This is a genomic window from Chelativorans intermedius, from assembly GCF_025398255.1.
GTDB classification, from domain to species: domain Bacteria; phylum Pseudomonadota; class Alphaproteobacteria; order Rhizobiales; family Rhizobiaceae; genus Chelativorans; species Chelativorans intermedius.
Window position 1 is genome coordinate 53,205 of the sequence record NZ_JAODNW010000020.1, and the last position, 55,490, is coordinate 108,694.

Below are 55,490 nucleotides of genomic sequence, written 5' to 3' on the forward strand. Positions count from 1 at the left end.
CTGCAACGCGTGGCGCTGCTTCTCGGCTATGGCCACACGGAGACCTTTGCCGCCGCTTTCCGCCAGGCACTGAGAACGGTGGAAAGCCACTATGCCGCCCTGTTCGAGACCGCCCCGCAGCTTTCGCGCGGCGTGGGCAACCTCGTCTTCACCGGCGATGTGGACGATCCCGGCACCTTGCAGACCCTTTCGGAGCTCGGCTTCGAGCGGCCGAGCGACATCTGCCGTGTCATCCGAGGCTGGCACTTCGGCCGCTACCGCGCCACCCAGTCGGCGGAGGCGCGCGAGCGGCTGACGGAGCTCACGCCGGCCCTGCTCGAAGCCTTCGGCGGCACGCGCCGCGCCGACGAGGCGCTCTTGCGCTTCGATCAGTTCCTGTCCGGCCTGCCGGCCGGCATCCAGCTCTTTTCGCTGCTGCAGTCGAACCCGCGCCTTCTCGCTCTGCTTGCCACCATCATGGGTGCGGCGCCGCGCCTGGCCGAGGTCATCACCCGCCGGCCCCACGTCTTCGACGGGCTGCTCGATCCTGCGCTCCTGTCGGAGCTGCCGAGCCGCGCCTATCTCGCCGAAAGGCTGGAGAGCTTTCTGGGCGCCGCGCGCGTCTATGAGGAGGTGCTCGACCGGCTGCGCATCTTCGCCGCCGAGCAGAAATTCCTGATCGGCATGCGGCTGCTCACCGGCTCCATCGACGCCGCGCGTGCCGGCGAGGCGTTTTCCGATCTCGCCGACCTGGCCATCGGTGCCGCCTTCGAGGCGGTGGAGGCGGCCTTCGCCGCCGTGCACGGCCGGGTGGCGGGCGGCCGTGCGGCCATTCTCGGCATGGGCAAGCTGGGCAGCCGGGAGCTTACCGCCGGTTCCGATGTCGATCTGATCCTGCTCTACGATCACGATCCACAGGCCGAGGAGTCCGACGGCGGCAGGCCGCTGGCCGCCTCGCACTACTATGCCCGGCTCACCCAACGGCTGATCGCCGCCGTCTCCGCTCCCACTGCCGAGGGCGTGCTCTACGAGCTTGATCTGCGCTTGCGCCCTTCCGGCAACAAGGGGCCGGTCGCCACCCATATCGACGCCTTCCGCAACTATCAGCGCAAGAACGCCTGGACCTGGGAGCACATGGCGCTGACGCGCGCGCGCCCAGTCGCCGGCGACGCGACGCTCTGCGATGAAGCGCGCGCCGAGGTGGAGGCGGTTGTCGGCCTGCCGCGCGACATGGCGGCGCTGGCAGCCGACGCGGTGAAGATGCGCGACCTCATCGAGAAGGAGAAGCCGGCCTCGGGCCCGTGGGATCTGAAGCTCATCCCCGGCGGCATCATCGACCTGGAGTTCATCGCGCAGGTCGCTTCTCTTTCAGGCCGTTGCACGGCAAGCCCGCGCCCCACCGCCACCGGCGCGGTGCTGGCCTCCCTCTCGCCGGATTTCGCGGATGCGCAAACGCGCGAAGAGCTTGCCAGGGCGCACGGCCTCTACATGACGCTCACCCAGTCGATCCGGCTGTGCCTGACCGGCCCCTTCGATCCGCAGGATGTGCCGCCCGGCCTTGCCGACATCCTTCTGCGCGGTGTCGATCTGCCGGATCTTTCCGTGCTCGAAGCGCACATCGCGGAGACCGCACGGCGGGTGCGCGGCCATTTCGACCGGCTTCTGCGCGACCGCGGCTAGACCGGTTCATCGTTTCAATGAAGCGCTGATCCGGTCCATCTATTTGTTCTTGCCGCATTTGTGCGACGCCAGATGATTCCATCTGGCTGCAAAATGCTGTAGAGCCGCAGGCCCGCCGCCTCACGCCCCGCCGCGCAGCTCCCGCAACATCGCCCGGTAATGCCCGGAAGCCCGCCCCTCGTCCAGCGGCCTCCTCTCAGGCCGCCTTGGCCTCGTTGCGCAGGGGGATGCGTACGCACACGATGGTGCCGACGCCTTCCCTGGAGCGGATTTTCAGCGCCCCGCCATGCAGCTCGGTGAGTGAGCGGGAGATGGCCAGCCCCAGGCCGGAGCCGGTGTGGCTCTTGGAAAACTGGTTTTCCACCTGCTCGAAGGGGCGGCCGAGCTTCTTCAGCGCCTCGCGCGGGATGCCGCAGCCGGTGTCCTCGATGGCGAGCGTGACCGCATTGGCGACCCTGCGGGCGCGCACCGTCACCTTGCCGCCCTGGCCGGTGAACTTCACCGCATTGGACAGCAGGTTGATGACGATCTGCTTGATGGCGCGGCGGTCGGCCACCATGGACAGCGTTTCCGGAATCTCCGTCTCCACCTCGATGTCCTTCTTCGCCGCCTGCAGCGCCACCACCCGCACCGTCTCGCGGATGAGCGGGCCGAGGTCGACGCTCTCGCGGTTGATGGAGAACTGGCCCGCCTCGATCTTCGACATGTCGAGAATGTCGTTGATGACGCCCAGAAGATAGGTGCCGGCAGCATAGATGTCGCCGACATATTCCTCGTAACGGTCCGAGCCCAGCGGTCCGAACAGCCCCTTCTGCATGAGTTCGGAGAAGCCGATGATGGCGTTGAGCGGCGTCCTCAGCTCATGCGACATGTTGGCCAGGAACTCGGACTTGGCCCGGTTTGCCGCCTCGGCGCGCTCGGTCTCGCGCATGTACTTGCGATTGAGCTCGACGAGCTCGCGCGAGCGCTCCTGCTCGGCGCGGCGGGCCAGCGAGAGGTCGTGAATGGTGGCCATCAGCCGGCGCTCGCTTTCCACCAGCTTCTGCTGGTGCTGCTTGAGCTGGGTGATGTCGGTGCCCACCGACACCGTGCCCCCGTCGCGCGTCTTCAGCTCCGTCACCTGCAGCCAGCGCCCGTCGGCGAGCTGGCGCTCGTAGGTCGCGCCCATGCCGGGGTTGGCCTGGCTCATCAGCCGCCGCTCGGAGCGGATGGCGTTCATGCGCGCCTCGATATCGCGGCGGTGGGCACCGGGCACGATCTCGTGCGGCGCCAGGCCCGTATCCTGCTGGTACTTTGTGTTGCACATGACCAGCCGCTCGGAAGAATCCCAAAGCACGAAGGACTCGGTGATGTTCTCGATCGCCGTGCGCAGGCGCTGGTCGGCGACCTCCGTCTGCTGCACCAGCGTGCGCTGTTCGGTGATATCCACGGCAATGCCGATCAGGTGGATGTCGGCGGCCTCCGGGTCCACCACCTGGGCGCGCGCGCGCACCCAGATCCAGCGCCCGTCGGCATGGCGCATGCGGAAGACCTGGTCGATCTGGTCGATCTCGCGCGCCACGATCTGGTTTGCCAGCGCGAAGAGATCGCCATCCTCGGGGTGGATGATGCCGGCCACCTCCCCGAAGGACAGCATCACGTCCTCCCCCTGATAGCCCAGCATCTCGTACATGGAGCGCGACCAGTACATCTTGCCGCGCGAAAGGTCCCAGTCCCACAGGCCGCATTTGCCGCGCACCAGCGCCAGGTCGATGCGCTGATGCGCTTCAAGATAGATGCGGTCGGCCGCCTGGGCCCGCGCGGCCTGGCTGAAATAGGCGTAGAGAATGGCCATCAGCACCCCCGCCGTCAGCGCGAAAAGCGTGACGTTGAGAGAGGCGGAGCGCCGCCACCCGGCGAAGACGGCCTCCCGGTCGGCCAGCACCACCGCCGCCCCGCCGCCATCGGCCAGGAGGTCCACCGCCGCCAGCCAGTCGCGCCCGTCGAGGCGCACCTCGTGCACGCCCGCCCGCTGGCCGAACAGGAACAGCGGCTGCCCGCCGGTCACGAAGGTATCCATCGGCCGCCCAGCCATCCGCTGCCCGCTGGGCGAGACGGCGGTGACAATGAACTGGCTGTCGGTCACCGCCAGGATCCACTCGTGGCCGAGGCCGGCCTGGCGCGCCACCTGCTCGATGAGCAGACCCGCCTCGTGCGGGCGCTGTGCCTCTTCCGCCCCGACAAGCCGCATCGCCTGCGCCAGATTGCCCGCCGCCATGGCAAGCAGGGTCTTCGTGTCGCGCTCGATGTCCTCGCGCCAGGTCATGAGCGAAAGGAAGCGCGCCGAGGCCACCACCAGCAGAAAGACGAGGACGAGCAGCGGGATCGAACGGCGCAGATAGGGCTCGATGGCCAGCAGCCGCTCATAGGCGGGGGCGGCAATGATCTTGGCATTGCCGGCCACGCCCATGCCACCGCCGCTGCCGCGACGCCTGAAAAACCTTAAAAAAAGGCCCCCCGCGGGCATGGCCCACGCGTCCGCCTTCGCCATCCGAAGGGCTCCCTTGCCTGGTTTTGTGCTTGACCGATCCGCCAACCCCTACGCGCGAATCATCCATAAGGAATCAGAGGCGATTCGCCTTGTCCAGAGGGCAGGGAAAGATTTGAAGAAGCGCCCGCCTCTCAGGCCAGCGTGCGCTCCACGATGTCGCGCAGGTCGCGCGAAAGCTGCTTCTGGCCGGCAATGGCGGCCAGCGCCTTGCGCGCCTCCTCCCGCCGGCCGGGTTCCAGGGAGCGCCAGGCGCGGAAGGAGACCGCCAGCCGCGCCGCCACCTGCGGGTTGTGGGCCTCCACCGCCAGCACCGTGTCGGCCACGAAACGGTAGCCCTCGCCGTCGGCGCGGTGAAAGCCGGTCTGATTGAAGGAGGCGAAGGCTCCGATCAGCGCCCGCACCCGGTTGGGATTGGTGAGCGAGAAGGCCGGATGCGCCATCAGCGCCCGCACCCGATCGACCGTCCCCTGGCCGGGCACCGTCGCCTGCACGGTAAACCACTTGTCGAGCACCAGCGGGTTGTCGCGATAGCGCGCCTCGAAGGCGGCAAGGGCGGCCCGCGTCTGCTCGCTTTCGGGGAACTGGTGCGCCAGCACGGCGAGCGCCGCCGCCCGCTCCGTCATGTTGTCCGCCGCCTGGAACTGGCGCGCCGCCAGCTCCGGCCCGCCGGCGGCGGCCAGATAGTCGAGCAGCACGTTGCGCAGCGCCCGCCGCCCGGCGCTTTCCGCGTCGGGGCTGAAGCGGCCGTGCTGCTGAAGCGCCGCATGGATTTCCGCGAACGTCGCCTGCCCCTGCCGCCCGATCGCCGTGCGCAGCGCGTCGCGGGCCGCGGCGATGGCATCCGGGTCGATGTTGGTGCCCATCTCGCGCGCCACGTCGGATTCGCCGGGCAGGGTGAGCGCCAGCGCGCGATAGGCCGCTTCCAGGCTTTCGTCCGCCGCAATCTCGGCGGGCATCGACAGGAGATCGGCCTCGAACTCCGCTGCCTTGCCGCCGCGAATGCGTGCAGCCGCCTCGATCGCCGCTTCGGTGAACAGGGTGTTGAGCGCTTCCCAGCGCGAGAACAGGTCGCTGTCGTGGCGGGCCAGAAACAGCCGGTCGCTGCGCGGCTGCTCCACCGACAGCGTCACCGGCGCCGAGAAGCCCCGGTTGAGAGAGACGACCGGGCGCGCCCGCACGCCGGTGAAACGCACGCTGTGGCGGCGCTTGCGCAGGTGGATGACGCCGTCCTCCACCTCCGCGCCCTCGGCGCTCTGATAGGTCATGTCGCGCCCGTCTGGCCCCACCAGGCCGAAGGCGAGGGGGATGTGCATCAGCCGCTTTCGCGCCTCGGAGGGCGTGGGTGGCACCGATTGCTCGATGTCCATCACGAACTCGCCGCTTTCCGCGTCGTGACGGGTGCTGACGGCCAGGTGCGGCGTGCCCGCCTGATGATACCACAGCGCGAATTGCGCCAGATCCTTGCCGGAGGCTTCCTCGAAACAGGCCAGGAAATCCTCGATGGTGACGGCCTGGCCGTCATGGCGGTCGAAGTAGAGGTCCATGCCGGCGCGGAACGCATCCTCCCCCAGCACGGTGCGGATCATGCGCACCACCTCCGAGCCCTTCTCGTAGACGGTGGCGGTGTAGAAGTTGTTGATCTCGCGATAGCGGCGCGGGCGCACCGGATGCGCCAGCGGTCCCTGGTCCTCGGGAAACTGGTGCGCCCTCAGCGTGCGCACCTCGGCAATGCGCTTCACAGGGCGCGAGCGCTGGTCGGCGGAGAACTCGTGGTCGCGGAAGACCGTCAGCCCTTCCTTCAGGCAAAGCTGGAACCAGTCGCGGCAAGTGATTCTGTTTCCAGTCCAATTGTGGAAGTACTCATGTGCGATGATTGCCTCGATATTGGCGAAGTCCGTATCGGTCGCCGTGTCCGGGTCGGCCAGCACATATTTGTCGTTGAAGATGTTGAGCCCCTTGTTCTCCATCGCCCCCATGTTGAAGTCGGAGACGGCGACGATGTTGAACACGTTGAGGTCGTACTCGCGCCCGAAGCGCTCCTCGTCCCAGCGCATGGCGCGTTTCAGCGCGTCCATGGCATAGGCGGCGCGCTCTTCCTTGCCATGCTCGACATAGATGGCAAGCGCCACCGTGCGGCCGGAGGCCGTCACGAAGCGGTCGCGCACGGCGCTCAGGTCTCCCGCCACCAGCGCGAAGAGGTAGGACGGCTTGGGGAAGGGGTCGTGCCACACGGCATAGTGCCAGCCCTCACCCAGGTCGCCGCTTTCCACCGGGTTTCCGTTGGAAAGCAGAAGCGGTGCCTCCTCCCGCCGCGCCTCGATGCGCACGCGGTAGACGCTGAGGATGTCCGGCCGGTCGAGGAAATAGGTGATGCGGCGGAAGCCTTCCGCCTCGCACTGCGTGCAATAGACGCCGTTCGACAGGTACAGGCCCATCAGCGCCTTGTTGTCGGCCGGCGCCAGGCGCGTGACGATGGTCAGCGTGAAGCGTTCCCGCTGCGGCGGCCTGGTGATCTTCAGGCTGTCGGGCGTCGCTTCGTAGGCGTCGGGGGCGGCGGGCGCGCCATCGATCTCCAGCGCCTCCAGCACCAGCCCGTCGCCATCGAGCAGCAGCGGCGTTTGCGGGGTCGCGTCCGCGCGCCGCTCCACCTGGAGCCTCGCCGTCACGCGCGTCTCCTCCGCGGTGAGCCGGAAGGTCATCTCCAGCTCGGGAATGCGGTAGTCGCTCGCTCGGTAATCCTCAAGGCGGAACACCTGGCCCGTGTCGGTGCGCATGTCTTGCTCCCCTGCCGGCCGTGGCACTGCGCGCCGACTGGCCCAACAAAATCTCCGCTGGCTCTTTACACGATGCCGCCCGTCGACAAAACTGTCTGCCAGCACAATGTCTCCAAAAGTTTCCACCTCACCGCAAGGGATACCGGCATGACGGTTCTCACACCGAAATTCGGCATGGGCGCATCGGTCCTGCGCAAGGAAGACCGAACCTTCATCACCGGCAGGGGCCGCTATACCGATGACATTGCGCCTGAGGGCACGCTGCACGGCTATGTGCTGCGTGCGCCGGTGGCGAATGCGAAGTTCACCATCGCCTCGGTCGAGGAGGCGCGTGCCGCCCCCGGTGTACATCTCGTGCTGACGGGTGCCGATCTCGGTCATCTGGGCGACCTCAGGTCGGGCGCCATGCCGGAGCAGCCGGACGGCACGGTGGCGCCGACGCGCGATATTCCCATCCTGTGCCGCGACCGCGTGCACCATGTTGGCGATGCGGTGGCCTTCGTCGTGGCCGACAGCCGCGCGGCGGCGCAGGATGCCGCCGAGCTGATCGAGGTCGATTACGAGGACGAGCCGGCGGTGGTCAGCACCGCCGAGGCGCTTGCGCAGGATGCGCCCCTGGTCTGGCCCGAGCTCGGCTCCAACCTCGCCTTCCTCTATCATCTGGGCGATGAGGAGAAGACGAAGGTCGCCTTCGAGAAGGCCGACCGTGTGGTGAAGATCGCCTTCGTCAACAACCGCCTGGTCGCCAACTACATGGAGCCGCGCGCAGCAATTGCCGAGTGGCGCGCGGACGAGGACCGCTTCGTCCTCACCACCGGCTCCCAGGGCGTGCACATGATGCAGGCTGTGCTGGCCGATCAGGTCTTCAGGATCGACAGGAAGAAGCTGCGCGTCATCACGCCCGATGTCGGCGGCGGCTTCGGCACCAAGGCTTTCACCTATCGCGAATACGCGCTGGTGATGGAGGCGGCCAGGCGTCTGGGCCGTCCGGTCAAGTGGAACGGCGACCGTGGCGAGCATTTCCTGACCGACAGCCAGGGGCGCGACAATGTGGTGACCGCCGAGATGGCGCTCGACGGGAGCGGCCGCTTCCTTGGCCTGCGCATCGAGCTTCTGGCCAATATGGGCGCCTATATCCACCAGTTCGGCCCCTATATTCCGACCGGCGGCGTGACCATGTCGACGGGCGTCTACGACATTCAGGCGCTCAGCGCCACGGTGAAGGGCGTCTACACCAACACCTGCCCGGTCGATGCCTATCGCGGGGCGGGGCGGCCGGAGGCGGCGCTGCTGATCGAGAAGCTGGTGGATGAATGCGCGCGCCAGATGGGCATGCCGCGCGAGGAGATCCGGCGCCTGAACTTCATCAGGCCGGAGCAGTTTCCCTACCGCACGCCGGGCGGTCGCCTCTACGACCGCTGCGAGCTCGACGGCCACATGACGCTGGCCATGGAGCGCGCAGGCTGGGCGAGCTTCGAGGAGCGACTGGAGGAATCGCGGAAGCGCGGCCTGATCCGCGGCATCGGCATGGCCACCTATATCGAGGCATGCGCCTTTCCCGGTTCCGAGCCTGCGCATCTGACGCTCAATGGCGACGGCACGGTCACCCTCGCCATCGGCACCCAGTCCAATGGCCAGGGCCATGCCACGGCCTATGCCCAGTTCGTCGCCGAGAAGCTGAACATCGACATCGACAGGGTGCACGTTCACCAGGGCGACACGGACGAGTTGGAGTCGGGCGGCGGCACCGGCGGCTCGCGCTCCATTCCCATAGGCGGCGTGTCGGCGGCGCGCGCCGGCGAGAACCTGGCGGAGAAGATCAGGAAGATCGCGGCGGAGGAGCTGGAGGCTGCGCCGGCCGACATCGAACTGGTGGACGGCGTGGCGCGCATCGTCGGCACCGACCGCTCGCTGGACTTTGCGGCCATCGCCAAGGCGGCGAAGAACCCGGACGACCTGAAAGGCATCGGCGATTTCCGTCAGGAGGAGCCCACCTATCCCAACGGCACCCACATCTGCGAGGTGGAGATCGACCCGCAGACCGGCCGCACGGAGATCGTTGCCTATACGGTGGTCGACGATTTCGGCGCCACGGCCAATCCCGTCCTGCTTGCCGGGCAGGTCCATGGCGGCATCGCGCAGGGGGTGGGCCAGGCGCTGACGGAAGAGGCGATCTATTCCGAGGACGGGCAGCTCATCACCGCCAGTTTCATGGACTACGCCATGCCGCGTGCCGATCTGCTTCCCTTCATCCATTTCGAGACGCGCAACGTGCCCTCCACCACCAATGCACTGGGCATGAAGGGGGCGGGCGAGGCCGGCACCGTGGGCGCCACGCCCGCCGTTCTCAACGCCGTCACCGATGCGCTCTATCGCGCCTATGGCATCTCGCACATCGAGATGCCCACCACGCCGTCGCGCGTGTGGCAGGCGATTGCCGAGGCTCAGGGCGACCGGTGAGCAGCCTGGCGAAAGAGGACGAAGAAGGCTCCCGGCCGGTGCCCGCGCGCCGGCCGGAAGGATGACGGGCCATGGCCGTTGCGGCGAGCGATCTTGCCACGCAGGGAAGGCCGCTTTTCGGCATTGCGCTCAAGATCGTCTCGGTGGCTATCTTCGTCGCCATGTCTTCGCTCATCAAGGCGGCCGGCCCCGTGCCCCCGGGGCAGATCGTCTTCTTCCGTTCCTTTTTCGCCATTTTTCCCATCCTTCTGATGCTCGCCTGGCGGCGGGAGCTGGCGTCGGCCTTCCACACCGCGCGCCCCGTCAGCCACGTCATGCGCGGCCTGGTGGGGGTTACGGCCATGGGGCTCACCTTCTTCGGCCTCACGCGCCTGCCCCTGCCCGATGCCATCACGCTCAACTATGCCCAGCCGCTGCTGGTCGTCGTCTTCAGCGCGCTGTTCATGGGCGAGGTGGTGCGCCTCTATCGGTGGAGCGCGGTGTTGGTGGGCTTCGTGGGCGTGGTCATCATCGCCTGGCCCAAGCTTTCCCTGCTCACGGGCGCCGCCGGCCTTGAGGCGGCGCAGGCGGTGGGCGTCATCGCCGTTTTGTGCGGCGCGGCGGCGTCTGCCGTCGCCATGCTTCTGGTGCGCCGCCTGGTGCAGACGGAGAAGACGGCCACCATCGTGCTGTGGTTTTCCGTCACGGCGACGGTCGTCTCCCTGTTCACCATACCCTTCGGCTGGGCCTCGCTCAGCGTCTGGCAGTATGCGGCGCTGGTGGGAGCGGGCATCTGCGGCGGCACGGCGCAGATCCTCATGACCCAGTGCTACCGCTATGCGGAGCTGTCCACCATCGCTCCCTTCGAATACACCTCCATGGTGCTGGCTATCGTCGTGGGCTATTTCGCCTTCGGCGATCTGCCCACTCTCTACACGCTGGTGGGCGGCCTCATCGTCGTCGGCGCCGGCCTCTTCATCATCTGGCGCGAACGCCAGCTCGGCCTCCAACGCTCCGCCGCCCGCCGCTTCGTTCCCCCAGGTGGATGATGCAGAGATGGTGAATGGTGAATGGCAAAATGGTGAATGGCGCTTTCACCATTGACAGAAAATCCATAAAATCCTTCACTATTCACTATTCCTCCAGCTTAATCCTGATCGCGAGAAAGTCCCGCCATGCCAGCTTCTTGTGCGCCGGGTTGCGCAGCAGATAGGCGGGGTGCAGCGTCGGCATGGTCGGAATCTGCTGGCCGCCGGCGGTGGTGTGCACGGCCCAGGTGCCGCGCAGGCGCATGATGCCCTCCCGCGTGTTGAGCAGGAGCTTGGTGGAGGGGTTGCCCAGCGTCACCAGCACCCTGGGGCGCACGAGCTCGATATGCCGCTCGATGAAGGGGCGACAGATTTCCGTCTCCAGGGGCGAGGGGTCGCGGTTGCCGGGCGGGCGCCAGGGAATGACGTTGGAGATGTAGGCCGAGCTGCGGTCCCGGCCGATCGCCGCCAGCATGCGGTCGAGCAGCTTGCCCGAACGGCCCACGAAGGGCAGGCCCTGCAAATCCTCCTCGCGCCCCGGCGCCTCGCCCACCAGCATCAGCTCGGCCTCGGGGTTGCCATCGGCGAACACCAGGTTCTTGGCGGTGTGCTTCAGGTTGCAGCCATCGAAATCGGCCAGGATCGCCTTCAACTCCTCGATGGAGCCCGCCTCGCGCGCCAGCGCCCGTGCGCGCGCCGCCTGCGCCTCGTCGGGCACGGCGGCAGGCGGTGCCGGCCGGGGCGGGGCGGGCTCTGCCGCCCTGCGCGGCGCGGGGGCGGGCGCCGCTCGTTCCAGCGGGTCTTCGCTCTGCGGCCGGGAAAGATGGTCCCGCGCCTCCTCCTCCAGCGCCTCGTCGGCGCCGGCATCGGCATAGAAGGAGAGAATGTCGCGCAGCATTCTGGGGTCGCGGATGGCCGTCATGGCGCCAATGTCGTTCGCCGCGCCGCGCAATGCAAGAGAAGAACACAGCCGGGGACGGACGGAATTTCGTGCTTTGCCGCAGTCCCGCCGGGCGGCTATTCGATGGTGCGGCCCCCGTGCGAGGAAATGAAACGATGAGCGAGGCAGAACCGTCCCTCTCCGTGCCCGACCCGGCGCCCCGACCGCCGGTCTTCGATGCGGCGTTCCGGCAGGCGCTCGAAGCGCTGTTCGTCTGGCGGCGCGACGTGCGCCGTTTCTGCCCGGATCCGTTGCCTCCGGGGCTTCTGGAGCGCCTTCTCGATCTCGCCTGCCTCGCCCCTTCCGTGGGGCTCAGCCAGCCCTGGCGATTTGTGGTCGTGGAAAGCCCCGAGCGCCGCGCCGGCATCCGCGCGAATTTCGAGCGCTGCAACGCCGAGGCGCTGGCCGCCCAGCCCGGCGAGCGCGCCGGCCTCTATGCACGTCTCAAGCTTGCGGGGCTCGATGAAGCGCCTTCGCATCTCGCCGTCTTCGCCGACCGCACCAGCGCCCGGGGCCATGGCCTGGGCCGGCGCACCATGCCTGAGACGAGCGAGTATTCCGCGGTGATGGCCATCCACACGCTGTGGCTTCTGGCGCGCGCCCATGGCGTGGGCCTCGGCTGGGTTTCGATCCTGGAGCCGCAGGCCGTGAAGGCCACGCTCGACGTGCCGCCGGCATGGACCTTCATCGGCTATCTCTGCCTCGGCTATCCCGCCGCGCAGGATAGCGTTCCGGCGCTTGAGCGGGCCGGCTGGGAGCGGCGGACACCTGCCGGTGCCTTCCGCCTGCTGCGCTAGACCGGTTCATTGTTTCAACGAAACGTTGATCCGGTCCATCTATTTGTTTTTGCGGCATTTGTGCGACGCCAGATGATTCCATCTGGCTGCAAAATGCTGTAGAGGCCGGTCGCGCCGCCTGCCCATCCCGATGCCGAAGCGTTACGCGCCGCCCGCCCGATCCCCCCTTCGGCGGGTTGTAGCGGCGCGGTCTCCATGGGCTTGGCGCAGCAGGCGCTTGCTCATGATATAACTTTTACGTAAAGGTAATAAAAACACCTGCGCTGCGCTGCTCCGCCCGCTGCCGATAGCGGTTTCGCCCCCAGGCGTGATGCGCTATAGGCGGGCCGGAAGAAAGGCAGCCGCCGGCCACCCGTGGAGGACATGAATGAGCGAACGAGAGAGCATGGAGTTCGATGTCGTGATCGTCGGCGCAGGGCCGGCGGGGCTTGCGGCGTCGATCAGGCTGAAGCAGCTCAACCCGGAGCTTTCCGTCGTGGTCCTCGAAAAGGGTGGCGAGGTCGGCGCCCACATCCTCTCCGGCGCGGTGGTCGATCCCATCGGCATCGACCGGCTTCTGCCCGGCTGGCGCGAGGAGGAGGGCCATCCCTTCCGCACCGAGGTGAAGGACGACCGTTTCCTGCTGCTCGGGCCGGCCGGCGCCTTCCGCCTGCCCAATTTCCTCATACCGCCGCTTATGAACAACCACGGCAACTACATTGTCTCGCTGGGCAATGTGTGCCGCTGGCTGGCGGAGAAGGCCGAGGCGCTGGGTGTGGAGATCTATCCGGGCTTCGCGGCGGCGGAAGTGCTCTACAACGAGGCCGGTGCGGTGATCGGCGTTGCCACCGGTGACATGGGAGTAGAGCGCGACGGCTCCCGCGGCCCCTCCTATCAGCCGGGCATGGAGCTGATCGGCAAATATGTGATGATCGGCGAGGGCGCGCGCGGTTCCCTCGCCAAGCAGCTCATCGCCCGCTATGGCCTGGACGTGGGCCGCGAGCCGCAGAAATTCGGCATCGGCCTGAAGGAGCTGTGGGAGGTGAAGCCGGAGAAGCACAGGCCCGGCCTCGTGCAGCACAGCTTCGGCTGGCCGCTCGATTCCAGGACCGGCGGCGGCTCCTTCCTGTATCATTTCGACGACAATCTGGTGGCCGTCGGATTCGTTGTCCATCTGAACTACAGGAATCCCTATCTCTCCCCCTTCGAGGAGTTTCAGCGCTTCAAGACGCATCCCGCCATTCGCGAGACCTTCGAGGGCGGCAAGCGCCTGTGCTATGGAGCCCGCGCCATCACCGAGGGCGGCTTCCAGTCGGTGCCGAAGATGGCTTTCCCGGGTGGTGTGCTGATGGGCTGTTCGGCGGGCCTCGTCAACGTGCCGCGCATCAAGGGTTCGCACAATGCGGTGCTCTCGGGCATCCTGGCCGCCGAGCATGTGGCCGAGGCGATCGCCGCCGGCCGTGCCCATGACGAGCTGACCGCCTATGAGGAAGCCTGGCGCACCTCCGAGATCGGCAGGGACCTGAAGAAGGTGCGCAACGTCAAGCCGCTGTGGTCGCGGCTGGGCACGTGGGCCGGCGTGGCCGCGGGCGGCTTCGACATGTGGATGAACACGCTGTTCGGCTTCTCCCCCTTCGGCACGCTGGGCCACGGCAAGCCGGATTCGCAGGCTCTGGAGCCGGCGGACAAGCACAGGCCCATCGACTATCCCAAGCCAGACGGTGTGCTCACCTTCGACCGCCTGTCCTCGGTGTTCCTGTCCAACACCAACCATGAGGAAAACCAGCCGGTTCACCTGCAGGTGAAGGACATGGATCTGCAGAAGCGCTCGGAATTCGCCGTCTTCGCCGGCCCGTCCGCGCGCTACTGCCCCGCCGGCGTCTATGAGTGGGTGGATGCCGATGGCAACGCGCTCGCCGGCCATGCGGTGCGCGACAATCTCGACGCCCGCTTCGTCATCAACGCGCAGAACTGCGTGCACTGCAAGACCTGCGACATCAAGGACCCGAACCAGAACATCAACTGGGTGCCGCCGCAGGGCGGCGAGGGGCCGGTCTATCAGAACATGTGAGCCTGCGGCGCAGGCCCGGCCTGCGCCTGCATCACCATCGGTTCCCCTTCCGCAGGCTCCACGGAAAAATCCAGCAGCACCGGCAGGTGGTCCGAGCCTGCATCCTCCAGCCGCGTGGTGGAAAGCGGCACGATGCGCCCCTTCACCAGCACGTTGTCGATGGGCAGGCCGGCTCGGCGCCTCAGCGCATCGGGCAGCGGCAGGGCGAGCCATGTCGGCCCGATCTGCGTGAGGATGTCGAGCCCGCCGGCCGTTGCCAGGTCGCGCACCGTCCGGCTCCACGGAACGGCGTTCAGATCGCCCGCCAGGATGGCCGTATGGCCCAGCCGCCCGGCCAGCACCCGCATCACCTCCTGCGTCTGCCATGGCTGCGAGAAGGGCCAGGGCCAACCCAGATGCAGCGCCGCCACATCCACCGCCGCCCCGCCGAAATTCACCGTGACGACCGCCAGCGAGCCCCGGTCGAAGCAGCCCGCCGTCGCCGGGTGCAGGAACGGCCTTCGCGACAGGATCGCCACCCCGCCGATGGGCGAAGGCGGCGGGCAGACGATGCGATGCGGGTAGGCATCCGAGATGCTCTCCAGATGCGGCAGCCACGCCTGGGAGACCTCGTTGAGCGTCACCACATCCGGCTGGGCGCGCCCGATCAGGGAAAGCACGTTCTTCGGCGTGGCGTTGTCGTAGCGCAGGTTGAGCTGCATCAGCTTGTAGCGCGCCGCCGCCGGCTCACCCTGGGCCTGCACCGTGCTGTCGGGCAGGCTCGTCACCGAGAGGATGGCAGCGGCGGCCAGAACCATGGCCGAAAGCCCGATCCCTCGCCACCCCCGGCGGAAGAGAAGGGGCAGCGCCAGCACGATCACGAGCCCGGCCAGATGCACGCGGAAATGCGAGAAGGAGTCGAAAGCCGCGTGCACACCGCCCCAGTACCCCGCCACCAGCGGCACGGTCATGAGCGTGGCGGCGAGAGCCAGCAGCGGGGAGGAAAGACGTCGATCCGGCATGTTGCGCTTCTTAACGGTTCAATTGCGGCGGGAACAAGGTTTGCCGCGGCAAAGCCCCGCCAGGGCGGCGTGCAGAACACGTCAAACCGACTTCTGGCACGACCGCGATGACGGGTCGGGACCGGAACCACGGGGACAGAATCCGCACCGCGCAGAATTTTCCTCCCCGCCAACCCGTTGTGTCCATTCCCTATTCGCTATCCGCGCCACGAAAGCCCGGAGCCATAGCGCAGGGCCGTTGAGCGTGCCACACAACGAAGAGAAAGGTGCGATCAACGCGCCCCGTTTCCCAGGTCCCTTACCAAAGGCCGGGCGGCGAAAGCCGGGCGCGGCGCGGATGGCGCGCGGGCGCCGCCCGGGAAAAGGAGGAGTGCCTATTGAAACGCCGTCTCCGAGAAGCTGCGCAGCTTGCGCGAATGCAGCCTCTCCGGCGGCATGGCGGCCAGCTTTTCCACCGCGCGGATGCCGATCTTCAGGTGCTGGGCCACCTGGCGCTTGTAGAAATCGGTCGCCATGCCCGGCAGCTTCAGCTCCCCATGCAGCGGCTTGTCGGACACGCACAGAAGCGTGCCATAGGGCACGCGGAAGCGGAAACCATTGGCGGCGATGGTGGCCGACTCCATGTCGAGCGCGATTGCCCGCGACTGCGAAAGCCGCTGCACGGGCCCGCGCTGGTCGCGCAGCTCCCAGTTGCGGTTGTCGATGGTCGCCACGGTGCCGGTGCGCATGATGCGCTTGAGTTCATAGCCCGAAAGCCCGGTGATCTCCGCCACCGCCTCCTGCAGCGCCACCTGCACCTCGGCAAGAGCGGGCAGCGGCACCCACACCGGCAGGTCGTCGTCCAGCACGTGGTCTTCGCGCACATAGGCATGGGCCAGCACATAGTCGCCCAGCGCCTGGGTGTGGCGCAGCCCGGCGCAGTGGCCGAGCATCAGCCACGCATGGGGGCGCAGCACCGCGATGTGGTCGGTGATCGTCTTGGCGTTGGAGGGGCCGACGCCGATATTGACCATGGTGATGCCGGAATGGTCGCTCTTCTTCAGGTGAAAGGCCGGCATCTGGGGCAGGCGCTGGGGCCCGGCCTGCGGCGTGTCCTCGCCGGGCCGGGTGATCACGTTGCCCGGTTCTACGAACGCCTCGTAACCCCGGCCGCCCTCCGCCATCGCCGCGCGCGCGAAGGCGCAGAACTCGTCGATGTAGAACTGGTAGTTGGTGAACAGCACGAAGTTCTGGAAGTGCTCTGGCGCCGTGGCCGTGTAATGGGACAGCCGGTGCAGCGAATAGTCCATGCGCGGTGCGGTGAAGGGCGCCAGCGGCAGCGGCTCGCCCGGCCCCGTCTCGTAGGTGCCGTTGACGATGTCGTCGTCCATGGTGCTCAGGTCCGGCACGTCGAACAGGTCGCGCAGCGGCCGCTGCAGCCGGTCGGGAAGCGAGGCTTCCACATAGGTGTCTTTCAGGAAGGCGAAGTGCAGCGGGATCGGCGTTTCCGACTCGGCGACCGTTACCTCCACCCCGTGGTTGCGGATGATGAGGCCGAGCTGCTCGCAGAGATAGGTGTCGAAGAGGTCGGGCCGCGTGATGGTGGTGGCGTAGGTTCCCGGCGCCGGCACGTGGCCAAAGGCCAGCCGCGTGTCGATCTGGGCGAAGGAGGAGGTCGAGACGCTCACCTCGGGATAGAAGGCGCGGTAGCGCCGGTCGCTTGCGCCGGTGGCCGTCACATGGGCGAACGCCTCGCGCAGGAAGGCGGTGTTGCGCGCATAGATGGCCTTCAGCGCCTCCACGGCTTCGCGCGCGTCGCTGAAGCGCCACCGTGCCGCGGGCTCCGGGCTCGAAATGGTTTCAATGGGTTGAGGATAGATTCGCTTGTCCATAACCCATTATAGGTGTTTCCCGTGGCAGTTTCGAGACGCCATCGCTTCACCGTGTGTAGCCGGTGGAAATGGTGTTGCCGAAGGCGCCCGCCGGCGGGGTGGAGAGGCTGCGCTGGTCTCTGTCGAGATGCGTCAGCCCCGCCGCCATCAGCGGCAGCGCCATGAGGCCCGCGAGGATGAGGGCGCGCGGCGCGGCGGCCAGAAGGGATGTGGCGAGGGTTCTTGCGGTAAGCATGGCACGACTCCGCTTGCGTTTCTTCCGCGAAGGTGCCTGCCCGGCCCTGAACCGGCGCTGAGAGGGCTGTTCACACAGTGTTCAACATTATTGACGCGTGCTGACGATTGAATGCCGCTTCCCCACAGCCTACCTGCCTTGCGGATTTGCCAACCGTGGAGAAGCCCATGACCGAACAGACCCGCCCCATCGAGCTGCATTACTGGCCCACGCCCAACGGCTGGAAGATCAGCATCATGTTGGAGGAGCTCGGCGTTCCCTACACGGTGCACTATGTCAATATCGGCCGCGGCGAGCAGTTCCGGCCGGAGTTCCTGAAGATCTCTCCCAACAACCGGATGCCGGCCATCGTTGACCCCGAAGGGCCGGGTGGCGGGCCCATTTCCGTGTTCGAGTCGGGTGCCATCCTGCAGTATCTCGGACGCAAGTTCGGCCGCTTCTACCCGGCGGACGAGCGCAGCCGCGTCGAGGTCGATCAATGGCTGTTCTGGCAGGTGGGCGGGCTCGGGCCGATGGCCGGCCAGGCCCATCATTTCCGTCAGTATGCGCAGGAGAAGATACCCTATGCCATAGAGCGTTACACCAACGAGGTGAACCGCCTCTACGGCGTCATGAACAGGCGCCTGGCCGACCGCGACTATCTGGCCGGCGAATACTCCATTGCCGACATCGCCTGCATCGGCTGGGTCAAGCCGCACGAGAACCAGGGGCAGGACCTCAATGACTTCCCCAACCTCAAGCGCTGGTTCGAGACCGTGATGGCGCGGCCCGCCGTCGAGCGGGGCATGGTGCTGGGCCGCGAGCACCGTCGCAACATCGCCGACGACGAGGAAGCCAGGAAGGTGCTGTTCGGCCAGCGCGCGCGCTGAGCACCCTCAGCGCGCAAAGGGGCGGCGGGGCACGGCGATCCCGTCATCGGCCAGCGCGTCGTAGATGGAGCCGCGCGCGGCGGCCGCAAAGACGCTGGCCCCGCCCGTTCGTTCGCGCCGGCCGGCGCCGCGCATCCGCCTGACGATCTGGGCGAGATCCACATCGTCGGCCGATCCGTGCGCCTGGCGCGGCACGGCGCCGCGCTTGTCCTTCACCCCCGGCAGCGCCGACTCCGGCAGTTTCTCGAATTTCATGCGCATGGTCGCCGCCACCCCGTCGCCAAAGGCGATGGCCTCGCGCTGGCCCATGGCCGACAGGAAGGCGAGGGTGGAGGTCGAGGAGTCGGCGATCGCCGAGCGGATGATCGCCTGATCCTGCTCGTTGGCAAGCCGCATGGCAAAGACGGTGGAGCACTGCGAGAGCACGGTCGGGTCGAGATCGCCCGGCCGCTGCGTCACCACGCCCAGATAGCAGCCATATTTGCGCCCTTCCTTGGCGATGCGCGCCAGCGCATGGCGGGTCGGCGCGAAGCCGAGCCGCGGGTCGGAGGGCATGTATCGGTGCGCCTCCTCGCACAGCACCAGAAGCTTCAGCCGTCCCTCGCTCCACAGCGCCAGATCGAAGGCAAGCCGCGCCAGCACCGAGCACACGGAGTTGACCACCTCGGAGGGCAGTCCCGCCATCTCGAAACAGGTCACGGGCCGCCCCTCGCTCGGCACGCGGAAGAGGCGTCCCACGGTCTCGTGGATCGTGTCCTCGATGAGATGCGAGGAGAACATGAAGCGATAGCTCGGATCGGCCTGGGCCGATTCGATGCGTGTACGAAGCTGCCGATAGTGCGGCCGCTCGTTCTTGGCTTCGAGCTGGCCCATGCGCTCGTCGATCATGCGCACCACGTCGGCCATGCGATAGGGCACCGGCGTGTCGGCGGTAATGCCGCTGTCGCCACGCTTGAGCGCGCCCCCCGCGCCCCCGCGATAGGCGTGCTTGGCCTCCGCGATGAGGTCGCGCAGAAGCTCCACTTCCTCCATCACCGGCTCGCGTCCGCGATAGAGCACTTCCACGAACTCCTCCAGCCGGAACAGCCAGAAGGGCAGGTCGAGCGTCGTGGTGTCGATGCGCACGGCATGCTCGGACAGCGCCTCGGCGAACTCGTTGTGCGGGTCGAGGATCAGCACACGCAGGTCCGGCCGTGCGGCAATCGCCTTGCGCAGCAGCAGCGAGACGGCGGTCGACTTGCCCACGCCCGTGGTGCCGACCACCGCGAAGTGGCGGCTCAGCGTCTCGTCGATCGCAAGGCAGGCCTCGACGGTGCTGTCCTGCGACAGCCGGCCGAGGGTCACGGAGCGCCGCCCGCCGAGGTCATAGATGGCGCGCAGGTCGTGCGCGCGGATGCGGTGGGCGGGTGCGCCGATATACGGGTAGTCCGTGATGCCGCGGTCGAAGAAGGGCCTGCCGTCGCGGTCGCTCACTTCGCCGATCAGTTCCACATGCACGAGGATGGGGTTGCTGCCGCCCTCGTCCCAATGGCCGTGCGGCCGCTCGATGCCGTAGATCAGGCCCACCGTGCGCGTTGCGCCCAGGTTGATGGAGATCAGCTTGCCCACCGTCCACGATCCGGCGATGGCAATCTCGTCTCGCCCGATGGTGGCGGCAATGGTGGCGCGTGCCCCGTCGCATTGCACCACATGGCCCAGAACGCGCGCGCGGGGCTGGTCTGCCGCCCGTCGCTCCTGCGGCGTTGCCTCCCCCGGCCGTGTTTCCTTGCCAACAAACATCAGCGCCCCCGATCTGCCCAGAAACGCGGAGAGACTATCGTCGGTGGGTTAAGGGCGGATGAGGGGGCATGGTTGAGGGAAGGTTAGCGAAAAGCGTGAAATGCTATGCGTTCTCGCTCCGGCATTGCTGGTAATGTAGAAATGCATTACATCCTCCGCACTGCTCGAAAGGAGATGGCGCTGGCCACGATGGCCGTTACGGCCAGGGGGCAAGTGACTTTTCGCAAGGGCGTGCTCCGACATCTCGGCGTCAGACCGGGTGAAAGGATCGAATGGAACCCGCTGCCGGGTGGTCGGGCGGAGTTGAAAGCCGCGGAGCCGGCCGGAAGTATAGAGGATTTTATCGGGCTTCTCGCCGGGAAGACCGACAGGCCGCTCTCGATCGAGGAAATGAACGAGATTGCCGCCAAGGGCTGGGCTGGCGAGGAATGAGGATTTCGGTCGATACGAATGTTCTCGCCCGCGCGGCCTGGAATGCGGCTCACGGGCCCGGATTGCGCTTTCGATACACCACGTGCGGGCGCAGGGGGTGACCGTCGGGAACCTTTGGGTGCTCGAAGCTGTCCGAGGGATCGTGGATCATGCCGAGCTTCTGCATCACCCGCTGGCTGGGCAGGTTGATGTGCGCGGTAAAGGCCACCACCTCCGGCAGGCCGATGGCCCAGGCGTAGTCGAGCCAGGCCCGCGCGCCCTCCGGCGCCAGCCCCTGGCCCCAATACTGCTTGCCGATCACCCAGCCGATCTCCACCCTCGGGTGGCTGGGGATGGCGGCACGCGTGGCATCGGGGATGACCCCGAGGCCGACAAGCCCGACAAGGGCGCCGGTTTCCTTCAGCTCCGCCGCCTGGAAGTGAAAGCCGTTGAGGCGCGCTTTCTCCCTCGCGGCGTCGATGTCGGCCTCCACCTCCTCGCGGGTCATGACCCTGGGGAAGAAGCGGCGCACATGCGCATCCCCCTGAATCTCCGCCAATGCCGCGCGGTCGCGGTCCTCCCAGGGGCGCAGGATCAGGCGTTCGGTTTCGAGCTTCATGGTGCGGGCCGGCGGTGCTTCTTGGAGAGTGTGAGCAGGCTTTTAGACCCGTTGCCGACAGAAGGCCAGCGGCGGCGCATTATGCGTTGACACGGCGCGCAATTGCACCTTATTGTCCGCGGCCATGATGAAGACAGGCATTCTCGTAGTAGGAACGCACATGGGCAGGGCGGCGTAGCCGCCGGGCGACAGCCACTCATGTGCGAAATCGGGCTCCTTCAAGGGGCCTTTTTTATTGGCCGAACCGTAGCATGAGCATGGATCGAGAACGGGACTGACACGCGATGAACGCACGAGCGCCGGCGCCCAAGGGGCAGGAAACGAGCACGCAGGAGATGACGGGCGCCGAGATGGTGGTGCAGGCGCTGAAGGACAATGGCGTCAAGCACATCTTCGGCTATCCGGGCGGGGCGGTGCTTCCCATCTACGACGAGCTTTTCCAGCAGGACGAGATCCAGCATATCCTGGTGCGCCATGAGCAGGGAGCGGGCCATGCGGCGGAAGGCTATGCCCGCTCCACCGGCAAGGCGGGAGTGATGCTCGTCACCTCCGGCCCCGGCGCCACCAATGCGGTGACGGCGCTTCAGGATGCGCTTATGGATTCGATTCCCCTGGTCTGCATCACCGGCCAGGTGCCCACCACGCTGATCGGCTCCGATGCCTTTCAGGAATGCGACACGGTGGGGATCACCCGCCCCTGCACCAAGCACAACTGGCTGGTGCGCGACGTCAACCAGCTTGCCGCCGTGCTGCACGAGGCTTTTCACGTGGCGACCACCGGCCGCCCCGGCCCTGTCGTCGTCGACATTCCCAAAGATGTGCAGTTCGCCAAGGGGCTTTATCTTTCGCCGCAGACGGCGCCGCGCACGCGCTATCGCCCGCGTGAGGAGGGCGACCAGCAGAGCATTCGGGAGGCCATTGCGCTGATGGCGGGCGCCCGCCGGCCCGTCATCTACACAGGCGGCGGCATCATCAACGCCGGCCCGGAAGCAAGCCACCTGCTGCGCGAGCTGGTGGAGCTGACAGGCTTTCCCATCACGTCCACATTGATGGGGCTCGGCGCCTATCCGGCATCCGGCAAGAACTGGCTGGGCATGCTGGGCATGCACGGCACCTACGAGGCCAACATGGCCATGCACGATTGCGACGTGATGCTGTGCATCGGCGCGCGCTTCGACGACCGCATCACTGGCCGCGTCGACGCCTTCTCGCCGAACTCGAAGAAGATCCATGTCGACATCGATCCTTCCTCGATCAACAAGAACGTGCATGTCGACATTCCCATCATCGGCGATGCCGGGCGCGTGCTTGAGGATATGGTGCGCCTGTGGCGCGCCAGCGCCCATGCCGACAAGGCGGCGCTGAAGCCCTGGTGGGAGCAGATTGCCAAGTGGCGGGCGCGCGATTCCCTGGCCTACACGCCCAGCGACGACGTCATCATGCCGCAATATGCGATCCAGCGCCTCTACGAGGCGACCAGGGGCCGCGACGTCTACATCACCACCGAGGTCGGCCAGCACCAGATGTGGGCTGCCCAGCACTTCGGCTTCGACGAACCCAACCGCTGGATGACCTCCGGCGGTCTCGGCACCATGGGTTATGGCCTGCCGGCCGCGCTCGGCGTTCAGATCGCCCACCCGGACGCGCTGGTCATCGACATCGCCGGCGATGCCTCGGTGCTGATGACCATGCAGGAGATGAGCGCGGCGGTGCAGCACAACGCACCGATCAAGATCTTCATCCTCAACAACCAGTATATGGGCATGGTTCGACAGTGGCAGCAGCTTCTCCACGGCAATCGCCTGTCGCATTCCTACACCGAGGCATTGCCCGACTTCGTGAAACTGGCCGAAGCCTATGGCTGCAAGGGCATACGCTGCGAGAAGCCGGGCGACCTGGATGCCGCGATCAAGGAGATGATCGAGACCGACGGTCCGGTGATCTTCGACTGCCGGGTGGCAAATCTTGCCAACTGCTTCCCCATGATCCCCTCCGGCAAGGCCCATAACGAGATGCTGCTGCCAGACGAGGCGACGGACGAGGCCGTGGCCAATGCCATCGGCGCGGAGGGCAGGGCTCTGGTGTAGCCACAGGACGGCTTGCCCGCGCACATTTCTGGAAACGACGGTTCAAGAAGAGAACGGACGCATGAACGCCCAGCTCAAGCCCACCGGCTCCGCCTATTTCATCGCAGCAGAAACCGAGAAGGACGAAAAGCGCACGCTCGCCGTGCTCGTCGACAACGAACCGGGAGTGCTTGCCCGCGTCATCGGCCTGTTTTCGGGGCGTGGATACAACATCGACAGCCTGACCGTCTCGGAGACCGAGCATGAACGGCATCTCTCGCGCATCACCATCGTCACCCGCGGCACCCCGCACGTGCTGGAGCAGATCAAGCACCAGCTGGCGCGCATCGTGCCGGTGCACCGCGTGGTCGACCTCACGCTCGCGGCCATTGAGCGTGGCCATGAGCGCCCGCTGGAGCGCGAGCTGGCGCTGGTGAAGGTAAGCGGCAAGGGCGAGGACCGGGTGGAGGCGCTGAGACTGGCCGATGCCTTCCGCGCCCAGGTGATCGACGCCAACACCGAGCATTTCATCTTCGAGATCACCGGCCGCGTCTCCAAGATCGAGCAGTTCATCGCGATCATGAAGCCGCTCGGCCTCGTGGAGGTCTGCCGCACCGGCGTGGCGGCGATGAACCGAGGGCCGGAAGGAATGTAGGTCTCCTTGCGGCGCGGTGGCAGAGCGCGCATATGCAAGGGATATACAATCCTGCAAGCCCCGCCATGACCGAACTTCGCATCGCCAAATGGGGCAACAGCGCGGCCATACGCCTGCCCAAATCCGCTCTCGAGCAACTCGGCCTGAAGCCGGGCGAGACGGTCGAGTTCACCGTCCAGGTTGGCAAGGGCGTGATCGAGCCCAAGAAGCCCAGGAAGATCACGCTTGAATGGATCATATCGGAGACCAAGAGGCTGGGGCCGGAAAATATCCCGGAAACTGTTGAATGGGGACCGGACCGCGGCGAGGAAATCATCGACGACGAATATTCCAGAGGCGAGATCACGCTCGATGACATTCTTCGAGGTCGGTGACATCGTTTGGGGCGATTTCGATCCCGTCCGTGGAACGGAACAGCGTGGCGTTCGCCCCACCATCATTCTTACCGATCGCGAGTTCAACGCGCTATATCCGCGCTCGGTGGTCTGCCCCATTACCAAGAACGTCACGCCATGGCCGACCAAGGTCATATTGCCTGAAGGGATGAAAACACGCGGCGCGGTCATGGCCGATCAGCCATGAACGATGCATCGCTCCGAACTTGGCTTCCGCTTCATCGAGCGCGCGCCGGAGGCTGTGCTGGCGGAGGTGCGTGCCATCCTGGCGGCTCTGCTGCAGATTGGCTGAGCGGGCCTTCGCAAGGCCCTGTTCAATCGCCCCAGAATCTGGTTTCTGGCCGCTCATGGAACTTTCGCCGCAACAGGATGAGGCCCTGAAGGCCGTTGCCCGCTGGTTGAAGGAGGGGCGCTCGCAGGTCTTCCGCCTGTTCGGCTATGCCGGAACCGGCAAGACAACGCTGGCGCGCTACTTCGCCGAGCATGTGGACGGCGAGGTGCAGTTCGCCGCCTTCACCGGCAAGGCGGCCCAGGTGCTGCGCTCCCGGGGCGCCACGAACGCGCGCACCATCCATTCCCTTATCTATCGGCCGCGCGGCGAGGAAGCGGTGGAGGACGAGGCGACCGGCCGGACCACCATGTCGCCCACCTTCTCGCTCAATCGGCAAAGCCCGGTTGCCAGGGCAAAGCTGGTCATCATCGACGAGTGCTCGATGGTCGACGAGGAATTGGGCCGCGACCTCATGTCCTTCGGCACGCCCATCCTGGTGCTGGGCGACCCTGGCCAGCTTCCGCCCATCTCCGGCGGCGGGTTCTTCACCGAGCACGCGCCCGACTATCTGCTTACCGAGATCCACCGCCAGGCAAGGGACAACCCGATCATAAGGCTGGCGCTCGACGTGCGCGAGGGCCGGGAACTGGACCATGGCGACTTCGGCGCGGCAAGGGTCATCCGGCGCGGAGAGGTGAACAGCGATCTGGTGCTTGCCGCCGACCAGGTGCTCGTCGGCATCAACCGCACGCGCCGCCGCTACAACCAGCGCCTGCGGGAGCTCAAGGGGTTCGACGCGCTCTATCCCCAGGCCGGCGACAAGCTGGTCTGCCTGCGCAACGATCCCGCAAAGGGGCTTCTGAACGGCTCCCTGTGGAAGGTGATGACCGCCTCGCGCGAGACGGTGAAACCGGGAATCAACCTGCTCGTCTCTCCCGAGGAGGATGATCCCGATCGCGGTGTCGCCAAGATCAAGCTGCTGAAGGCCGCCTTCGAGGAACCGGAGACCGAGATCCCGTGGCAGACTCGAAAGCGCTACGACGATTTCGATTTCGGCTACGCGCTTACGGTTCACAAGGCGCAGGGCTCGCAGTGGGACGAGGTGGTGCTGTTCGACGAGAGCTTCGCCTTCCGCGACACCCGGCAGCGCTGGCTCTATACCGCGATCACCCGCGCCGCAGAGCGGCTGACGGTGGTGCGTTGACGAATGCTCAGGCCGGGTTGGCGCCGACCCATGCCCAGGCTGCCGCTTCCTGCCGGGCCTCGAAGTGCTTTACCTCAGCGGAGAAGAGCGGCCCGAGCAGGGCAAGCGCGGTTCCCAGCCAGGCCGGCCCGCCGACCACGGCGCATTTGCGGATGTGGGCGAAGGCGCCTGTTTTTCCCCGCATGCCCTGGTCCTTCCAAGCGGCATTCCAATCAACGCCCTCATAGTCGTGGAAGATGACAATCACGTCGATGCGATCATGCAGCTCGTAGGCGCCTTCCAGAAGGCCGTAGAGGTTCTCCACATCCGCCGCGGTGATGTGGCCTGTCACCTCGAAGGCATAGGTGTCTTCCCGATCCGTGTCGATGCGGCGCACGCGCGGCGGGTTTTCGTTGATGAACATGGCCATCTCCCGTGGGCTCTCGTGCCTCTGTCCCTGCCGGCGATCGTCCTTGGCCCTGTCGATTCCGCGAAAGCCGGTATAGGGATTAGGAACAAGCTCTTATCAACAGCGGGACAGTCGATGCCGGCCAAGCTCTCCGTCAATCTTAACGCCGTCGCCATGCTGCGCAACCGGCGCGATCTTCCCTGGCCGAGCGTCACCGGGCTCGGCCGCATCGCCCTGCAGGCAGGTGCTCACGGCCTGACCGTGCATCCGCGGCCCGATGAGCGCCACATCCGCTTCAGCGACCTGCCGGCCATTCGCGCCCTGATCGACGACTCCTTCCCGGATCGGGAGTTCAATGTGGAGGGCTATCCGAGCGAGGCGTTCCTGCGCCTCGTGGAGGAGAACCAGCCCGAGCAGGTCACTCTGGTTCCCGACGATCCCGCGCAGGCAACCTCGGATCATGGCTGGGACTTCGCTGCCGCCGCCGCTTTCCTGGGCCCCGTCGTCAAGCGGCTGAAGCGCAAGGGATTCCGTGTCTCGCTGTTCTGCAACCCGGACGAGAGCGAGGCGGGCCTGCGCGCCGCCAGGGAGACTGGCGCCGACCGGGTGGAGCTCTATACCGGGCCTTATGGGGCGAGCCACGACGATCCCGAAAGGGCGGAGCGGGAGCTGGACAAGCTGGCGCGCACGGCAGAAGCCGCCGCCGCCCTCGGCCTTGGCGTCAATGCCGGCCACGATCTGACGGTGGCGAACCTGCCCGCGCTCGCCCGCCGCATTCCCTTTCTGGCCGAGGTCTCCATCGGCCATGGGCTGACGGCAGATGCGCTCGAACATGGCATGGCCGCCACGGTGCGCCGCTTTCTGGATGCCTGCGCGGCCGGATGAAGCGCTGCGCTACATGCGGGCCCACTTTTCGCTGCGGCAGAGAATGCGGCCGAGCAGGCAGCCGCTCATGGTGAAGACATCACCCTCGAGCTTGCCCTTGCCGTTATAGGTCTTGCCGTTGGCCGGATCGGTCACCTCGCCCCTGTAGCTGCCGTTGCCGGCCACCTCGAAACGGCCGATGCGTTTGCCCGCATGCGGCCCGGTCTTCAGCGTGATGCAGAGCGCGCCCCCGCAGGGGGCGATTTCCGCCGTGTTGCCTGAACCCGTCTTCCACAGACCCTCGATCGGATCGGCCAGCGCCGGGCCTGCCATGATCAGCAGCGCCGCGCCCGCCAGAAACATGCCGCGCATCGTCTTATCCTCCCTCAGACCGGCGGCACCCCTTGCCGCCTATTACGCGAACGTAAGCGTAATATATGAACGGCCGCGATGGAAGATGCTTCTTTCTCGCTTCCGGGGCCTTCCGCGGCGGCGTCCGTCGGGTGTCCGGGCGGAGAATCGCCTCCGCGCCTTTCCGCCATGGTTAGAAAAGGGTTGCGCGCTCGTTTAAGATTTTTGGCCGGCGCAAAGCGCGAATGCCTTGTCCGCCCGGCCTTTGCATCCTTAACGGAATCCAGCGGTTTACGGAATGTTTGAACTTTGTTTTCTGCAAATTAATCAAGGTATTTAACGTCGACTTCAGTCCCCCGGCGCCATTCTCGTGAGCATCGCAACCGCCAAAAAACAAGAAAGGCGGGCGGCTGTCAGGACGTCAAAACGGGGTTGAAAAAATGGCACGTTTGGATCTTCAGGGGGCAGGCACGCCTTGCGCGGGCGGCACGGCGCAGCCGGAGATGCTTTTCCAGCTCGGCATGATGTATGCCACCGGCCGCGACTGCGACATGGATCTGGTCGCCGCGCACAAATGGCTCAACATTGCCGCCATCAAGGGCTCCGAGCGCGCCGCGCAGATGCGCGCGGAACTGGCCGGCGCCATGTCCAAGGCCGAGATTGCGCGCGCCCTGCGCGAGGCGCGCGAGTGGATGACGCAGCACTGAACCGCAGGGGCGGGGCCGCGCTCCGTCCGCGCTTCCGGCTGTCGCCGCAACCGCCTTTGCAAGCGCTCAGGAAAAGCGCACCAGCACAGCGCCATCGCTGACCTGCGCACCCTCGGCGGCGATTTCGGCGATGACGCCGTCATGGGGTGCGGTGATGGTGTGCTCCATCTTCATGGCCTCCAGCACGAGCAGCGGCTCGCCCTTCTTCACCCGCTTGTTCGCTGCCGCGCGCACCAGCTTGACGAGCCCCGGCATGGGCGCGCGCAGGCTGTCGCCGCCGGCCGCCTCCTCCTCGGCCAGCCCCAGCGGGTCATGCAGGCGGAAGGTGTGGCTGTCCGCGCCCTCGAAGACGGTGACATGTCCCGGCCAGACGGCAAGCCGCACGTTCTCGCCAGGGGTCAGCGTGACCGTCTTTTCTCCATCCGCAGCGTCGAGGCACACGGCAAAGCGGCCGTCCCCCAGTCCGGTGACGGTGTGCGGCAGGGCGCGCTCCCCGAGGTGGATGGTGCGCGGATGCACCGGCGGGCGGAAATGGCCATAGGCGGAGATGGCGTCAAAGGGGTCGGGCGCTTGCGGTTTCCATGTCGCCCCGCAGGCGGCCAGCGCGGCCTGCGCGATGGTGCGCGTATCGGGCGCCGGCGTGGCGGTCAGCGCCTCCTGCCGCCGCTCGATCAGGCCCGTATCGACATCGCCGGCAAGAAACCCTTCGTCGCGCGCAAGCCGCGCCAGAAAGGCCGTGTTGACGGTGGTGCCGGCGATCTCGGTCTGCGCCAATGCGGCGGCAAGCGCGTCGAGAGCGTCCGCGCGATCCTGCGCATGGACGATGAGCTTGGCAATCATCGGATCGTAGTGCGGCGAGACGGCATCGCCCTCGCGCACCCCGGCATCCACCCGCAGGTGGGCCTTTGCCGCGCCGTCGGGAAAGCGCAGGCGGTGCAGCGTCCCCGTGGCCGGCAGGAAGCCGCGCGCCGCGTCCTCGGCATAGATGCGCGCTTCCACCGCGTGGCCGGACAGCGCGATGCGCTCCTGGGCCAAAGGCAGCGCCTCGCCGGCAGCCACCCGAAGCTGCCACTCCACCAGGTCGAGGCCGGTCACCATTTCGGTGACGGGATGCTCCACCTGCAGGCGCGTGTTCATCTCCATGAACCAGAAGCGGTCGGGCCGGAGGCCGTCGGAGACATCGGCGATGAACTCCACGGTGCCTGCCCCTTGATAGCCGATGGCCCGCGCGGCCGTGACCGCTGCTTCGGTCATTGCCGCGCGCATGGCGCTGGTCATGCCGGGGGCGGGGGCCTCTTCAATCACCTTCTGGTGCCGGCGCTGGGCCGAGCAGTCGCGCTCGAAGAGGTGCACCACATTGCCGTGGCGGTCGCCGAAGACCTGCACCTCGATATGCCGCGGCGTCTCGATCAGCTTTTCCACCAGCACCCGCCCGTCGCCGAAGGCGGCCTTGGCCTCCCGCCGGGCGGTCGCCAGTGCGTCCGAAAGCGCCTCCGGCCGGTCGACGCGCCGCATGCCCTTGCCGCCGCCGCCGGCCCGCGCCTTGACGAGCACCGGATAGCCGATCTCGCGCGCCTTGCGCGCCAGCACCACCAGCTCCTGCGCCTCGCCATGGTAGCCGGGCACCACGGGCACGCCGGCCTTCTCCATCAGTCGCTTGGCCGCGTCCTTCAGCCCCATGGCGCGGATGGCGGCGGCAGGCGGGCCGATGAAGACCAGGCCGGCGGCCTCCACCGCCTCGGCGAACTCCGGGTTCTCCGACAGGAAACCATAGCCGGGGTGGATGGCCTCCGCCCCGCACTTCCTCGCCGCCGCGATGATCCGCTCACCCGCCAGATAGCTCTCTGCGGCGGGCGCCGCACCCACATGCACCGCCTCATCGGCCATGGCCACATGCATGGCGCGGCTGTCGGCATCGGAATAGACGGCGACGGTGGCAATCCCCAGCCGCCGCGCCGTGCGGATGATGCGAACGGCGATTTCGCCGCGATTGGCGATGAGGATCTTCCTGAACATGCAGCCTCCTCGGATGATTTGCCGATCTATAGCGCAGGGGCGTTCCCGCCGCCACGCGCCGGCGCTGCCTCGCCCGCCGCAGGCGCATTGCAAGCAGGCGGCACATGGCCTAACCCTTGCCTCGGTTCGAGCACTGTCGGAGCCCCCGGATGAAGGCGAAGCTTTTCGCGCTTGCAACGCTTGCAGCCCTGCTGCCGGCTGTGTCGGCGCGGGCGGAATGGCAGGCGGTGGAGCGCATCGAAACCTATGCGGTCTCTGGCCGCACGGGCATCGCGCTCTATCGGTCCATCGGCGAGCGCGGGCCGAAGGTGGGCATCGGCCGCGCCATCGCCTATACCGACTACAGGCTGACATGGCGGCGGGACTACCGGCCGGAGGACGGCGGGTGCCGACTGGCCGCAGCGGTGCCAAATCTCACCATCACCTATCGCCTGCCGGCGCCGGCAGACACGCTGCCGCCCGCCACGCGCCGCCTGTGGGAGACCTTCATCGCCGGTGTGGAGGTGCATGAGCGCGGCCACGGCGCCATCATCCTCGACGTTGTGAAGAAGATCGAAGCCATATCCGTCGGCCTGGCGGTCGCGGACGATCCCGACTGCACGAAGACCCGCGCCGAGCTTCAGCGCCGCCTCGTGCCGCTGGCCGAGGAGCTGCGCCGGAGAAACCGGGACTTCGACCGCGAGGAGATGAGCGAAGGCGGGAATGTTCACCGGCTGGTGCTGGGGCTGGTCAACGGCGGCTGAAAGCCCGAGGCCACGCGCGCCGGCATGAGCCGCCCGAACGCGGGCGCGATCGGCACGGGCTGTGCGCATGCGCGGGAGAAGCCGGCGGCGGCCCATCCCGATCCCCTCACATCCGAAACACCCCAAACCGCGTCTCCTCCACCGGCGCGTTGAGCGCCGTCGACACGCTGAGCGCCAGCACCTCGCGCGTCCTGGCCGGGTCGATGATGCCGTCGTCCCACAGCCGGGCGCTGGAATAGAGGGGGTGGCCTTCGCGCTCGTATTTTTCGAGGATCGGCCTCTTGAAGGCTGCTTCCTCTGCTTCCGTCCACGCGCCGCCCTTCCGCTCGATGCCCTCGCGCTTGACGATCGCCAGCACTTCCGCCGCCTGCTCGCCGCCCATGACGGAAATGCGCGCATTCGGCCACATCCACAGGAAACGGGGGGAAAAGGCGCGTCCGCACATGCCATAGTTGCCGGCGCCGAAGGAGCCGCCGATGATGGTGGTGATCTTCGGCACCCGGGCGGTGGCCACCGCCGTGACGAGCTTTGCGCCATCCTTGGCGATGCCGCCTGCTTCATACTTCCTGCCCACCATGAAGCCCGTGATGTTCTGCAGGAAGAGGAGGGGAATACCGCGCTGGCAGCAAAGCTCGATGAAGTGCGCGCCCTTGAGGGCGGATTCGGAAAACAGCACCCCGTTGTTGGCCACCAGGCCCACGGGCATTCCATGCAGATGGGCAAAGCCCGTGACGAGTGTGGTGCCGTAATTGGCCTTGAACTCGTCGAGCTGCGAACCGTCCACGATCCGGGCGATCACCTCGCGCACGTCATAGGGCTGGCGCACATCCGCGGGCACGATGCCGTAGATCTCACGCGGATCGTAAAGGGGCGGAATCGGCTTCTGAAGATCGAATGCTATCGTCTTCTTCCGGTTGAGGTTTTTCACGATGCGACGCACGATGGCAAGGGCGTGCTCGTCATTGAGCGCATAGTGGTCCGCCACGCCGGACTCGCGCGTGTGCACCTCCGCACCGCCCAGCTCCTCCGCCGTCACCACCTCGCCGGTGGCCGCCTTCACGAGCGGCGGGCCGCCCAGGAAGATGGTGGCATTGCCCTTCACCATCACCGTCTCGTCGCTCATCGCCGGTACATAGGCCCCGCCCGCCGTGCACGAGCCCATGACACAGGCGATCTGCGGAATGCCGCGTGCCGACATGTTGGCCTGATTGTAGAAGATGCGGCCGAAATGCTCCCGGTCGGGAAAGACCTCGTCCTGATTGGGCAGGTTCGCGCCGCCGGAATCCACCAGATAGATGCATGGCAGGTTGTTCTCGAGCGCGATCTCCTGGGCGCGCAGGTGCTTCTTGACGGTCAGCGGATAGTAGGTGCCACCCTTCACCGTGGCGTCGTTGACCACGATCATGCACTCGCGCCCCGACACGCGGCCGACGCCGGCGATGAGGCCGGCAGAGGCGATATCGCCCTCATACATGCCCCAGGCTGCGAACTGGCCGATCTCCAGGAAAGGCGCGCCGACGTCGAGAAGCCGGGCAAGCCGGTCCCGCGGCAGAAGCTTGCCGCGGGACGTGTGGCGGGCACGCGCCTCCTGCGAGCCGCCGCGCTCGATCTCGGCAGCCTTTTCCGCCATCTCGGCCACCAGCGCCTTCATGCGCGCCGCATTGGCGCGGAAGGTCTCGGAGGAGGGGGAAAGCTGGGACTCGATGACCGTCATGATTCGCCGATCATTGTCTGCATCGGGGTGCGGTTCAAGGGACGGCTGTTCATGCGCCTTCCCCCACGATCTCCCGCCCGACCAGCCAGCGGCGGACCTCCGAGGTGCCGGCGCCGATCTCGTAGAGCTTGGCATCGCGCAACAGGCGCCCGGTGGGATACTCGTTGACATAGCCGTTGCCGCCGAGAAGCTGGATGGCGTCAAGGGCCACCTGCGTGGCCCGTTCGGCGGCGAAGAGGATGCAGCCGGCGGCATCCTTGCGGGCTGGCGCCCCCCGGTCGCACGCCGTGGCAACGGCGTAGACATAGGCGCGCGAGGCATTGAGCGCGGTGTACATGTCGGCCAGCTTACCCTGCACGAGCTGGAAGGCGCCGACCGGCTGGCCGAACTGCCGCCGCTCGCGCACATAGGGAACCGCAACGTCGAGACAGGCCGCCATGATGCCGAGCGGGCCGCCCGCCAGCACCACGCGCTCATAGTCGAGACCGGACATCAGCACCTTGATGCCCTCTCCCTCCACGCCCAGCACGTTCTCGAAGGGCACTTCCACATTCTCGAACACCAGCTCCCCCGTGTTGGAGCCGCGCATTCCCAGCTTGTCGAGCTTCTGGGCGACGGAAAAGCCCGGCATCCCGCGCTCGACGATGAAGGCTGTGATGCTGCGCGCGGCCGCCTGCGGCGCCGTCCTGGCATAGACGACCAGCGTGCCGGCATCGGGGCCGTTGGTGATCCACATCTTGGAGCCGTTGAGCACGAAGCGGTCGTTCTTCTTTTCCGCCGTCAGCCGCATGGACAGAACGTCCGAACCGGCGCCCGCCTCGGACATGGCGAGGGCACCCACCGTCTCGCCCGAGCACAGGGCCGGCAGGTATTTCCGCTTCTGCTCCGGCGTGCCCCAGCGGCTGATCTGGTTGACGCAGAGATTGGAGTGGGCGCCATAGGACAGGCCGACGGCGGCGCAGGCCCTGGAGATTTCCTCCATTGCCACCACATGCGCCAGATAGCCCATGCCGGAGCCGCCGAATTCCGGCTCGGCGGTGATGCCGAGCAGGCCGAGCGCGCCTATTTCGGCCCACAGAGGGGCGGGAAAATCGTTGCGTGCGTCAGCCTCCGCCGCCAGCGGCGCGATCTTTTCCTGCGCGAAGCGGTGCACCGTCTCGCGAAGTGCCTCGATCTCCTCGCCAAGCCCGAAGCCGAGTGTCTGCATGAACATCGTGAGATCCTCCCGTCAGGCCGCAGCGCCGACAAGGCGCAGCGTCATGATGTGATAGGTATGTGCCACCTCCTCCACGGAGAGCCGCTCATCCGGCCGGAACCAGACGATGACGCCGGTGATCATCTGGATGATGGCCATGGCCGTCAGCGCCGTGTCCTCGATGCGGAAGACATCGGACTGCGCGCCGGCGCGCAGGATGTTGCGCAGCTCCTTCTCGTAGCTGCCGCGCAGGCGCAGGATATGCGACAACCGTGCGGGCGACAGGCTTCTCAGCTCCATATTGCTGACATGGGTGGAGTGCCGCCGTGCGACGTGAAAACGGATGTGGTTGTCCACGAAGGCGGCAAGCCGGGCGGCCGCGTCTCCGGTCTCGGGCCGGGCTGCTTCCCAGGAGGCGATGAGCGCTTCCATGTGGGCGCGCATCAGCGTGTAGAGCAGCTCTTCCTTGGTGGGGAAATAGCGGTAGAGCGCCGCCGGCTGCACGCCCACCTCCGCGGCGAGCTGGCGCATGGACACGGCCTCGAAGCCGTGCCGCGCCATCAGCCGCAGCGCCGCCTCGCGTATGGCGGCCTCGGTCTTCTCTCCATTGGAACCTGCGGTGCGTGCCATGGCGGTGGTCCTTGACACGGAATTAATAGAACGTACGTTTAATTATGGCAATAGCGTCTTTCCGGCGCGGATGGAACCGCGCGGCGGTATCGCGCATTGTAGAGGCGGTGAACGAGCGAGAAGGGAGACAGCCATGGCCGATCTTCTGACCAGGGAAGGGGTGCGCCGCATTCTGGGGCCGGTGGACGATGCGTTTCTGGCCGAGCTCGCGGCCACGGGCGCCAGCGACCGTGACGTTGCCGAGGCATTTGCCTGGGTGACCAATGACGAGGCGCTGATGAACGATTTTCGCCCCCTGCCCAAGGGCAAGGCGGCCGATCTGGTGGAGATCCTGGAGCACCGCCTGGCACCGGAGGATGAATGAGCCGCGGCCGGCACGCCGCTGGCCGGAGAGCGGCGCGGCGGGGCAGCACCCAAGGCGCCCCGCCATGGGCCGTTCACGCCGCCCCAGCCTCCTCCAGCGCCGGGGCAAGCGCTGATTCGAACACGTCGACCTCGTCCTGCGGGCCGACACTGACGCGGATGCAGCGGTCGAGCCTTGGTGCCATGGGCTTGCGCACGAAGACGTCGCGCGCGTCCAGCGCCTTGAGCACTCGCAGGGCAAAGGCGCCGTCGCGTCCGCAGTCGATGGTGACGAAATTGGTGGCCGAGGGCAGGGCGGCAAGCCCGTGCCTTTCCGCAATCGCCGCCAGGCGTCGCCGGCAGGCGTCGACCAGCTCCACGACCTTGCGCAGATGCGCCTCGTCCTCGAGCGCGGCAAGGGCGGCGGCCTGCGTCATGCGCGTCATGCCGAAATGGTTGCGCACCTTGTCGAAGGCGCGGATTGCCTCTGCCGGGCCGATGCAGTAGCCGCATCGCAGCCCCGCCAGCCCATAGACCTTGGAGAAGGTGCGCATCCGCAGCACATTGGGCCGCTCCGGCTCCAGCGGCGGCAGTGCGCCGGCCGGCGCGGTCTCGCAATAGGCCTCGTCGAGCACCAGCATGGTGGTCTCGGGCAGGGCGTCGATGAAGCGGGCGATCTCCTCACCGCTCCACCACGTGCCCATGGGGTTGTCCGGGTTGGAGAGGTAGACAAGGCGCGCCCGCTCGCGCCGCGCCGCCTCGGCAAGCCCCTCCAGGCTTTCCCTGTCCCCTTCATAGGGCACCGTGACGAGGCGGGCGCCGAATCCGGCGACATGATAGTTGAAGGTGGGATAGGCACCGAGCGAGGTGACGACCGGCGTGCCCGGCCCCGCATATTGCCGCACGACGAGGCCGAGCAGCCCGTCGATGCCTTCGCCCACCACGATGTTGGAAGACGCCACGCCGAGACGCGCCGCCAACGCCTGGCGCAGATCGTGGCTTTCGGGATCGCCATATTTCCACATCTCGGGCGCGGCCGCGCGCATCGCCTCGACGACGCCGGGCGAGGGGCCGAAGCCGTTCTCATTGGCGCCGAGCCGGGCACGGAACGGCCGGCCGCGCAGCCGCTCCTGCGTCTCGGGACCGACGAAGGGAACGGTTTCGGGCAGGCTTTCCACGAGCGGGGTAAGGGGAGGGCGCTGGGGCATGGACGTCTTTGCCTTGCTGGATGCTTCGCCGTTTCTTAGACCGGTTCATCGTTTCTATGAAACGCTGATCCGGTCCATCCATCTGTTTGTTTTGCCGCATTTGTGCGACGCCAGATGGTTCCATCTGGCTGCAAAAGGCAGAAAATGGAGCCCAACCCTTCCTTGACAAACATGGATACTGTAGCGGCTTCGCATGAGCCATGCAAAACAGCTTCGCGCAGAACGGCTCCCGCAGGAAGGCGGATGACCGGCGGGCTGCCGGCGACCCGGACCGCCACGACCGCCCGCCCTTCGCCGCTGCCGCCGGCACTCCTGCCGGGCAGATCCGGCGGGCGCTCGGGGAGGCCGGTGCTGTCCGCTCAGGCGGTCACCATCTTTCTGGCGCGCTTCCTGCCGCACATCTCCAGCACGTCGACGCAAGGGTCGAGATCGCTGGTCGCCAGATGCGCATAGCGCATGGTCATCTGCAGGGTCTGGTGGCCGAGCCACATCTGCACGCGCCGCATGTCGATGCCGCCCTGCACCAGGCGGGAGGCGCAGGTGTGGCGCAGCACATGCGGCACCACCTGGGGGTCCGTGCCCAGCCCCACCTCGGCCTTGGCCTCGTTCCAGATGGCGCGGAACTGTGCCTGGCGCAGCATGGAGAAGGGGCCCTTGTGGCCATTTTTCGGGATATTGACCGCGCGCCTGGCGCGGGCCGTCATGGGCACGGTGCGACTGCGTGCCGATTTGGTGATCCAGAAGCTTGCGCGCCCGTCCTGAACGTCGTTCCACGTCAGCCCCAGCGCCTCGCCCAGCCGACAACCAGTATCCACCAGGAACACGCACAGCCGGTGGGCATCCTCGCTGCGCCTGGCGACGGCGGCGAACAGCCGCTTCTCCTCCTCCGCGTCGAGAAAGCGGATCCGCCCCGCCTTCTCCTTCTGCCGGCGAAATTCCGGCAGGCTGTGGATGCACCCCATCTTATATGCCTTCCGCAGCAACTTGCTCAGCGCTGCCATCTTTCTGTTGATGGTGGCGTTGCTGTTCCCGCGGGAGCGCAGTTTTCCGATCAGTTCGTCCAGCGTGTCCTGATCGAAGGCGCTGAAGCGCCGGCCAAGAAGCAGTTCATCCAGCTCACCGATGAAGGAAGTAACATTGTATTTGTGCCTCCCGGGCTCCCAGAGCACATCGCCGAACTTGTCGAAAAGCTCTCTCAGGCTGAACGCCTCGACCACGCGCAACGGCGCATTGCCAAAGGTCAGCGAGTATTCGGCGAAGGGCGTCTTGCCCCATCCATCGGTTTCGCCACGAACGGCGTGCAGCATGTCAGACATCGAGATAGAGACGTTCTGCTTGAAAAACGACGTATTATCAGCAGTCTGTCACGAGACTCAGGTCATGCCCGCATCACGCGACAACATCTCCATCCTCAAGCAGCCGTGCAAAATCCGAAGGCCGTTCCGGCCAACGGTGGAAGCAGCTATCTCCCAAAGGGAGCGCGCTTCATCGTTTGGTGTCTTATGGCTGCGTCTCTCTGCATTTAAACCCTGCCCCAGCGGGAAAAATACAGACCACCCCTTTTTCTCGCACCATAACACCATTCAATCCCCCCCTTTATGCCCCTAACGGCAAAGCTACTCGGGATCGAATGGAGATGCAACGCCCGGTGGCCGAAGCCACCGGGCAAAGCATGGACCGCCTTAGAAGTTGCGGTCGAAGCGGAGGAAGCCGCTGAACTGGCCGTCAGCGAAGCTGTCGCCGTCATTGTAGTTGACAGCAAGCTTCGTGTTGAAGTTCTCGACCAGCTTGTAGTCGATCACACCACCCAGCGCCCAGTCATCGGCACCCGGAAGCGTGGCGTGACGGTCAGCGAAGTACTGACCGCCGAAGCCGACGGTGAGCTTCGGTGTGGCGACATACTTCAGATAGCCACCGACGGACCACTCATAACCACCGCGCGTAACCGAGTAGGCGCTGCTTCCCGACTCGTAGGTCACGAGACCTTCGATGGTGAGCTGCTCGGTGGCATTGATCTTGGCGATCGCCTTGGCGGCCCACTCCTCGGCCGTGGCGTCATAGGCCACCCAGCCGTTCACGCCGCCCCAGCCCTGGGACACGCCGATGTTGCCGACCACATTCGGCGTGTAGTCGACATTCCAGTCTTCCTCTTCGAGCGCCACGGTGACGAAGACGCCATTGGCGGCATCGAAGGTGTAGCGGATGAAGTGGGTGGAGGAACCACCACCGGAGTCGAATTCGCCCGACAGGCCGGCGTCATACAGCGTGTCGCTGTAACCCATGGACAGGCCGCCCAGCGAGATGATCGCCTGCTGCAGGTACACACCGCGCGTAATCGACGCGCCGAAGCTGTCGAGAATGCCAGAGTCGTCGGCGTCGGGATCAAAGCCGCCGAAGCCCGAATAGGAGTCAGCACGGAACTCGATGAAGCCGCCGAGCGTGCCGTACTCGGTCTCCGAGCGGGCATCGATCGTCAGGTCACCGCGAGCCAGCTTCCTCCAGCCGTCGTCGTCCTCATTCCACTGAATCTCGTAGCGGACATAGCCGCCGATCTTGAGGCAGGTTTCGGTGCCCGGGATGTAGAAGAAGCCGGCGCCATAGACGTCGCAGACGCGGACATATTCCATCGGCTCCGGTTCCGGAACGAAGATGGGGTCGGCCGCCTGGGCGCCCGTCGCAGCGACGGTTGCCGCCGCCGAGCCGATGAGAAGGCTCTTGATGTTCATTTTCTGACCTCCAGTCTGAATCTCGACCGAGGGCCTCAATGAATTGATTTTTATATATTTTTCTGGAAAGCGCCAAGATAGATGGAAAGTTTCAGCGCATGGGAGACCGCTCAGTCACAGCCTGGATGCGCGGCGTTTCTGCATATTGGGGGGCAGGCATGCGGAAAATGGCGGAGGGGATGGGCCTGACATCCAACCTTCTCCACTTAAGGCACTGATTTCAATATGTTTTATTTGGACGGTGCGACCCTTGTGCAGACGCCGCCAAGCACATCCACTTAGCCGGGCTATCCCGCAGTTACACCGAACAGCATACCCACTCCCGCGGTCGCGGCCATGGCCAGCGCGCCCCAGAAGGTCACGCGAACGGCTCCCGTCACAATGCCTGCACCGCCGGCGGATGCGCCGAGGCCGCCCAACACCGACAGCGCGACCAGCGTCGTCACCGCGACGGTGAGCGTGATCTGAGCCGGAGGCGACAGCGCCGCAATGATGAGCGGGATGACCGCTCCGACGGCGAATGTCGCCGCTGACACCAGTGCCGCCTGGATCGGGTGGGCGGTGACGGTTTCCGAGATGCCAAGCTCGTCACGCGCATGGGCGCCAAGAGCATCTTTCGCTGTCAGCTGGACCGCAACCTGTCGGGCGAGCCCTTGGTCCAGCCCGCGTGCGACGTAGATCCCGGTCAACTCGTCGAGCTCAGCCTCAGGTGTGTCTTTGAGCTCGCGCGTCTCGCGTGCGATGTCGGCCTTCTCGGCGTCGGTTTGCGAACTGACGGAGACGTACTCCCCAGCCGCCATCGACATCGCGCCGGCAACAAGTCCCGCCAGGCCAGCCACCAGTATCTCCGGACGCTGGGATCCTGCGGCGGCGACGCCTACCACCAGACTGGCGGTGGAGACGAGGCCGTCGTTCGCCCCAAGGACGGCGGCGCGCAGCCAGCCGATCCTGTGGACCATATGGATTTCGGAGTGCGACAGCCTGCTCATCAAGGAACCCCCACCATCCGTCATTCTTGCCACAGGTCTTGGCGATGTGAAGTCATTTGCTGCCATGTAAAATGATCGGAGGTCGTCCATAAGGACAGCCACCTCATTTATTTCATCGTCCAAGCGACTTGCTTGGAGATGCGTTGCCACGATCCTGCGCCGTTCGCTGCCGTGATCAGCTGGGCAATACTCTTTTCGCCAAACCACTCGTAGTGACGCTGGGGTGATCTTCTTGACCGACAATGGACATTTCGGTGTCAAGTACCTATCTTCCAGCTTATGATCTCGCGTGTCATCACCATGATTGCTGTCCTTGCGTTCGCCGTCATGTCGGCGGCGACGACCGCGCACGCTGTCCGCATGGGCGTCGCCATCGATCAGCCCATGGCCGAGATGGCGATGACCGGTACTGAGCATGGTGCGCACTGCGAAGGGAACAAACACTGCGGATCGGCTGATGCTCGAATGTGCGCCTTCGTCTGCGCGGGCCTTTCGGTCATGGTGCCGGTGGAACTCGGTGATATCGGCCCTGCGCACCTCGTGGACAAACATGCCACCGTGGTCGGGACCAACGGCCAAGGTATGGCGCCGGGACTGAACGAACGCCCTCCCAAGCTCCGTCTTCTCTGATTGCGCCCGGGTGGACGCCCGCGGCGTCCCCATCGGCATTCAGAACGGGACAGGATGTCCCGAGGAGACGACCATGCATACCCTTTCACGACGCGGCTTTCTGGCCGCAGGTGCGGCGGCGCTTGCCTCCGTTCACCTTCCGCGCGCTGCCCTTGCGCAGGGGGCGGTGCCTCTCGCACTTTCCGCCGCAACCCGGACATTCGATATCGATGGCCGCGCGGCCACCGTTTTCGGCCTTGCCGGTCCCGGCGGTCAGGGCCTTGTCCTCGACCCCGGCCAGAGGTTCCGGGTCGACCTGACCAACACGCTCGACGTTGATACGATCATCCACTGGCACGGCCAGATACCGCCCAACGTGCAGGACGGCGTGCCGGACATGCCTATGCCACTGCTCGCACCGGGAGAGACCAGGTCCTACGATTTCGAACCCCGGCCTGGCACGCACTGGATGCACAGCCATGTGCCGATCCAGGAGATGCAGCTTCTTGCCGCGCCGCTGATCGTGCGGACACAGGACGATCTCACCGCCGATCGGCAGGAGGTCGTGCTGCTCCTGCATGACTTCTCGTTCAAGTCGCCGGAGGACGTTCTCGCCGAGATCACGGGCGGACAGGCCGCCACCGGACATGGAGGTGGCCACGGTGCCGGACACGGCATGGGTGCGATGCCAGGGATGGGTCAGAGCGAAATGGGCGACATGCCGATGAACGGCATGATGGGCATGGCCGGCATGGGCATGGACCTGAACGACTACGACTTTGACGCCTATCTTGCCAACGACCGAACACTCTCGGACCCTGAGGTGGTTCAGGTCGAGCGCGGCGGGCGCATCCGGCTGCGGGTCATCAACGCCGCCGCGGCGACGGTGTTCTGGATTGATACCGGCGCGGCCTCGGCGAGACTCATTGCGGTGGACGGCCACGCGGTGCAACCCGTGCCCGGCACGCGTTTCGGGCTGGCGATGGGCCAGCGTCTCGATCTTGAGGTCGATCTTCCCAGCGAGGGCGGGGCCTGGCCGATCCTCGCGCTGCGGGAAGGCGCGCGGGAGCGTACCGGGCTGATCCTGGCCACGCGCGGCGCCGAGGTTCGACGCCTTGATACTGTGGCGGAATCCGAAGCGCCTGCATTCGACACCGATCTGGCGCAGGAACAGAGTCTGGTCGCACGGGATGCGCTGGCCGACCGGCCGGTGAACCGCAGCCAGATGCTGATGCTTGCGGGCTCGATGCAGCCCTATGTGTGGACCATCAATGGTGCGACCTGGGGCAGCCATCAGCCGGTCGTGGCGCGCTCTGGCGAACGCGTGAAGCTCACGTTCCACAACATGTCGATGATGGGCCATCCTATGCATCTGCACGGGCATGCGTTCCAGGTCGTCGGTCTGAACGGCCTCCGCGTCGCCGGTGCGCTGCGAGACACGGTCTATGTCCCGCCGATGTCGATGGTCACGGTCGCCCTTGATGCGGGCGAGGCCGCGCGCTGGATGCTCCACTGCCATCACATGCCGCACCTTGCTTCGGGAATGATGACCGAGTTCGCGGTTACGGCGTCAGTCTGACCCGGCACGGGGTGCTCTCCTGGGCACCCCGACATACCGGCACCTGCGATGTGCCGTCCTGTCCTGCCTCATGTCATCGCCAAGGCCGGGCGAAAGGCGCATCATGCAGCAGAATTGAAGGAGGCCTGATGATGAACTGGAACGATATGGGCGACGGCATGGGGTTTGGAATGGGATTTGGATGGATCGCCTGGATCCTGATCCTTGTCCTCGTGGTTTTGGCGATAGCAGCGCTGGTGAAATATCTTCGGAAATAGGGAAAAGGACTTGGAGATGACTTACACGATCAATCGCAGTTTCTCCGGCACGAGTATCGACGACATTGACGCGCGCGCTCGTAAATCGCTGGCGGACCATGGCTTCGGCGTACTGACCGAAATCGACGTCAAGGCGACAATGAAGAAGAAGCTCAATGTCGAGATGCCGGCCTATCGCATTCTCGGCGCCTGCAACCCGAAGATGGCGCAGCAGGCGATCGGGATCGAGCCTCGGGTGGGTGCGATGCTGCCCTGCAACGTCATCCTTCGCGAAGTTGAGGGTGGCGTGGAGGTCAGCGCCATCGACCCGGTGGCGTCGATGCAGGCGATCGAGAACGCCGAGCTGACGGCCGTGGCGGGCGAGGTGCGCGACCTCCTGGCGAAAGCCGTCGAGGCGATCTGAGATGAGCCTGCGCGCCGCCATCCTCACGGGCCTTGCGATCCTCGGGATCGGACTGCTCGCTGTGTGGCAGTTCGCGCCTTCGGTATTCGCCGAGGCGCGCAGCCTTCTGGACGTCGAGCGTCTGGAAATGCTGGTGGCGCGCGCCGGTCTCTGGGGGCCGGTCCTGATCGTCACGCTTATGACCCTTGCGGTCGTGGCCAGCCCCATCCCGAGCGCGCCGATCGCACTGGCGGCCGGAGCGGCCTACGGACATCTCTGGGGGACCGTGCAGGTCGTCATCGGCGCCGAGCTCGGGGCGCTGATCGCCTTCGGTCTCGCACGGGTTCTGGGGCATGATGTCTTGCGGCGGGTGTTCGGTGATCGCGTCGATGCCGGGCTTCTCGGCTCGCAGACCGCGTTGACGGCGACGGTTTTTGCCAGCCGCCTGATGCCCTTCGTGTCCTTCGACATGATCAGCTACGCGGCCGGACTGAGCCGATTGCACGCCTGGCGTTTCGCCTTCGCAACATTGGCGGGGATCATCCCGGCAAGCTTCCTGCTGGCACATTTCGGCGGTGAGGCGGTTAGCGGAGACCTCGGGCGCGCGACATGGGCGGTGCTCGGACTCGGGCTTGTGACGGGGCTGCCGCTGCTCTGGGTGGCGCTGCGGCAAAAGCCTGAAAAGGAAAATCCATGACGAAAAGCGATTACGAGAAGAACAGCATTACCCTGCCGGGCGCAGTGGCCATGGGAACCGGCGTGATGATCGGCGCGGGCATCTTCGCGCTGACCGGACAGATCGCCGAACTTGCCGGACCGCTCTTCCCGCTCTCGTTCGTCGTCGGCGCCATCGTGACCGCGTTCAGCGCCTACACCTACATCAAGATGTCGAACGCGTATCCGTCAGCGGGCGGAATCGGGATGATCCTGAAGAAGGCGTACGGCCCGACGACGGTCGCGGCGGGTGCTGCACTCCTGATGGCTCTGTCGATGGTGATCAACGAAAGCCTCGTCGCGCGCACATTCGGCACCTACACGCTGCGGGCGTTCGGCGGCGATCCGGATAGCGTGCTAGTGCCAATCCTCGGCGTCGGGCTGATCGTCTTCGCCTGGCTCGTGAACGTATCGGGCAACCGGTCGGTCGGGCTTTTGTCCATCGTCATGGCCGTTCTCAAGGTGGGCGGCATCGCGCTGTTCGGGGCAGCCGGCCTCTGGGCGAGCGGCATCTCGTTCGAGGCGACAGGTGGAGACATGGGCGCCACCGGGTTTGTGGCCTCGGTTGCGCTGTCGATCCTGGCCTTCAAGGGCTTCACGACCATCACCAACAGCGGCGCAGAGGTCACCGACCCGCACCGCAATGTGGGCCGGGCCATCATCTGGTCGATTGCCATCTGCGTCGTCGTCTATCTGCTGGTGGCCTTCGCGGTCGGCTCCAGCCTGCCGCTCGACCGTATCGTGGCGGCGAAGGACTACGCGTTGGCCGAAGCGGCCCAGCCCTCCCTCGGTCAGACCGGCTTCTACCTGACGGTGGCGCTGGCGCTGGTGGCCACGGCGTCAGGTCTGATCGCCAGCGTGTTCGCAGTCTCGCGGATGCTGGCGATGCTGACCGACATGAAAATGATCCCGCACAGCCATTTCGGGATGCCGGGCACGATCAAGGACCACACACTCGTCTACACGGTCGTGATCGCGGGCTTTCTAACGGTCTTCTTCGACCTCAGCCGGATCGCGTCTCTCGGGGCCTTCTTCTATCTGGTGATGGACATCATCATCCACTGGGGCGTGTTCCGGCATCTGCGCGAGGAGATCGGCGCGCAGGGCTGGGTGCTGCTGACGGCCATCGCGCTAGACGCGGCGGTGCTGGCCGCCTTCGCCGCGATGAAGTGGCAGTCCGACCCCCTCATTGTCGTTCTGGGCGCGACCGGCATGGCGCTGGTGTTCCTGTTTGTCGGGATCTTCCTCGCACGCAATCCCGCCCCGGAAGACGCTCACGACCATCCCTAAAAAGAGCTTGAGCTTCCAACGGCTGGAGGCCGCAAGCTGAAACAAGAGATCGAGAGGCTGGCAGACCATGGAGCATGATCATCATCACGCGGCACCCGACATTCCGGCGGGGACAGAGACGGCGAAGGACCCGGTGTGCGGGATGACGGTCACGGTAAAGCCCGACGGGCGGCACGCCGAGTTCCAGAACGAAACCTTCCATTTCTGCTCGGAGAAGTGCCGGACCAAGTTCAAGGCGGATCCGTGGTTCTATGCCTCGGGTCGCGCCGCCGGGCAGAAGAAGGCCGCACCGGCCAACGTCCGGTACACCTGCCCGATGCATCCCGAGATCGTCCGCGACGCGCCCGGGGCCTGCCCCATCTGCGGCATGGCGCTGGAGCCGATGGTGCCTTCGGATGAGCCCAGCGAGGAGCTGACCGACTTCACGCGCCGGATGTGGATCTCGGCGGCGGCTGCGGTGCCGCTCATCATCCTGACGATGGGCGAGCTGGTTGCGCTGCCGGTGCGCGACTGGATCGGGCATCAGGTCGCAAGCTATCTGGAATTCGTGCTGGCGACGCCGATCGTGCTTTGGGCGGCCTTGCCGTTCTTTCGGCGCGGTTGGGACTCGATCGCAAACCGCAGCCCCAACATGTGGACGCTGATCAGTCTCGGCGTGGGAGCAGCCTACCTCTATTCGATCGTCGCCACTTTTCTGCCGGGCGTTTTCCCCGAACAATACCGGATGGGCCACGGCGTTGGCACCTATTTCGAGGCGGCCGTGGTGATCGTCGCGCTGGTCTTCGTCGGCCAAGTCCTGGAGCTGCGGGCGCGCGAACGCACCGGAGATGCGATCCGCGCGCTGTTGGACCTCGCACCCAAGACCGCCCGTCGCATCCTGCCGGACGGGTCGGAATATGACGCCCCGCTGGAAAACATCATGGAGGGCGACCGGCTCCGGGTACGACCGGGCGACGCGGTCCCGGTCGACGGCACGGTGATCGAGGGCCGCTCGTCGCTGGATGAAAGCATGTTGACCGGCGAGTCGATGCCGGTGGAGAAAGGTCCGGGCGATGGGGTGACCGGGGCCACGATCAACAAGAACGGCAGCCTCGTGATCGAGGCGGGCAAGGTCGGCTCGGACACGGTGCTGGCGCAGATCGTCGCCATGGTGTCGAACGCGCGGCGGTCTCGCGCGCCGATCCAGGGGCTGGCGGACCGGGTCTCTGCGGTGTTCGTGCCGACGGTTGTTGCCATCGCCATCTTCGCCTTCATCGTCTGGATGATCTTCGGGCCCGAACCCGCGCTGGTCTTCGCCATCGCCTCGGCCGTGTCGGTGCTGATCATCGCCTGCCCCTGCGCGCTCGGGCTGGCGACACCGATCTCGATCACCACGGCGGCGGGACGCGGCGCGCAGGCGGGTGTGCTGATCAAGGACGCGGAGGCGCTGGAGCGCATGGCGGCGGTCGATACGCTGATCGTGGACAAGACCGGCACGCTGACCATGGGCAAGCCGAAGCTGACGGATACGGTGGCGCTGGGGGATTTGGCCGAGGCGGATCTGCTGTCGTTGGCCGCTGCGCTGGAACGCGGTTCGGAGCATCCTCTGGCCGAAGCGATCGTGGAAGGGGCCGAAGCGGCAGGCGCCGCGCGGCAGGAGGCCACCGAGTTCGAGGCCGTCACCGGCAAGGGTGTGCGGGGACAGATCGGCGGACGCGCCGTCGCGCTCGGCAATGCAGCGATGATGCAGGAAATGGGCTTGAACACGGGCGCGGCCGAGGCACAGGCCGACGCCCTGCGCGCTGAGGGCAAGACGGCGATGTTCATCGCGGTCGACGGGGCGCTGGCGGGCATCGTGGCCGTGGCTGACCCGATCAAGGACTCGACTGCACGGGCCATCAAGGAACTGCATACCCAAGGGCTGCGCGTCATCATGGCGACGGGCGACAACGAACGCACGGCGCAGGCTGTGGCGGGCAAGCTCGGCATCGACGAGGTGCGCGCGGGAGTGCTGCCCGAGGCCAAGAAGGACCTGATCGACCAGTTGCGCCGTGACGGTCACAAGATCGCCATGGCGGGCGATGGCGTGAACGACGCACCCGCACTGGCCGCGGCAGACGTCGGCATCGCCATGGGCACCGGTGCCGACGTGGCGATGGAAAGCGCAGGGATCACCCTGCTAGGCGGTGATCTCATGGGCATCGTGCGGGCGCGCAAACTGGCCCGCGCTACCTTGCGCAACATTAAGCAGAACCTGTTCTTCGCCTTCGCCTACAACACGCTTGGCGTGCCGATCGCCGCGGGGTTGCTCTACCCTGTCACCGGACTTCTGCTCTCGCCGATGATCGCCGCAGCGGCCATGAGCCTGTCATCAGTGTCGGTCATCACGAACGCGCTGCGGCTGCGTCGGGTCGATCTGTGAGGGAACGACCATGGCTGAAGAACCGAACCGCTGGGAAGACGTCTATCAGAGCAAGGACGAGGCCGAGACGAGCTGGTACGAGGATCGTCCGCAGGTCTCGCTCGACCTGATCGCGGCGACTGGGGCAACCATCGATGCCGCCATCGTCGATGTTGGCGCGGGGGCGTCGCGGCTGGTGGATTGCCTGCTGGAACAGGGCTTCCGCAGGATCACCGTGCTCGACCTGTCGGACACCGCGCTGGCAAAGGCCCGCGCCCGACTGTCTGACGATGTGCCCGTCGATTGGGTCATGGCCAACGTCCTCGACTGGCAACCGTCAGTGCACTTCGATGTCTGGCATGACCGGGCTGCGTTCCATTTCCTGACCGACGCGCCCGACCAGGACGCCTATCTGAGGGTCATGGACCAGAGTCTTGTCCCGGGTGGCCATGCCATCATCGGCACGTTTGCGCCGGATGGCCCGGAAAAATGCAGCGGCCTACCGGTCGCCCGCTACGACGCGACCCTTCTCGCGGAGCGGCTGGGCCCAGGCTACCGGCTGATCCAGTCCTTGATGCACGATCACGTGACGCCTTGGGGCAGCGTGCAGCGGTTCCATTTCGGCCTGTTCAGAAAGATCTTATCCATCTGACCAGCTCTTTGCCCGACCTGCCAGAGCCGGATCTTCAGGCCAGCTTCGACCATTGCGGATGCAGATCGTCGACAATGGCGGGATGGGCGTGCCCCCGAGCGTGCTTCCCCTCGCGCAAATGCGGATGATCGGGCGGCAGATTTTCATGGCGATGCGGGACCGGTTCTTCTTCCGCCGCAGGCCAGACGGCCAAGGCCAGCGCGACCGAAGCGGCAGCGATCAGTGCCAACACGGCGAATGTCGGCCCCATGCCCATGCGCGCGCCGAGCCAGCCCGCCAATGGGTAGGTGATCAGCCAGCATCCATGCGACAATGCGAACTGCGCGGCAAACACCGCCGGGCGATCTTCGGACAAGGCTGAGCGCCGCAAGAGGCGCCCTGAGGGTGTCTGCACGACCGAATAGCCGAGGCCCAGAAGGACCCACAGCGCCATCAACGCTGAAAGCCCGGCCGGTATGAGAAATGGCCCGGCGATCAGCCCCGCCGCCAGCACCGCAGCCCCCGCCAGCATCACTGGACGGTCGGGCACGCGGTCGAGCAGGCGCGGCAGGGTCAGCGCCGCCAGCATCGACCCGCCCCCGAAGGCCGCCAGCGCCAGGGCGACCTGCGACTGCCCAAGGCCCAGACCGGTCTGCACGATCACCACCGTATTCACGATCACCATGGCACCGGCCGCAGCAACGGCAAGATTCAGCGCCAGCAGCCCCCGCAGCCGCGGCGTCGCCAGGTAGAGACGGATACCTCGCGTGGTGCGGTCCCAGATCCCGCGCGGGACTCCCGGCCTCGGGCTGGGAAGCATTACCGAGGCGACCAGCGCCGCCGAGGCAACGAAGCCAACGACCGTGCCCCCGAACAGCGCGGGGAAACTCACCAACGTAAGCAAGGCCGCCGCCAGCATTGGCGAGATCAGGTTCTCCAGGTCATAGGCCAGCCGCGACAGCGACAACGCCCGGGTATAGTCTTTCTCGTCGGGCAGAATGTCGGGGATGGTGGCCTGGAACGTCGGCGTGAACCCGGCCGACGCCGCCTGCAACAGAAAGATCAGCACATAGACCTGCCAGACCTCGGTCACGAAGGGCAAGGCGAGCGCGACCCCTGCGCGGATCAGATCCAGAGAGACCAGCATTCTGCGGCGCGGCAGCCGATCGGCAAAGGCTGCTGCGATCGGAGCCAGCCCGACATAGGCTACCATCTTGATCGCCAGAGCGGTGCCCAGAACCACCCCCGCGTCCGCCCCAGCCAGATCATACGCCAGCAGGCCGAGGGCCACCGTCGCAAGTCCGGTGCCGAGGAGCGCGATGACCTGCGCCGCGAACAGGTGGCGATAGGCGCGGTTGGCGAGCAATCGCAGCATGAGGTGAACCTTTCAGGCGGCACGCGGCGCAAGCAGGATGATCCCGGCGCCGAGTAGACAAAGGACCGTACCGGTCAGGTCCCAGGTATCGGGCCGCTGGCCCTCGACCGCCCAGAGCCAGACCAGAGAGGCCGCGATATAGACCCCGCCATAAGCCGCAAAGGCGCGACCAGCGAAGTCAGACGGGGCGAGCGTCAACGCCCATGCAAAGGCCGCAAGAGAGACGAGGCCAGGCAGTAGCCACAGCGCCGAGGCCCCGAGCCGCATCCATGCCCAGACGGCGAAGCAACCGGCGATCTCGGCAAGCGCCGCTGCGGCGTAGACCGCCAATGTCGGGATCGCGGTCATGTGGCCGCCCCCGAACCGGTCTGGGCACGATGGTCGTCGGCGCAAAGCGCATGGTCGCTCAGCACCTCGATCACCCTGCAATTCGCGATCGTGCCTTGGGCGCATTGCGTGATCATTCGTTCCAGTTCGGCCTTCAGAGCTGTCAGCCGAGCAATCCGGGCCTTCACTGCTGCGAGCTGCTCGGTCGCGATGATGTCCGCAGCGGCGCAGGACTGGTCGGGCCTGTCGGAGAGGCTGAGCAGGTCGCGGATCGCCTCGAGCGGAAATCCGAGATCGCGCGCGTGGCGGATGAAAGCCAGTCGGTCGAGCGCCTTTGCTCCGTAGAGCCGCTGGTTCCCGGCGCTGCGCTCGGGTTCCGGCAGAAGCCCGATCTGCTCGTAATAGCGAATGGTCGGAACCTTGACGCCCGCCGCTTCGCCCAGTTTTCCGATGGTCAGCATCGAATACCTCTTGAAGCTATAGTTGCTAGAGACATTAGGTTATCGACTCGATGGAGACAATCGCCACGTTTGGCGGGACGGGAAAGCACGATGACGACACGCAACGCGACAAGCTGTGAATGGACGGTCACCGGCATGGACTGCGGATCCTGCGCCGGCAAGATCAGGGGCGCGCTCGAGCGCCTGCCGGGGGTCGCCGATGTCGACGTGGCGCTGATGACCGAGCGGCTTCGCCTTACGCTGGACGAGGATCAGACATCCCGCGATCACGTCGAGACCGCGGTGAAGAAGCTGGGGTTCGGCATCGCGCCGAAAGGTGGTGCCGCCCCGCGGAAGGGCTTCGTTCTGCCCGATGGCGCCTTTTCTGCAGGCGCCACCGGCGACGCCGCGCCTGCACCCCACACTGCGCAAGACACCCCGGCTCCTGCAGAAGGGCGGGCTGCACGCGACCTGTCTTGGTATCAGACCGGCAAGGGCCGTCTGGTGATCGGCACCGGCGCCCTGCTGGTCGCCGCCTGGGCTGTCAAGCTTCTGGCCTCGGGCGGGATCGCGAACTGGGCCTTCATCCTGGCGACGCTGATCGGTGTCGCACCGATTGCCCTTCGCGCCATCAACGCGGCACGCGCGGGCATGCCCTTCACCATCGAGATGCTGATGACCATCGCGGCCACCGGCGCGCTGGTCATCGGCGCCGCCGAGGAAGCGGCGCTGGTGGTCTTCCTGTTCGCGGTGGGCGAAGTGCTGGAAGGGGTCGCGGCGGACAAGGCCCGCGACGGGATCAGAGGTCTGGCCCGGCTGGTTCCCAAGACGGCCCTTCTGGAGGTCTCTGGCAAGACGCGCGAGGTGCCCGCTGAAAACCTGAAGATCGGTCAGACGGTTCTGGTGCGGCCGGGCGACCGGGTGCCTGCCGATGGCGAGGTCATCGAGGGCGTCTCGGGCGTCGACGAAAGCCCGGTCACGGGCGAAAGCGTGCCTAACCTGAAGGAACCCGGCCAGCCGGTGTTTGCAGGCTCCATCAACACCGAAGCTGCCTTGCGCGTGCGCGTGACGAAGGCGGCAGAGGACAATACGATTGCCCGCATCATCCGTCTGGTCGAGGAAGCGGAATCCGCCCGCGCCCCGACAGAGCGGTTCATCGACCGGTTCAGTCGCATCTACATGCCCGCAGTGGTGGGCCTCGCCCTCCTGGTGGCAATCGTGCCGCCGCTGACATTCGCCCAAGCCTGGGACACGTGGGTGTACCGCGCGCTGGCGCTTTTACTGATCGGCTGTCCCTGCGCACTGGTCATCTCGGTTCCGGCCTCCATCGCCTCGGCATTGTCCGCGGGAGCACGGCGCGGGCTTTTGATGAAGGGCGGCGCGGTGATCGAAGCCGCGGCCCGAACCACGCAGGTAGCCTTCGACAAGACCGGCACGCTGACCCTTGGGCGCCCCAGGATCACCGACATCGTGCCGATCAGCGGATCGCAGGCCGAGGTTTTGTCACTCGCCGCAGGGATCGAGGCGGGCTCCAGCCATCCCCTAGCCGAGGCGATCCTCTCCCGCGCCGAGGCCGACGGTGTCGCGACCCTACCCGCATCCGGCGCCCGCGCACTACCCGGCAAGGGCGCCGAAGCGATGGTCGGCGACGGCCTTGCATGGGTCGGCTCACCGCGCTTTGCCGAGGCAGCGGGTGTGTTCGACGATGCCGCGCGCCAGACCGCAGCGACGCTTGAGGACGAGGGCAAGACCGTCGTGGCGGTCTTCCGGCCGGATCGACTGGTCGGGCTTCTTGCGCTGCGGGACGAGCCGCGCCCGGACGCAGGCGACGCGGTCCGCCAGCTGAAGGCGCTCGGCATTGGCGCGGTGATGCTGACCGGCGACAACGCGCGCACCGCCGCTGCGATTTCGCAGGCCCTCGGCATGGATCACCGCGCCGAGTTGATGCCGGAAGACAAGGTCGCCGCCATCCGCGAGATGACGGCGGGCGCCCGCGTGATGATGGTGGGCGACGGGATCAACGACGCCCCCGCGCTGGCCACGGCCCATGTCGGCGTCGCCATGGGCTCGGGCACCGATGTGGCGCTCGAGACCGCCGACGCGGCGCTGCTGCGCAACCGGGTGACAGATGTGGCAGGCACGATCCGGCTCTCCCGCGCGGCCATGGCGAACATCCGCCAGAACGTGGCGATCGCGCTCGGCCTCAAGGGGGTGTTCCTTGTCACGACCGTGTTGGGCGTGACCGGGCTCTGGCTCGCGATCCTCGCCGATACCGGAGCCACGGTTCTCGTCACGCTGAATGCCCTGCGTCTGCTGGCCTACAATCCCGAGAAGGAGGCCTGAGATGATCTCGCCGCTCGGGTGGAGCGCGCTCGCGGTCCTCTGCCTGTTCCGGGCCTCGGAAAAGGCATGGATGCGCCCGAAGGAGCATGTGCTGGCCGCCACCATCGGCCCACTTTGCCTGATCTATCGGGCGCAAGTGCCGCGTGGGATCGGATGGATGAAAGTGATAGATGAACAGGGATTGTTGCAACCGATGTCCCGCGGTCCGACGACTTACTTCGCGGGCCACGCTGGAAGAATGGAGGAAACTCGATGCATTTTATAGTCTCCCGACGCCGCTTGATGCTTGGCGCTTGTGCGGCTTCGGTCGCAACCGCGCTGCCCGTGGCGGCGCAAAGCAGACCGGCGATTCACGTCCTCAAGGACCCAAATTGCGGATGTTGCGAGGCTTGGGTCGAGGTACTGCAGTCCGAAGGGTTCGATGTGACGGTCGAGGCGAGCATGGGAACGCTGCTTGCCCGATACAAGCTCGAAAACGGGATCCCGCAAGAGATGATCTCCTGCCATACTGGCAGGATCGAGGGCTACATGATCGAGGGTCATGTGCCTGTTGCCGACATTCGTCGTCTTCTCGAAGAACGCCCTGACGCCGTCGGACTTGCCGTGCCTGGGATGCCTTACGGCTCTCCGGGCATGGGGCTGGAAAGCGAGCGCGAAGCCTATGAAGTGTTCCTGATCCGACGCGACGGTTCGACCGAAGTCTATGCCAGGTATTCGGCTGCCTGACGCCTGAGCCGGAACGTCACATCTGGTGAGGGACGAATAAGCGCATGGCTCCTCCCGCCGCTCAGCCGATTTTGCAGCCCCAGAAGGACGTGTGGTCGGCGGCGAAGTAGCCGTCCGCGACCCGGAAATACCCCTGCAGCTCGACGGTATCGCCCACAGTGAGCGGCACCATGGTCTGCAGCCAGATCGCGGTGGCGAGCGAGACGTGGGTGGCGGAGATTTCGCCGAGGGAGCCGCGGATTTCCGTCGTGCCGTTCAGCACCAGCCGCCCGCGCATGCGGGCCGTGGCGCTGGCGTTGATCTTGTAGAGCAGCGTCGCGCCGAAGAGGTAGGTGCCGTCCACCGGGGCCACAAAATGGTTGTTCGCGGCGTCGAACGCGCCCTGATCGTTGTAGTCGGTGTTGTTGAGGCCGATCTTCGTCCAGGCCCCGACGCCCACGTAGTTGTCGTAGTTGGTCCAGGCCTTGAACCTCGGCAGGCGGGGCTGGTCGACGACGCCGGTGGCGTTGTCCACGCTGAGGCCATCGAAGAAGGTGCTGCCGTCGGCGGAGACCGAGAGGCGGAAGCGGTCCGACCCGAAGAGCCCGACCAGCGCCTTGGTAACGAAGCCGGTCTGCAGCGTGAGGCCAAGATCGTCGCCCGCGGCCTCCTTGTTCATGGTGTAGAACAGATCGCCGGTGCCGCCCTCGGCAACCGTCTTCGCGGTCCAGAGCGCCGCGTTCAGCTTGGCCGAGAACGGGTTCGACGCATCCGCTGTCGTGCCGATGCCCAGGAGCGCCATGTTCTGCAGAGCGTCCGGGGTCGTGCCAACCCAGCTTGCGCCATCGTAGACAAGCAGCAGACCCTCGTCCTCGACCCAAGCCCGCCAGCCGGTCCGGGGCGGCAGACGCAGCCAGGCGCCGTCCGTCCAGAGCGCCACGTTCAGGTCCCAGCCCGCCCAGTCGCCCGTCGCGCCCGAGCCGACGATGTAGCGGTCGCCATCGGCGGGCGAACCAGGCGGCGCGGTCAGGTCCCGGTCGAGCACCGAGAGCTGGACGAGCCCGTCGAGGATCCGCAGCGCCTCGTTGTGGGTGACGTGCTTCTGGGCCTGCGCCGCCAGGATGTAGGGCAGCAGAAGATGGGTCGTGGCGTCGGACATGAGATCCTCAGAAGGTCAGCGTGACGGTTTTCGGCGCACCCCGCCCGACGAGGGCGGAGAGCTGGAAGATGCGGACGGTGACGCTGTCGCCGGGGCCGAGCGGCGCGCCCCAGTCGGCGCTCTGCTGGGCGGCGGTGTAGACCGCGTTGGTGGTGGCGGTGCTCAGCACCCGCTTCACGGTGGCGCCGTCGAGGATCTCGATCTCGTAGGCCTCCAGTTCCTCGCCGAGAGGCACCTCGAGTCCGCCCCAGCTGTCGGCCGCGAGAGCTCGGGACCGGCGCGTCCAGCGGATCGTCAGATCGCCGGGCGTGCGCGGCCTGCGCCACGGCTGCTCGACATGGGCGACCGAGAACGGCCGCAGCCCAACGCCCTCGGACGCGAAGGACTGCGCGACGTAAGTCTCGTCGCTGACCGAACGGCTGGCCGGACCGATGCGCCAGTTCCACGGGATGCCGAGATCGGCCTCGGCGATCGGCAGGGACGCGAGGCTGTCGTCGAGCACCACCACCCGCGCGCCCGCAGGCGCCGGATTGCCCATCGCGCCTTCCGTGCCGCGCTGGCCGCGGAGGAGTCGGGTCAGGCGATACCGGCCGGGCGCGAGAAGCTCCGCCGCACCCGCCTGCACGATCTCCCAGACGCCCGGCGCGCTCTCGATGGCGAGCGCGTTCGCCCCGCCGAACAGCGTCAGGTCCGTGACGCTTTCCAGCGTGCCGGTCAGCAGATCGACCACCAGCGCATTGCCGAGATCGAAGCGCGACGTGGGGCCCGCGTAGAGGTCCGAGACCAGCGCCCCGATCCGGGCGCGGCTGCCGAAGGTGGTCAGCAGCTCGAAGCCATCCGTCGAAGGGCTGCGGAACACCGCCATCTCGCCGGGCCACGGCGCGGCATGCGCCGCGACAAACGGCCGATGCGCAGGCTGGTCCTCGGTCAGCTGCGGCAGGTCCATCAGCAGCGCATCCGGCGCGCCGAACACCACGGCCCGCGTCAGCGACGCCGCGCGGGGATCGCCGGGCGGCAGATCGTAGGTCGCGCGGTCCTGGCGCACCGCCTCGATGCCGCGCGCATCCGCATCTGCGATGGAGACGAGGCGCAGCGGAATGGACCGGCCGTCGTGTTCCAGCGCCACGACATCGGCAGGATCGAGCGCCAGCCGCGACGGTGGCAGGCGAAACACCGCGCTCTCGCGGCCCGTCCAGGCTTCCATCAGCGCGCGGCGACAGCGGCGCTCGGCCTCCTCGGGCGGCACGGCCATGGGGAAGGTCTCGGAGGAAATGCGCGTCGTGTCGACGGTGATGCGCCGCGCCTCGACCTGCGCGGCCTCGTAATCCTCGTCGGCGCGGGCGACCTGCCACTTCAGCGCCTGCGGCAGTTCGGTCTCCTGGCCGCGGGTGAACTCGAGGACGTCCCCTTCCTGCGCGGCGACGAGATCATCTGGAGAGAGACGCGCCACCGCCGCCCTGCCCCGCATGACAAAGCGGATCACGCCCTCGGTCTCGACGGCATCGAAGCCGAAGTGGCGCGCCAGCGTGGTGATCGAGGCGCGCGGGGACTCCAGCGCGTCGATGACATAGCCCTCGACCCCGCCCCATAGGCCCGAGACGTCGATGCGATCCTCGGGCAAACCGGCGCGCAGGCAGAGATGGCGAACCAGCGCCGCCAGCGAGACCGCCCCGAGGCGGCCGGTGAGCCAGTGCCCCAGCCGCCAGTTCTTGCCGTCCGTCCAGACGTCGGTCAGCGCCGGGAAGAACGGGTATGGCCGCGCGTCCCAGGTCCAGGCGGCGCAGTCGGCAAGGTCGACCATCGGGCCGCCGTAGACAGAGGAGACCGGGTTGT

General features: G+C 66.4%; 51 protein-coding genes (2 of these 51 cut by a window edge). 28 read left to right on the top strand and 23 right to left on the bottom strand.

Going from position 1 to position 55,490, the window contains the following annotated elements; all coding sequences use genetic code 11:
- Window positions 1-1,659, top strand: the 3' portion of a protein-coding gene (locus tag NYR58_RS14830; RefSeq protein ID WP_261521775.1) for a bifunctional [glutamine synthetase] adenylyltransferase/[glutamine synthetase]-adenylyl-L-tyrosine phosphorylase. The gene continues 1,308 nt to the left of window position 1, outside the view; 1,659 of the gene's 2,967 nt are visible here — the last part of the coding sequence; its start codon lies off the left edge, out of view; it ends in the stop codon at window positions 1,657-1,659.
- 196 nt (window positions 1,660-1,855) lie between these two features.
- Here the strand turns inward: NYR58_RS14830 and NYR58_RS14835 are convergent, their stop codons facing one another.
- Complete coding sequence (locus tag NYR58_RS14835; RefSeq protein ID WP_261521776.1) at window positions 1,856-4,189, bottom strand: PAS domain-containing sensor histidine kinase; 2,334 nt, start codon at window positions 4,187-4,189, stop codon at window positions 1,856-1,858.
- A gap of 131 nt (window positions 4,190-4,320) precedes the next feature.
- Window positions 4,321-6,963: an aminopeptidase N gene (pepN, locus tag NYR58_RS14840; protein ID WP_261521780.1), complete on the bottom strand. Its 2,643-nt coding sequence runs from the start codon at window positions 6,961-6,963 to the stop codon at window positions 4,321-4,323.
- 147 nt (window positions 6,964-7,110) lie between these two features.
- Here pepN and NYR58_RS14845 point away from each other — a divergent pair, with 147 nt between their 5' ends.
- Both NYR58_RS14845 and NYR58_RS14850 read left to right on the top strand, forming a co-directional pair.
- Window positions 7,111-9,423 carry a xanthine dehydrogenase family protein molybdopterin-binding subunit gene (locus tag NYR58_RS14845; RefSeq protein ID WP_261521781.1) on the top strand — a complete coding sequence of 771 codons (2,313 nt, stop codon included), beginning with the start codon at window positions 7,111-7,113 and terminating at the stop codon, window positions 9,421-9,423.
- A 71-nt stretch (window positions 9,424-9,494) separates the two neighbouring features.
- Window positions 9,495-10,451 (top strand): DMT family transporter, encoded by a 957-nt coding sequence (locus tag NYR58_RS14850; protein WP_261521782.1) that lies wholly within the window; start codon window positions 9,495-9,497, stop codon window positions 10,449-10,451.
- 85 nt (window positions 10,452-10,536) lie between these two features.
- On the opposite strand, the gene NYR58_RS14855 is transcribed toward NYR58_RS14850, so the two are convergent.
- Window positions 10,537-11,352: a uracil-DNA glycosylase gene (locus NYR58_RS14855; protein WP_261521783.1), complete on the bottom strand. Its 816-nt coding sequence runs from the start codon at window positions 11,350-11,352 to the stop codon at window positions 10,537-10,539.
- Window positions 11,353-11,486: 134 nt separating this feature from the next.
- On the opposite strand from NYR58_RS14855, the gene bluB reads away from it, so the two are divergent.
- Together bluB and NYR58_RS14865 are read left to right on the top strand one after the other, a co-directional pair.
- The gene (gene bluB / locus NYR58_RS14860) at window positions 11,487-12,167 is read left to right on the top strand and encodes a 5,6-dimethylbenzimidazole synthase (protein WP_261521784.1); all 681 of its coding nucleotides are present in this window, start codon (window positions 11,487-11,489) and stop codon (window positions 12,165-12,167) included.
- 367 nt (window positions 12,168-12,534) lie between these two features.
- Complete coding sequence (locus tag NYR58_RS14865) at window positions 12,535-14,217, top strand: electron transfer flavoprotein-ubiquinone oxidoreductase (RefSeq protein WP_261521785.1); 1,683 nt, start codon at window positions 12,535-12,537, stop codon at window positions 14,215-14,217.
- Here NYR58_RS14865 and NYR58_RS14870 read toward each other — a convergent pair.
- The 3 genes from NYR58_RS14870 to NYR58_RS14880 all read right to left on the bottom strand — a co-directional run bounded on the left by NYR58_RS14870 (window position 14,205) and on the right by NYR58_RS14880 (window position 17,324).
- Window positions 14,205-15,218: an endonuclease/exonuclease/phosphatase family protein gene (locus NYR58_RS14870; RefSeq protein WP_261521789.1), complete on the bottom strand. Its 1,014-nt coding sequence runs from the start codon at window positions 15,216-15,218 to the stop codon at window positions 14,205-14,207. The genes NYR58_RS14865 and NYR58_RS14870 overlap by 13 nt on opposite strands.
- 374 nt (window positions 15,219-15,592) lie before the next feature.
- A complete protein-coding gene (locus tag NYR58_RS14875) occupies window positions 15,593-17,089 on the bottom strand; it encodes an AMP nucleosidase (protein ID WP_261521790.1) in 1,497 nt (498 codons plus the stop codon).
- Window positions 17,090-17,135: 46 nt separating this feature from the next.
- Window positions 17,136-17,324: a hypothetical protein gene (locus NYR58_RS14880; RefSeq protein WP_261521791.1), complete on the bottom strand. Its 189-nt coding sequence runs from the start codon at window positions 17,322-17,324 to the stop codon at window positions 17,136-17,138.
- Window positions 17,325-17,491: 167 nt separating this feature from the next.
- Here NYR58_RS14880 and NYR58_RS14885 point away from each other — a divergent pair, with 167 nt between their 5' ends.
- A complete protein-coding gene (locus NYR58_RS14885) occupies window positions 17,492-18,193 on the top strand; it encodes a glutathione S-transferase family protein (protein WP_261521795.1) in 702 nt (233 codons plus the stop codon).
- Window positions 18,194-18,199: 6 nt separating this feature from the next.
- Here the strand turns inward: NYR58_RS14885 and NYR58_RS14890 are convergent, their stop codons facing one another.
- The gene (locus NYR58_RS14890; protein ID WP_261521796.1) at window positions 18,200-19,972 is read right to left on the bottom strand and encodes an ATP-binding protein; all 1,773 of its coding nucleotides are present in this window, start codon (window positions 19,970-19,972) and stop codon (window positions 18,200-18,202) included.
- 180 nt (window positions 19,973-20,152) lie between these two features.
- Here NYR58_RS14890 and NYR58_RS14895 point away from each other — a divergent pair, with 180 nt between their 5' ends.
- The gene (locus NYR58_RS14895; protein WP_261521932.1) at window positions 20,153-20,404 is read left to right on the top strand and encodes a type II toxin-antitoxin system PrlF family antitoxin; all 252 of its coding nucleotides are present in this window, start codon (window positions 20,153-20,155) and stop codon (window positions 20,402-20,404) included.
- Between the two features lie 49 nt (window positions 20,405-20,453).
- On the opposite strand, the gene NYR58_RS14900 is transcribed toward NYR58_RS14895, so the two are convergent.
- Window positions 20,454-21,002: a GNAT family N-acetyltransferase gene (locus NYR58_RS14900; protein WP_261521799.1), complete on the bottom strand. Its 549-nt coding sequence runs from the start codon at window positions 21,000-21,002 to the stop codon at window positions 20,454-20,456.
- Window positions 21,003-21,286: 284 nt separating this feature from the next.
- Here NYR58_RS14900 and NYR58_RS14905 point away from each other — a divergent pair, with 284 nt between their 5' ends.
- From NYR58_RS14905 to NYR58_RS14925, 5 genes are all read left to right on the top strand, one after another.
- Window positions 21,287-23,089, top strand: a complete 1,803-nt coding sequence (locus NYR58_RS14905) for an acetolactate synthase 3 large subunit (protein WP_261521800.1) — start codon at window positions 21,287-21,289, stop codon at window positions 23,087-23,089.
- A gap of 61 nt (window positions 23,090-23,150) precedes the next feature.
- Window positions 23,151-23,723, top strand: coding sequence for an acetolactate synthase small subunit (gene ilvN / locus NYR58_RS14910; protein WP_261521803.1), 573 nt, complete (start codon window positions 23,151-23,153; stop codon window positions 23,721-23,723).
- A 65-nt stretch (window positions 23,724-23,788) separates the two neighbouring features.
- A complete protein-coding gene (locus tag NYR58_RS14915) occupies window positions 23,789-24,097 on the top strand; it encodes an AbrB/MazE/SpoVT family DNA-binding domain-containing protein (protein ID WP_261521807.1) in 309 nt (102 codons plus the stop codon).
- On the top strand, window positions 24,075-24,305 hold the full coding sequence (locus tag NYR58_RS14920; protein WP_261521810.1) for a type II toxin-antitoxin system PemK/MazF family toxin: 231 nt from the start codon (window positions 24,075-24,077) through the stop codon (window positions 24,303-24,305). Before NYR58_RS14915 ends, NYR58_RS14920 begins: the two co-directional genes overlap by 23 nt.
- A 160-nt stretch (window positions 24,306-24,465) precedes the next feature.
- Complete coding sequence (locus NYR58_RS14925) at window positions 24,466-25,593, top strand: ATP-dependent DNA helicase (RefSeq protein ID WP_261521813.1); 1,128 nt, start codon at window positions 24,466-24,468, stop codon at window positions 25,591-25,593.
- Window positions 25,594-25,600: 7 nt separating this feature from the next.
- Here the strand turns inward: NYR58_RS14925 and NYR58_RS14930 are convergent, their stop codons facing one another.
- Entirely contained in the window at window positions 25,601-25,996 is a 396-nt protein-coding gene (locus tag NYR58_RS14930; protein ID WP_261521815.1) for a SpoIIAA family protein, read from the bottom strand.
- Window positions 25,997-26,116: 120 nt separating this feature from the next.
- Here NYR58_RS14930 and NYR58_RS14935 point away from each other — a divergent pair, with 120 nt between their 5' ends.
- The gene (locus NYR58_RS14935; protein WP_261521820.1) at window positions 26,117-26,866 is read left to right on the top strand and encodes a pyridoxine 5'-phosphate synthase; all 750 of its coding nucleotides are present in this window, start codon (window positions 26,117-26,119) and stop codon (window positions 26,864-26,866) included.
- A 9-nt stretch (window positions 26,867-26,875) separates the two neighbouring features.
- Here NYR58_RS14935 and NYR58_RS14940 read toward each other — a convergent pair whose 3' ends face one another.
- Window positions 26,876-27,217 carry a DUF2147 domain-containing protein gene (locus tag NYR58_RS14940; RefSeq protein ID WP_261521823.1) on the bottom strand — a complete coding sequence of 114 codons (342 nt, stop codon included), beginning with the start codon at window positions 27,215-27,217 and terminating at the stop codon, window positions 26,876-26,878.
- A gap of 419 nt (window positions 27,218-27,636) precedes the next feature.
- Between NYR58_RS14940 and NYR58_RS14945 the strand changes: the two genes are divergently transcribed.
- The gene (locus NYR58_RS14945) at window positions 27,637-27,903 is read left to right on the top strand and encodes an SEL1-like repeat protein (protein WP_261521825.1); all 267 of its coding nucleotides are present in this window, start codon (window positions 27,637-27,639) and stop codon (window positions 27,901-27,903) included.
- 66 nt (window positions 27,904-27,969) lie between these two features.
- Here NYR58_RS14945 and NYR58_RS14950 read toward each other — a convergent pair whose 3' ends face one another.
- Window positions 27,970-29,919: an acetyl/propionyl/methylcrotonyl-CoA carboxylase subunit alpha gene (locus NYR58_RS14950; RefSeq protein ID WP_261521826.1), complete on the bottom strand. Its 1,950-nt coding sequence runs from the start codon at window positions 29,917-29,919 to the stop codon at window positions 27,970-27,972.
- 149 nt (window positions 29,920-30,068) lie between these two features.
- Between NYR58_RS14950 and NYR58_RS14955 the strand changes: the two genes are divergently transcribed.
- Entirely contained in the window at window positions 30,069-30,662 is a 594-nt protein-coding gene (locus tag NYR58_RS14955) for a DUF922 domain-containing Zn-dependent protease (RefSeq protein ID WP_261521827.1), read from the top strand.
- A 106-nt stretch (window positions 30,663-30,768) separates the two neighbouring features.
- Here NYR58_RS14955 and NYR58_RS14960 read toward each other — a convergent pair whose 3' ends face one another.
- Genes NYR58_RS14960 through NYR58_RS14970 form a run of 3 tightly spaced genes read right to left on the bottom strand, consistent with a single transcriptional unit; the run spans window position 30,769 to window position 34,201 of the window.
- Entirely contained in the window at window positions 30,769-32,376 is a 1,608-nt protein-coding gene (locus tag NYR58_RS14960) for a carboxyl transferase domain-containing protein (protein WP_261521828.1), read from the bottom strand.
- 49 nt (window positions 32,377-32,425) lie between these two features.
- Window positions 32,426-33,589: an isovaleryl-CoA dehydrogenase gene (locus NYR58_RS14965; protein WP_261521829.1), complete on the bottom strand. Its 1,164-nt coding sequence runs from the start codon at window positions 33,587-33,589 to the stop codon at window positions 32,426-32,428.
- 15 nt (window positions 33,590-33,604) lie between these two features.
- Window positions 33,605-34,201 carry a TetR/AcrR family transcriptional regulator gene (locus tag NYR58_RS14970; RefSeq protein WP_261521832.1) on the bottom strand — a complete coding sequence of 199 codons (597 nt, stop codon included), beginning with the start codon at window positions 34,199-34,201 and terminating at the stop codon, window positions 33,605-33,607.
- A gap of 133 nt (window positions 34,202-34,334) precedes the next feature.
- On the opposite strand from NYR58_RS14970, the gene NYR58_RS14975 reads away from it, so the two are divergent.
- Entirely contained in the window at window positions 34,335-34,565 is a 231-nt protein-coding gene (locus tag NYR58_RS14975) for a hypothetical protein (RefSeq protein ID WP_261521834.1), read from the top strand.
- Between the two features lie 73 nt (window positions 34,566-34,638).
- On the opposite strand, the gene NYR58_RS14980 is transcribed toward NYR58_RS14975, so the two are convergent.
- Entirely contained in the window at window positions 34,639-35,751 is a 1,113-nt protein-coding gene (locus tag NYR58_RS14980; protein ID WP_261521837.1) for a pyridoxal phosphate-dependent aminotransferase, read from the bottom strand.
- Here NYR58_RS14980 and NYR58_RS14985 point away from each other — a divergent pair.
- Entirely contained in the window at window positions 35,750-35,917 is a 168-nt protein-coding gene (locus tag NYR58_RS14985) for a hypothetical protein (protein WP_261521839.1), read from the top strand. The two genes, NYR58_RS14980 and NYR58_RS14985, sit on opposite strands and share 2 nt — an antisense overlap.
- Before the next feature lie 193 nt (window positions 35,918-36,110).
- On the opposite strand, the gene NYR58_RS14990 is transcribed toward NYR58_RS14985, so the two are convergent.
- From NYR58_RS14990 to NYR58_RS15000, 3 genes are all read right to left on the bottom strand, one after another.
- Window positions 36,111-37,067, bottom strand: a complete 957-nt coding sequence (locus NYR58_RS14990) for a tyrosine-type recombinase/integrase (RefSeq protein ID WP_378074689.1) — start codon at window positions 37,065-37,067, stop codon at window positions 36,111-36,113.
- Between the two features lie 366 nt (window positions 37,068-37,433).
- Window positions 37,434-38,477, bottom strand: a complete 1,044-nt coding sequence (locus NYR58_RS14995; protein ID WP_261521841.1) for a porin — start codon at window positions 38,475-38,477, stop codon at window positions 37,434-37,436.
- 287 nt (window positions 38,478-38,764) lie between these two features.
- Window positions 38,765-39,466 (bottom strand): VIT1/CCC1 transporter family protein, encoded by a 702-nt coding sequence (locus NYR58_RS15000; RefSeq protein ID WP_261521842.1) that lies wholly within the window; start codon window positions 39,464-39,466, stop codon window positions 38,765-38,767.
- Window positions 39,467-39,766: 300 nt separating this feature from the next.
- Between NYR58_RS15000 and NYR58_RS15005 the strand changes: the two genes are divergently transcribed.
- From NYR58_RS15005 to NYR58_RS15040, 8 genes are all read left to right on the top strand, one after another.
- Entirely contained in the window at window positions 39,767-40,096 is a 330-nt protein-coding gene (locus tag NYR58_RS15005) for a hypothetical protein (protein ID WP_261521847.1), read from the top strand.
- A gap of 73 nt (window positions 40,097-40,169) precedes the next feature.
- Window positions 40,170-41,654, top strand: a complete 1,485-nt coding sequence (locus NYR58_RS15010; RefSeq protein ID WP_261521851.1) for a multicopper oxidase family protein — start codon at window positions 40,170-40,172, stop codon at window positions 41,652-41,654.
- 131 nt (window positions 41,655-41,785) lie between these two features.
- Window positions 41,786-41,911 carry a hypothetical protein gene (locus NYR58_RS15015; RefSeq protein ID WP_261521856.1) on the top strand — a complete coding sequence of 42 codons (126 nt, stop codon included), beginning with the start codon at window positions 41,786-41,788 and terminating at the stop codon, window positions 41,909-41,911.
- 16 nt (window positions 41,912-41,927) lie between these two features.
- The gene (locus NYR58_RS15020) at window positions 41,928-42,314 is read left to right on the top strand and encodes a DUF302 domain-containing protein (RefSeq protein ID WP_261521858.1); all 387 of its coding nucleotides are present in this window, start codon (window positions 41,928-41,930) and stop codon (window positions 42,312-42,314) included.
- Between the two features lies 1 nt (window position 42,315).
- The gene (locus NYR58_RS15025; RefSeq protein WP_261521862.1) at window positions 42,316-42,990 is read left to right on the top strand and encodes a TVP38/TMEM64 family protein; all 675 of its coding nucleotides are present in this window, start codon (window positions 42,316-42,318) and stop codon (window positions 42,988-42,990) included.
- Complete coding sequence (locus NYR58_RS15030; protein ID WP_261521863.1) at window positions 42,987-44,297, top strand: APC family permease; 1,311 nt, start codon at window positions 42,987-42,989, stop codon at window positions 44,295-44,297. Before NYR58_RS15025 ends, NYR58_RS15030 begins: the two co-directional genes overlap by 4 nt.
- Window positions 44,298-44,364: 67 nt before the next feature.
- Window positions 44,365-46,698 carry a heavy metal translocating P-type ATPase gene (locus NYR58_RS15035; RefSeq protein ID WP_261521864.1) on the top strand — a complete coding sequence of 778 codons (2,334 nt, stop codon included), beginning with the start codon at window positions 44,365-44,367 and terminating at the stop codon, window positions 46,696-46,698.
- 10 nt (window positions 46,699-46,708) lie between these two features.
- The gene (locus NYR58_RS15040) at window positions 46,709-47,329 is read left to right on the top strand and encodes a class I SAM-dependent methyltransferase (protein ID WP_261521866.1); all 621 of its coding nucleotides are present in this window, start codon (window positions 46,709-46,711) and stop codon (window positions 47,327-47,329) included.
- A gap of 34 nt (window positions 47,330-47,363) precedes the next feature.
- Here the strand turns inward: NYR58_RS15040 and NYR58_RS15045 are convergent, their stop codons facing one another.
- Genes NYR58_RS15045 through NYR58_RS15055 form a run of 3 tightly spaced genes read right to left on the bottom strand, consistent with a single transcriptional unit; the run spans window position 47,364 to window position 49,471 of the window.
- On the bottom strand, window positions 47,364-48,683 hold the full coding sequence (locus NYR58_RS15045) for an MFS transporter (RefSeq protein ID WP_261521868.1): 1,320 nt from the start codon (window positions 48,681-48,683) through the stop codon (window positions 47,364-47,366).
- Window positions 48,684-48,695: 12 nt separating this feature from the next.
- Complete coding sequence (locus NYR58_RS15050; protein ID WP_378074692.1) at window positions 48,696-49,022, bottom strand: YnfA family protein; 327 nt, start codon at window positions 49,020-49,022, stop codon at window positions 48,696-48,698.
- 5 nt (window positions 49,023-49,027) lie between these two features.
- Window positions 49,028-49,471, bottom strand: a complete 444-nt coding sequence (locus tag NYR58_RS15055; RefSeq protein WP_261521875.1) for a MerR family transcriptional regulator — start codon at window positions 49,469-49,471, stop codon at window positions 49,028-49,030.
- Window positions 49,472-49,561: 90 nt separating this feature from the next.
- Between NYR58_RS15055 and NYR58_RS15060 the strand changes: the two genes are divergently transcribed.
- Genes NYR58_RS15060 through NYR58_RS15070 form a run of 3 tightly spaced genes read left to right on the top strand, consistent with a single transcriptional unit; the run spans window position 49,562 to window position 52,519 of the window.
- Window positions 49,562-51,793, top strand: a complete 2,232-nt coding sequence (locus tag NYR58_RS15060) for a heavy metal translocating P-type ATPase (protein WP_261521880.1) — start codon at window positions 49,562-49,564, stop codon at window positions 51,791-51,793.
- 1 nt (window position 51,794) lies between these two features.
- Window positions 51,795-52,058, top strand: coding sequence for a hypothetical protein (locus tag NYR58_RS15065; RefSeq protein ID WP_261521885.1), 264 nt, complete (start codon window positions 51,795-51,797; stop codon window positions 52,056-52,058).
- Entirely contained in the window at window positions 52,046-52,519 is a 474-nt protein-coding gene (locus NYR58_RS15070) for a DUF411 domain-containing protein (RefSeq protein ID WP_261521887.1), read from the top strand. The genes NYR58_RS15065 and NYR58_RS15070 overlap by 13 nt, the downstream gene beginning before the upstream one ends.
- A 61-nt stretch (window positions 52,520-52,580) precedes the next feature.
- Here NYR58_RS15070 and NYR58_RS15075 read toward each other — a convergent pair whose 3' ends face one another.
- Together NYR58_RS15075 and NYR58_RS15080 are read right to left on the bottom strand one after the other, a co-directional pair.
- Window positions 52,581-53,657 (bottom strand): DUF2793 domain-containing protein, encoded by a 1,077-nt coding sequence (locus NYR58_RS15075; protein WP_261521891.1) that lies wholly within the window; start codon window positions 53,655-53,657, stop codon window positions 52,581-52,583.
- 7 nt (window positions 53,658-53,664) lie between these two features.
- On the bottom strand, window positions 53,665-55,490 hold the 3' portion of the coding sequence (locus NYR58_RS15080; protein WP_261521892.1) for a baseplate multidomain protein megatron. Its footprint extends 2,173 nt past the window's final position; only the last 1,826 of its 3,999 coding nucleotides appear in the window; its start codon lies beyond the right edge, outside the window; the stop codon is at window positions 53,665-53,667.

What these genes read in the sequence shown, in the direction of transcription:
- NYR58_RS14835 (WP_261521776.1), bottom strand. Translation starts at nt 4,189, where the DNA reads ATGGCGAAGGCGGACGCGTGGGCCATGCCCGCGGGGGGCCTTTTTTTA.
- pepN (WP_261521780.1), bottom strand. Translation starts at nt 6,963, where the DNA reads ATGCGCACCGACACGGGCCAGGTGTTCCGCCTTGAGGATTACCGAGCG.
- NYR58_RS14845 (WP_261521781.1), top strand. Translation starts at nt 7,111, where the DNA reads ATGACGGTTCTCACACCGAAATTCGGCATGGGCGCATCGGTCCTGCGC.
- NYR58_RS14850 (WP_261521782.1), top strand. Translation starts at nt 9,495, where the DNA reads ATGGCCGTTGCGGCGAGCGATCTTGCCACGCAGGGAAGGCCGCTTTTC.
- NYR58_RS14855 (WP_261521783.1), bottom strand. Translation starts at nt 11,352, where the DNA reads ATGACGGCCATCCGCGACCCCAGAATGCTGCGCGACATTCTCTCCTTC.
- bluB (WP_261521784.1), top strand. Translation starts at nt 11,487, where the DNA reads ATGAGCGAGGCAGAACCGTCCCTCTCCGTGCCCGACCCGGCGCCCCGA.
- NYR58_RS14865 (WP_261521785.1), top strand. Translation starts at nt 12,535, where the DNA reads ATGAGCGAACGAGAGAGCATGGAGTTCGATGTCGTGATCGTCGGCGCA.
- NYR58_RS14870 (WP_261521789.1), bottom strand. Translation starts at nt 15,218, where the DNA reads ATGCCGGATCGACGTCTTTCCTCCCCGCTGCTGGCTCTCGCCGCCACG.
- NYR58_RS14875 (WP_261521790.1), bottom strand. Translation starts at nt 17,089, where the DNA reads ATGGACAAGCGAATCTATCCTCAACCCATTGAAACCATTTCGAGCCCG.
- NYR58_RS14880 (WP_261521791.1), bottom strand. Translation starts at nt 17,324, where the DNA reads ATGCTTACCGCAAGAACCCTCGCCACATCCCTTCTGGCCGCCGCGCCG.
- NYR58_RS14885 (WP_261521795.1), top strand. Translation starts at nt 17,492, where the DNA reads ATGACCGAACAGACCCGCCCCATCGAGCTGCATTACTGGCCCACGCCC.
- NYR58_RS14890 (WP_261521796.1), bottom strand. Translation starts at nt 19,972, where the DNA reads ATGTTTGTTGGCAAGGAAACACGGCCGGGGGAGGCAACGCCGCAGGAG.
- NYR58_RS14900 (WP_261521799.1), bottom strand. Translation starts at nt 21,002, where the DNA reads ATGAAGCTCGAAACCGAACGCCTGATCCTGCGCCCCTGGGAGGACCGC.
- NYR58_RS14905 (WP_261521800.1), top strand. Translation starts at nt 21,287, where the DNA reads ATGAACGCACGAGCGCCGGCGCCCAAGGGGCAGGAAACGAGCACGCAG.
- ilvN (WP_261521803.1), top strand. Translation starts at nt 23,151, where the DNA reads ATGAACGCCCAGCTCAAGCCCACCGGCTCCGCCTATTTCATCGCAGCA.
- NYR58_RS14915 (WP_261521807.1), top strand. Translation starts at nt 23,789, where the DNA reads ATGACCGAACTTCGCATCGCCAAATGGGGCAACAGCGCGGCCATACGC.
- NYR58_RS14920 (WP_261521810.1), top strand. Translation starts at nt 24,075, where the DNA reads ATGACATTCTTCGAGGTCGGTGACATCGTTTGGGGCGATTTCGATCCC.
- NYR58_RS14925 (WP_261521813.1), top strand. Translation starts at nt 24,466, where the DNA reads ATGGAACTTTCGCCGCAACAGGATGAGGCCCTGAAGGCCGTTGCCCGC.
- NYR58_RS14930 (WP_261521815.1), bottom strand. Translation starts at nt 25,996, where the DNA reads ATGTTCATCAACGAAAACCCGCCGCGCGTGCGCCGCATCGACACGGAT.
- NYR58_RS14935 (WP_261521820.1), top strand. Translation starts at nt 26,117, where the DNA reads ATGCCGGCCAAGCTCTCCGTCAATCTTAACGCCGTCGCCATGCTGCGC.
- NYR58_RS14940 (WP_261521823.1), bottom strand. Translation starts at nt 27,217, where the DNA reads ATGCGCGGCATGTTTCTGGCGGGCGCGGCGCTGCTGATCATGGCAGGC.
- NYR58_RS14945 (WP_261521825.1), top strand. Translation starts at nt 27,637, where the DNA reads ATGGCACGTTTGGATCTTCAGGGGGCAGGCACGCCTTGCGCGGGCGGC.
- NYR58_RS14950 (WP_261521826.1), bottom strand. Translation starts at nt 29,919, where the DNA reads ATGTTCAGGAAGATCCTCATCGCCAATCGCGGCGAAATCGCCGTTCGC.
- NYR58_RS14955 (WP_261521827.1), top strand. Translation starts at nt 30,069, where the DNA reads ATGAAGGCGAAGCTTTTCGCGCTTGCAACGCTTGCAGCCCTGCTGCCG.
- NYR58_RS14960 (WP_261521828.1), bottom strand. Translation starts at nt 32,376, where the DNA reads ATGACGGTCATCGAGTCCCAGCTTTCCCCCTCCTCCGAGACCTTCCGC.
- NYR58_RS14965 (WP_261521829.1), bottom strand. Translation starts at nt 33,589, where the DNA reads ATGTTCATGCAGACACTCGGCTTCGGGCTTGGCGAGGAGATCGAGGCA.
- NYR58_RS14970 (WP_261521832.1), bottom strand. Translation starts at nt 34,201, where the DNA reads ATGGCACGCACCGCAGGTTCCAATGGAGAGAAGACCGAGGCCGCCATA.
- NYR58_RS14975 (WP_261521834.1), top strand. Translation starts at nt 34,335, where the DNA reads ATGGCCGATCTTCTGACCAGGGAAGGGGTGCGCCGCATTCTGGGGCCG.
- NYR58_RS14985 (WP_261521839.1), top strand. Translation starts at nt 35,750, where the DNA reads ATGGACGTCTTTGCCTTGCTGGATGCTTCGCCGTTTCTTAGACCGGTT.
- NYR58_RS14980 (WP_261521837.1), bottom strand. Translation starts at nt 35,751, where the DNA reads ATGCCCCAGCGCCCTCCCCTTACCCCGCTCGTGGAAAGCCTGCCCGAA.
- NYR58_RS14990 (WP_378074689.1), bottom strand. Translation starts at nt 37,067, where the DNA reads ATGTCTGACATGCTGCACGCCGTTCGTGGCGAAACCGATGGATGGGGC.
- NYR58_RS14995 (WP_261521841.1), bottom strand. Translation starts at nt 38,477, where the DNA reads ATGAACATCAAGAGCCTTCTCATCGGCTCGGCGGCGGCAACCGTCGCT.
- NYR58_RS15000 (WP_261521842.1), bottom strand. Translation starts at nt 39,466, where the DNA reads ATGAGCAGGCTGTCGCACTCCGAAATCCATATGGTCCACAGGATCGGC.
- NYR58_RS15005 (WP_261521847.1), top strand. Translation starts at nt 39,767, where the DNA reads ATGATTGCTGTCCTTGCGTTCGCCGTCATGTCGGCGGCGACGACCGCG.
- NYR58_RS15010 (WP_261521851.1), top strand. Translation starts at nt 40,170, where the DNA reads ATGCATACCCTTTCACGACGCGGCTTTCTGGCCGCAGGTGCGGCGGCG.
- NYR58_RS15015 (WP_261521856.1), top strand. Translation starts at nt 41,786, where the DNA reads ATGAACTGGAACGATATGGGCGACGGCATGGGGTTTGGAATGGGATTT.
- NYR58_RS15020 (WP_261521858.1), top strand. Translation starts at nt 41,928, where the DNA reads ATGACTTACACGATCAATCGCAGTTTCTCCGGCACGAGTATCGACGAC.
- NYR58_RS15025 (WP_261521862.1), top strand. Translation starts at nt 42,316, where the DNA reads ATGAGCCTGCGCGCCGCCATCCTCACGGGCCTTGCGATCCTCGGGATC.
- NYR58_RS15030 (WP_261521863.1), top strand. Translation starts at nt 42,987, where the DNA reads ATGACGAAAAGCGATTACGAGAAGAACAGCATTACCCTGCCGGGCGCA.
- NYR58_RS15035 (WP_261521864.1), top strand. Translation starts at nt 44,365, where the DNA reads ATGGAGCATGATCATCATCACGCGGCACCCGACATTCCGGCGGGGACA.
- NYR58_RS15040 (WP_261521866.1), top strand. Translation starts at nt 46,709, where the DNA reads ATGGCTGAAGAACCGAACCGCTGGGAAGACGTCTATCAGAGCAAGGAC.
- NYR58_RS15045 (WP_261521868.1), bottom strand. Translation starts at nt 48,683, where the DNA reads ATGCTGCGATTGCTCGCCAACCGCGCCTATCGCCACCTGTTCGCGGCG.
- NYR58_RS15055 (WP_261521875.1), bottom strand. Translation starts at nt 49,471, where the DNA reads ATGCTGACCATCGGAAAACTGGGCGAAGCGGCGGGCGTCAAGGTTCCG.
- NYR58_RS15060 (WP_261521880.1), top strand. Translation starts at nt 49,562, where the DNA reads ATGACGACACGCAACGCGACAAGCTGTGAATGGACGGTCACCGGCATG.
- NYR58_RS15065 (WP_261521885.1), top strand. Translation starts at nt 51,795, where the DNA reads ATGATCTCGCCGCTCGGGTGGAGCGCGCTCGCGGTCCTCTGCCTGTTC.
- NYR58_RS15070 (WP_261521887.1), top strand. Translation starts at nt 52,046, where the DNA reads ATGCATTTTATAGTCTCCCGACGCCGCTTGATGCTTGGCGCTTGTGCG.
- NYR58_RS15075 (WP_261521891.1), bottom strand. Translation starts at nt 53,657, where the DNA reads ATGTCCGACGCCACGACCCATCTTCTGCTGCCCTACATCCTGGCGGCG.